The 57,671-nt window shown below is 61.9% G+C and carries 48 protein-coding genes; 24 read left to right on the forward strand and 24 right to left on the reverse strand.

The window, feature by feature from the left end; translation table 11 throughout:
- Positions 1-14 precede the first annotated feature (14 nt).
- Complete coding sequence (locus tag AB5Y91_RS04200) at positions 15-1,457, forward strand: RimK family protein (protein WP_163148040.1); 1,443 nt, start codon at positions 15-17, stop codon at positions 1,455-1,457.
- A gap of 24 nt (positions 1,458-1,481) precedes the next feature.
- Positions 1,482-2,018, forward strand: coding sequence for an MgtC/SapB family protein (locus AB5Y91_RS04205; protein WP_368169146.1), 537 nt, complete (start codon positions 1,482-1,484; stop codon positions 2,016-2,018).
- A gap of 60 nt (positions 2,019-2,078) precedes the next feature.
- On the opposite strand, the gene AB5Y91_RS04210 is transcribed toward AB5Y91_RS04205, so the two are convergent.
- Complete coding sequence (locus tag AB5Y91_RS04210) at positions 2,079-3,695, reverse strand: alpha-amylase family glycosyl hydrolase (RefSeq protein WP_368169147.1); 1,617 nt, start codon at positions 3,693-3,695, stop codon at positions 2,079-2,081.
- A 124-nt stretch (positions 3,696-3,819) separates the two neighbouring features.
- Positions 3,820-4,092 carry a DUF2442 domain-containing protein gene (locus tag AB5Y91_RS04215; RefSeq protein ID WP_106885132.1) on the reverse strand — a complete coding sequence of 91 codons (273 nt, stop codon included), beginning with the start codon at positions 4,090-4,092 and terminating at the stop codon, positions 3,820-3,822.
- A gap of 262 nt (positions 4,093-4,354) precedes the next feature.
- Here AB5Y91_RS04215 and AB5Y91_RS04220 point away from each other — a divergent pair, with 262 nt between their 5' ends.
- Complete coding sequence (locus AB5Y91_RS04220; RefSeq protein WP_368169148.1) at positions 4,355-6,319, forward strand: LTA synthase family protein; 1,965 nt, start codon at positions 4,355-4,357, stop codon at positions 6,317-6,319.
- Between the two features lie 181 nt (positions 6,320-6,500).
- Here the strand turns inward: AB5Y91_RS04220 and metF are convergent, their stop codons facing one another.
- Entirely contained in the window at positions 6,501-7,397 is an 897-nt protein-coding gene (gene metF, locus AB5Y91_RS04225) for a methylenetetrahydrofolate reductase (protein ID WP_025328549.1), read from the reverse strand.
- A gap of 327 nt (positions 7,398-7,724) precedes the next feature.
- Between metF and AB5Y91_RS04230 the strand changes: the two genes are divergently transcribed.
- Complete coding sequence (locus tag AB5Y91_RS04230; protein WP_368169149.1) at positions 7,725-8,519, forward strand: GNAT family N-acetyltransferase; 795 nt, start codon at positions 7,725-7,727, stop codon at positions 8,517-8,519.
- 77 nt (positions 8,520-8,596) lie between these two features.
- Here the strand turns inward: AB5Y91_RS04230 and AB5Y91_RS04235 are convergent, their stop codons facing one another.
- The 3 genes from AB5Y91_RS04235 to AB5Y91_RS04245 form a co-directional block, all read right to left on the reverse strand.
- Positions 8,597-10,021, reverse strand: a complete 1,425-nt coding sequence (locus AB5Y91_RS04235) for an ABC transporter substrate-binding protein (RefSeq protein ID WP_368169150.1) — start codon at positions 10,019-10,021, stop codon at positions 8,597-8,599.
- Between the two features lie 8 nt (positions 10,022-10,029).
- Positions 10,030-12,009: a methyl-accepting chemotaxis protein gene (locus tag AB5Y91_RS04240; RefSeq protein WP_163149461.1), complete on the reverse strand. Its 1,980-nt coding sequence runs from the start codon at positions 12,007-12,009 to the stop codon at positions 10,030-10,032.
- A 200-nt stretch (positions 12,010-12,209) separates the two neighbouring features.
- Positions 12,210-12,821 carry an OmpW family outer membrane protein gene (locus tag AB5Y91_RS04245; RefSeq protein WP_025328553.1) on the reverse strand — a complete coding sequence of 204 codons (612 nt, stop codon included), beginning with the start codon at positions 12,819-12,821 and terminating at the stop codon, positions 12,210-12,212.
- Positions 12,822-13,145: 324 nt separating this feature from the next.
- Between AB5Y91_RS04245 and AB5Y91_RS04250 the strand changes: the two genes are divergently transcribed.
- Entirely contained in the window at positions 13,146-13,271 is a 126-nt protein-coding gene (locus AB5Y91_RS04250) for a hypothetical protein (protein WP_005328766.1), read from the forward strand.
- Positions 13,272-13,446: 175 nt separating this feature from the next.
- Here the strand turns inward: AB5Y91_RS04250 and uvrA are convergent, their stop codons facing one another.
- Together uvrA and AB5Y91_RS04260 are read right to left on the reverse strand one after the other, a co-directional pair.
- Entirely contained in the window at positions 13,447-16,275 is a 2,829-nt protein-coding gene (gene uvrA, locus AB5Y91_RS04255; RefSeq protein ID WP_368169151.1) for an excinuclease ABC subunit UvrA, read from the reverse strand.
- Positions 16,276-16,369: 94 nt separating this feature from the next.
- Complete coding sequence (locus tag AB5Y91_RS04260; RefSeq protein ID WP_162472085.1) at positions 16,370-17,008, reverse strand: LuxR C-terminal-related transcriptional regulator; 639 nt, start codon at positions 17,006-17,008, stop codon at positions 16,370-16,372.
- A gap of 519 nt (positions 17,009-17,527) precedes the next feature.
- Between AB5Y91_RS04260 and AB5Y91_RS04265 the strand changes: the two genes are divergently transcribed.
- Both AB5Y91_RS04265 and AB5Y91_RS04270 read left to right on the forward strand, forming a co-directional pair.
- Positions 17,528-18,103, forward strand: coding sequence for a single-stranded DNA-binding protein (locus AB5Y91_RS04265; protein ID WP_106885612.1), 576 nt, complete (start codon positions 17,528-17,530; stop codon positions 18,101-18,103).
- 158 nt (positions 18,104-18,261) lie between these two features.
- On the forward strand, positions 18,262-19,032 hold the full coding sequence (locus AB5Y91_RS04270; RefSeq protein WP_368169152.1) for a substrate-binding periplasmic protein: 771 nt from the start codon (positions 18,262-18,264) through the stop codon (positions 19,030-19,032).
- A gap of 48 nt (positions 19,033-19,080) precedes the next feature.
- Here the strand turns inward: AB5Y91_RS04270 and AB5Y91_RS04275 are convergent, their stop codons facing one another.
- The gene (locus AB5Y91_RS04275) at positions 19,081-19,203 is read right to left on the reverse strand and encodes a hypothetical protein (RefSeq protein WP_080675244.1); all 123 of its coding nucleotides are present in this window, start codon (positions 19,201-19,203) and stop codon (positions 19,081-19,083) included.
- Between the two features lie 351 nt (positions 19,204-19,554).
- Here AB5Y91_RS04275 and yjbD point away from each other — a divergent pair, with 351 nt between their 5' ends.
- The 3 genes from yjbD to AB5Y91_RS04290 all read left to right on the forward strand — a co-directional run bounded on the left by yjbD (position 19,555) and on the right by AB5Y91_RS04290 (position 22,708).
- Positions 19,555-19,839 (forward strand): DUF3811 domain-containing protein, encoded by a 285-nt coding sequence (yjbD, locus tag AB5Y91_RS04280; RefSeq protein ID WP_162519186.1) that lies wholly within the window; start codon positions 19,555-19,557, stop codon positions 19,837-19,839.
- Between the two features lie 393 nt (positions 19,840-20,232).
- On the forward strand, positions 20,233-20,445 hold the full coding sequence (cspA, locus tag AB5Y91_RS04285) for an RNA chaperone/antiterminator CspA (protein WP_025328559.1): 213 nt from the start codon (positions 20,233-20,235) through the stop codon (positions 20,443-20,445).
- Positions 20,446-20,752: 307 nt separating this feature from the next.
- Positions 20,753-22,708: a ligand-gated channel protein gene (locus AB5Y91_RS04290; RefSeq protein ID WP_368169153.1), complete on the forward strand. Its 1,956-nt coding sequence runs from the start codon at positions 20,753-20,755 to the stop codon at positions 22,706-22,708.
- Positions 22,709-22,780: 72 nt separating this feature from the next.
- On the opposite strand, the gene AB5Y91_RS04295 is transcribed toward AB5Y91_RS04290, so the two are convergent.
- Together AB5Y91_RS04295 and AB5Y91_RS04300 are read right to left on the reverse strand one after the other, a co-directional pair.
- Positions 22,781-24,166, reverse strand: coding sequence for an ATP-binding protein (locus tag AB5Y91_RS04295; protein ID WP_041204391.1), 1,386 nt, complete (start codon positions 24,164-24,166; stop codon positions 22,781-22,783).
- A 7-nt stretch (positions 24,167-24,173) separates the two neighbouring features.
- Entirely contained in the window at positions 24,174-24,896 is a 723-nt protein-coding gene (locus tag AB5Y91_RS04300) for a response regulator (RefSeq protein WP_025328561.1), read from the reverse strand.
- 200 nt (positions 24,897-25,096) lie between these two features.
- Between AB5Y91_RS04300 and AB5Y91_RS04305 the strand changes: the two genes are divergently transcribed.
- Both AB5Y91_RS04305 and AB5Y91_RS04310 read left to right on the forward strand, forming a co-directional pair.
- Positions 25,097-25,453, forward strand: a complete 357-nt coding sequence (locus tag AB5Y91_RS04305; protein WP_368169154.1) for a hypothetical protein — start codon at positions 25,097-25,099, stop codon at positions 25,451-25,453.
- A 272-nt stretch (positions 25,454-25,725) separates the two neighbouring features.
- The gene (locus AB5Y91_RS04310) at positions 25,726-27,720 is read left to right on the forward strand and encodes a methyl-accepting chemotaxis protein (RefSeq protein WP_368169155.1); all 1,995 of its coding nucleotides are present in this window, start codon (positions 25,726-25,728) and stop codon (positions 27,718-27,720) included.
- 62 nt (positions 27,721-27,782) lie between these two features.
- Here the strand turns inward: AB5Y91_RS04310 and AB5Y91_RS04315 are convergent, their stop codons facing one another.
- Positions 27,783-28,202 (reverse strand): hypothetical protein, encoded by a 420-nt coding sequence (locus tag AB5Y91_RS04315; protein WP_106885607.1) that lies wholly within the window; start codon positions 28,200-28,202, stop codon positions 27,783-27,785.
- 145 nt (positions 28,203-28,347) lie between these two features.
- Positions 28,348-29,349 carry a sensor domain-containing diguanylate cyclase gene (locus AB5Y91_RS04320; RefSeq protein WP_139744805.1) on the reverse strand — a complete coding sequence of 334 codons (1,002 nt, stop codon included), beginning with the start codon at positions 29,347-29,349 and terminating at the stop codon, positions 28,348-28,350.
- A gap of 399 nt (positions 29,350-29,748) precedes the next feature.
- On the opposite strand from AB5Y91_RS04320, the gene glnK reads away from it, so the two are divergent.
- Entirely contained in the window at positions 29,749-30,087 is a 339-nt protein-coding gene (gene glnK / locus AB5Y91_RS04325) for a P-II family nitrogen regulator (RefSeq protein WP_025328566.1), read from the forward strand.
- Positions 30,088-30,112: 25 nt separating this feature from the next.
- A complete protein-coding gene (locus AB5Y91_RS04330) occupies positions 30,113-31,354 on the forward strand; it encodes an ammonium transporter (protein ID WP_171275301.1) in 1,242 nt (413 codons plus the stop codon).
- 62 nt (positions 31,355-31,416) lie between these two features.
- On the opposite strand, the gene AB5Y91_RS04335 is transcribed toward AB5Y91_RS04330, so the two are convergent.
- Positions 31,417-32,367, reverse strand: coding sequence for a helix-turn-helix domain-containing protein (locus AB5Y91_RS04335; protein WP_368169156.1), 951 nt, complete (start codon positions 32,365-32,367; stop codon positions 31,417-31,419).
- A gap of 75 nt (positions 32,368-32,442) precedes the next feature.
- On the opposite strand from AB5Y91_RS04335, the gene AB5Y91_RS04340 reads away from it, so the two are divergent.
- Positions 32,443-32,841, forward strand: coding sequence for a VOC family protein (locus AB5Y91_RS04340; protein ID WP_368169157.1), 399 nt, complete (start codon positions 32,443-32,445; stop codon positions 32,839-32,841).
- 233 nt (positions 32,842-33,074) lie between these two features.
- On the opposite strand, the gene AB5Y91_RS04345 is transcribed toward AB5Y91_RS04340, so the two are convergent.
- The 8 genes from AB5Y91_RS04345 to AB5Y91_RS04380 all read right to left on the reverse strand — a co-directional run bounded on the left by AB5Y91_RS04345 (position 33,075) and on the right by AB5Y91_RS04380 (position 46,785).
- Positions 33,075-33,554, reverse strand: a complete 480-nt coding sequence (locus AB5Y91_RS04345; RefSeq protein WP_368169158.1) for a GNAT family N-acetyltransferase — start codon at positions 33,552-33,554, stop codon at positions 33,075-33,077.
- Positions 33,555-34,030: 476 nt separating this feature from the next.
- Positions 34,031-35,809, reverse strand: coding sequence for a DUF262 domain-containing protein (locus AB5Y91_RS04350; protein WP_368169159.1), 1,779 nt, complete (start codon positions 35,807-35,809; stop codon positions 34,031-34,033).
- A 164-nt stretch (positions 35,810-35,973) separates the two neighbouring features.
- The gene (gene recD, locus AB5Y91_RS04355; protein ID WP_368169160.1) at positions 35,974-38,013 is read right to left on the reverse strand and encodes an exodeoxyribonuclease V subunit alpha; all 2,040 of its coding nucleotides are present in this window, start codon (positions 38,011-38,013) and stop codon (positions 35,974-35,976) included.
- An 8-nt stretch (positions 38,014-38,021) separates the two neighbouring features.
- Complete coding sequence (gene recB, locus AB5Y91_RS04360) at positions 38,022-41,624, reverse strand: exodeoxyribonuclease V subunit beta (RefSeq protein WP_368169187.1); 3,603 nt, start codon at positions 41,622-41,624, stop codon at positions 38,022-38,024.
- Between the two features lie 2 nt (positions 41,625-41,626).
- Positions 41,627-45,025 carry an exodeoxyribonuclease V subunit gamma gene (gene recC, locus AB5Y91_RS04365; RefSeq protein ID WP_368169161.1) on the reverse strand — a complete coding sequence of 1,133 codons (3,399 nt, stop codon included), beginning with the start codon at positions 45,023-45,025 and terminating at the stop codon, positions 41,627-41,629.
- A gap of 231 nt (positions 45,026-45,256) precedes the next feature.
- Positions 45,257-45,715 (reverse strand): DoxX family protein, encoded by a 459-nt coding sequence (locus AB5Y91_RS04370; protein WP_289980842.1) that lies wholly within the window; start codon positions 45,713-45,715, stop codon positions 45,257-45,259.
- Positions 45,716-45,733: 18 nt separating this feature from the next.
- Positions 45,734-46,420, reverse strand: coding sequence for a pirin family protein (locus tag AB5Y91_RS04375; RefSeq protein ID WP_368169162.1), 687 nt, complete (start codon positions 46,418-46,420; stop codon positions 45,734-45,736).
- A 32-nt stretch (positions 46,421-46,452) separates the two neighbouring features.
- Complete coding sequence (locus AB5Y91_RS04380) at positions 46,453-46,785, reverse strand: hypothetical protein (protein ID WP_163149433.1); 333 nt, start codon at positions 46,783-46,785, stop codon at positions 46,453-46,455.
- Positions 46,786-47,042: 257 nt separating this feature from the next.
- On the opposite strand from AB5Y91_RS04380, the gene AB5Y91_RS04385 reads away from it, so the two are divergent.
- Together AB5Y91_RS04385 and AB5Y91_RS04390 are read left to right on the forward strand one after the other, a co-directional pair.
- Entirely contained in the window at positions 47,043-47,957 is a 915-nt protein-coding gene (locus tag AB5Y91_RS04385) for a LysR family transcriptional regulator (RefSeq protein ID WP_139744813.1), read from the forward strand.
- A gap of 436 nt (positions 47,958-48,393) precedes the next feature.
- On the forward strand, positions 48,394-49,158 hold the full coding sequence (locus AB5Y91_RS04390) for a helix-turn-helix transcriptional regulator (protein ID WP_005330085.1): 765 nt from the start codon (positions 48,394-48,396) through the stop codon (positions 49,156-49,158).
- A gap of 44 nt (positions 49,159-49,202) precedes the next feature.
- On the opposite strand, the gene AB5Y91_RS04395 is transcribed toward AB5Y91_RS04390, so the two are convergent.
- A complete protein-coding gene (locus AB5Y91_RS04395; protein WP_368169163.1) occupies positions 49,203-50,015 on the reverse strand; it encodes a UTRA domain-containing protein in 813 nt (270 codons plus the stop codon).
- 182 nt (positions 50,016-50,197) lie between these two features.
- On the opposite strand from AB5Y91_RS04395, the gene AB5Y91_RS04400 reads away from it, so the two are divergent.
- The 6 genes from AB5Y91_RS04400 to AB5Y91_RS04425 are packed head-to-tail and all read left to right on the forward strand — an operon-like array spanning position 50,198 to position 55,468.
- Positions 50,198-51,244: an ABC transporter substrate-binding protein gene (locus AB5Y91_RS04400; RefSeq protein WP_047440511.1), complete on the forward strand. Its 1,047-nt coding sequence runs from the start codon at positions 50,198-50,200 to the stop codon at positions 51,242-51,244.
- Between the two features lie 9 nt (positions 51,245-51,253).
- Entirely contained in the window at positions 51,254-52,087 is an 834-nt protein-coding gene (locus tag AB5Y91_RS04405; RefSeq protein WP_368169164.1) for an alkaline phosphatase family protein, read from the forward strand.
- Positions 52,087-52,986, forward strand: coding sequence for an ABC transporter permease (locus AB5Y91_RS04410; protein ID WP_368169165.1), 900 nt, complete (start codon positions 52,087-52,089; stop codon positions 52,984-52,986). The genes AB5Y91_RS04405 and AB5Y91_RS04410 overlap by 1 nt, the downstream gene beginning before the upstream one ends.
- Positions 52,979-53,755, forward strand: a complete 777-nt coding sequence (locus AB5Y91_RS04415) for an ABC transporter permease (protein ID WP_368169166.1) — start codon at positions 52,979-52,981, stop codon at positions 53,753-53,755. Before AB5Y91_RS04410 ends, AB5Y91_RS04415 begins: the two co-directional genes overlap by 8 nt.
- Positions 53,756-53,761: 6 nt before the next feature.
- Complete coding sequence (locus AB5Y91_RS04420) at positions 53,762-54,769, forward strand: ABC transporter ATP-binding protein (protein ID WP_368169167.1); 1,008 nt, start codon at positions 53,762-53,764, stop codon at positions 54,767-54,769.
- 39 nt (positions 54,770-54,808) lie between these two features.
- Positions 54,809-55,468 (forward strand): HAD family hydrolase, encoded by a 660-nt coding sequence (locus AB5Y91_RS04425; RefSeq protein ID WP_368169168.1) that lies wholly within the window; start codon positions 54,809-54,811, stop codon positions 55,466-55,468.
- Between the two features lie 23 nt (positions 55,469-55,491).
- Here the strand turns inward: AB5Y91_RS04425 and AB5Y91_RS04430 are convergent, their stop codons facing one another.
- On the reverse strand, positions 55,492-57,102 hold the full coding sequence (locus tag AB5Y91_RS04430) for a diguanylate cyclase (RefSeq protein WP_368169169.1): 1,611 nt from the start codon (positions 57,100-57,102) through the stop codon (positions 55,492-55,494).
- 109 nt (positions 57,103-57,211) lie between these two features.
- On the opposite strand from AB5Y91_RS04430, the gene AB5Y91_RS04435 reads away from it, so the two are divergent.
- The gene (locus AB5Y91_RS04435) at positions 57,212-57,652 is read left to right on the forward strand and encodes a DUF2214 family protein (RefSeq protein ID WP_368169170.1); all 441 of its coding nucleotides are present in this window, start codon (positions 57,212-57,214) and stop codon (positions 57,650-57,652) included.
- Positions 57,653-57,671: the final 19 nt, after the last annotated feature.

A 57,671-nucleotide genomic window follows, 5' to 3' on the forward strand; every position in this document is an offset into this window, starting at 1 on the left:
GTGGAGCCGAAAATATGAGTACCTATGTCATCGTCGAGGAGCTGGGCGACTGGCCCTGCCATGCCGATTATCTGCTGACCGCCCGCACCTATCTGCAACACGGCGTGCCGACCACGGGCGGCCGCCCCCGCATCATCAACCTCTGTCGCAGCCTGGAACACCTGAGCGCCGGCTATTACTGCTCACTGCTGGCCCAGGCCCGCAGCCACCATTGCCTGCCGGGACTGCAGGCCATCAGCCGGCTGCAACCCCAGCAGCCACCGGCCAAGCTGTGGCGCAAGCTGCAGGGCTGGCTGACCCGCCAGAGCGAGGACAGGATCCGGGTGCGTGCCATCTTCGGCCAGTGCGAGCAGAGCGAGCTAGGGGGGCTGGCCCGCTACTACTACGGCCTGAGCCAGCTGCCGCTGCAGGAGCTGACCCTGAAACGTGGCCGTCACGGCTGGTCGGTGCGCCAGCAGCAGAGCCTCTCCCCGCTGGAGTTGAGCCAGAGCGAGCGAGAGCTGATGCTGCAACACGCCCAGGCCCTGGTGGGCACCGGGGGCGAGGAGCAGACGGCGCCGCTCTATCAGCTCGCCATCCTGATGGATCAGAACGATGGCCGCGCCAGCAGCGATGCCCTGGCGATAGAGCGCTTCATTCAGGCCGCCGCCGCCCAGGGGATCCAGGCCGAGATACTGGCGCCCTCCGCCATAGAGCGGCTGCCGGAGTTCGACACCCTCTGGCTGCGGGCCGAGACCGCGGTCGGCCACTACACCTTCGAGTTTGCCCGCCGCGCCGAGCAGCTCAAGATGCCGGTGATCGACAGCTCCCGCGCCATCCTCGCCTGCAGCAACAAGCTCTACCTCTACGAGCTGATGGTGCGCAGCGGCGTGCCCATGCCCCCCACCATGGTGGTGACCCGCCGTGGCCGCCACCAGGTGGACGAGCTGGTGCAGCGGCTCGGCCTGCCGCTGATGGTGAAGGTGCCCGACGGTGCCCAGGGCCGGGATCTCGCCATGGCGAGCGACGAGACCCAGCTCGCCCGCCTGCTGGACGAGGGGCTGGGCCGCTCAGCCCTGCTGCTGGTGCAGAGCCGGATCCCCGCCGAATTCGACTGGCGCATCGGCTTTCTCGACGGCTCGCCCCTGTTCGCCTGCCGCCGCTACCGGCCGGAGCCCGGCAACCGCATCCGCCGCCGCAAGCACCCCCTCGACATGAGCCGGATCGAGGCGCTGCCGCTGACCGAGGTGCCGGAGCGGGTGTTGCAGACCGCCCGCCGCGCCGTGCACCAGCTCGGCAACGGCCTGTTCGGGGTGGATCTGCGCCAGCAGGGCCAGGGCTGCGTGCTGCTGGAAATCATCGACAATCCCTGGATACGTGGCGATATTGAAGACAGAGAGGCCAAAGATCTCTACGAGCGCCTGGCCAGGGCCTTCCGGCAACGGCTGGAGAACCGGGGGCAGAGCGCGGCAGGATAACAAGCAGGATCGGCAGAGGTGGGTATGATGACAACGCAGTGGTGGGACATAGCGCCCCTTGGCTGGAACAACATTCTGGCCTGTCTGGTGTGCGGCGGTCTGGTCGGGCTGGAGCGTCAGTTGCACGGCAAGCCGGTCGGCATTCGCACCTCCTCCCTCATAGTGCTCGGCACTTACTGCTTTCTCGCCATCGGCGCCGCCGTAAGCCCGCAGTCTGCGGATCAGGCGCGGGTACTGGGCCAGCTCATCACCGGCATCGGCTTCCTCGGCGCCGGGGTCATGATGACCCGGGATGGACAGGTGCTGGGGGTGACCTCGGCCGCCACCATCTGGATGCTGGCCGCCCTCGGGGCCCTGATCGGCATGGGAATGCTGCACCAGGCGGTGCTGCTCACCGGCGTGACCCTGGGGATCCTGGTGGGGGTTCACTACCTCGAGACCAGCTTCAAGAGCCTGCGCCGTGGGGTGCACAACCGGCTGGAGCACTGGCGCAACGGCAACGAGCACGGCGTATCGGCCAGCCCTCGTCAGGAGGAGCTCGGCAGCGGCCTCGAGAAATGACCCTGCCGCCAGCTGGCAACAAAAAGGGCTCCTGCGGGAGCCCTTTTGCTGTCTGCCGTCTTATTGCAGCAGCAGGAAGCGGCCACTGAGGGGCGGCAGATCCACCGTCAGGCTGCTGCCCCCCATGGCCAGGCGCTCGCCGCTCTGCAGATCCACCAGGGCGCTGCCGCTGCGCAGCTTGGCCAGAGGCAGGCTGTAGCTCTGGGGCGTGGTTGAGAGGTTGAGCAGGTAGACCACTTGCTCGGCCGCCGTCTGCTTGATGTCGCCATAGACGCTGCCATCGGCCACCAGCTTGACTCGCTCCCCCTGATAGAGGGCGGGATGGGCGGCGCGCAGGGCCAGCAGCTGGCCAAGCCACTGCTTGAGCTCGGCCTGTTCGCCGCTCGGGGTGAAGCCGGTGACACCGGGCACCTTGCCGTCGCTGCGGGCCACGTGATCGTCGCACAATCCCTGGGCCGCACAGTCACCGCTCACCTGAGCAGCAAAGCCCGGCACCTCGTCGCCAAACTCCTCGCCGTAGTAGAGGGTGATGGGGCCGGAGCGGGCCGCCAGGAAGCTGAAGGCCGCCTTGTGGCGCTGCCAGTAGTCCGCCTGATTGAAATTGCCACGCTCCAGCAGATCGCCGAAGCGCACCAGATCATGGTTGCCCAGCATCAGGTTCGGCATGGCGTGATTGGGGTAGTTCTCCACCTTGTTCCAGCTGGCATCGAGCACGCTGGCGCCCTGGCCGCCCTTGCCGGACTCCTCCACCGCCAGCGCCTGCACCAGGCCGTAGCGCAGCGGGAAGTCGAACGCCGAGGAGAGCGCCGGGTTGTCGCTGCTGCCATAAGCCTCTGCGCGGATCTCGTCAGCTCCCTTCCACACCTCCCCCACCAGGTAGCCGAGGGTGCCCCACTGCTGGCCGGCGGCCTTGCGTGCCGCGCTGACCTGCTCCACCTCGGTGCGAATGGCGCGCCAGTCATCAAGACCCAGCTGATAGGCCTGATCGAGGCGCCAGCCGTCGATGCCGTACTGCTCAATCCAGTAGCGGGCCACCTCCTTGAAGTAGGCGAGGCTCTCGGGCTGGCCGTAATCCACCAGCTGGCCCGGATAACCGGCGCCGCCGCTGGTGAGGGCAGGCAGACGGCCCTCGGGGGAGGGCTTGCTCACCCCCACCTTGTTGACATGGCCGAAGACGCCGTCGAGGAAGACATAGAGGCCGCGCTGGTGGGCCGCCTCCACCAGTTTTTTCAACTGGGCGTTGCTGCCGAAGTTGGGGTCCACGTTGAAGAAGTCGCAGGCGAAATAACCGGTGGCATCCAGCCTGTCGTCCCCGGCCTGACCGGCGCAGGAGTCGAACACAGGGGTAAGCCAGATGGCGTTGACGTTGAGGCTCTTGATGTGGTCCAGGCTGTCGATGATCCCTTGCAGATCGCCGTTGTGCCTGGAGGGGCCGTAGCCGACGCCGTAATTGGCACTGCCGTCGCCATCGACGAAGGACTCCACCATCACCTGATAGGTTCTCAGGTTGCAGGCGGGCTGATCATCGCCATAGCAGGCGCGACTGTCCGAGGTGGGAGGCGGATTGACCACGGGGGGCTGGGTCTCGCCGCTGGATCCCCCGCCGCCACTGCCGCACGCTGTCAGTAACAAGGCGGCCCCGATCAGGCCGCCATGGCGCAACCTTCCTTGTTTCATTGTTATCTTCCCGCTGTGGTGGTGCTGGCGCAAAATGCGCTACCCTGAGGCCATGATAACGGCCTCGCCAAAGCGGGTCTGTGACTGAAAACGTTACCTGGCTCAACGAGTTAGCCCATCACTCTCAGCCCGGATTGCGATCCGGGAAGGCCTCGCGCTCGTCGATGGGGGCAATCAGGTGATAGACCTCCTGGGCCGACAGGGTGCAGCCCGAGGGCCACTCCAGCTGGTGGCGGCGATTGATGAAGACCCGGGCGCAACGCCGCTCCGAGTCCAGCGCCGCGAACAGGGGCTGGCTGCGCCAGGGGGTCAGGTCCAGCACCCCGGTGGTGCCGTCAGAGAGCACCACGAACAGGCACCAGCCGTGCACATACTCCACATCGATAAAGACCGGCATCCCTTCGGCTCCGATTGAGAAAATCCGGCGCCATTATAGGCAAGCCCCTCGCCGCACTTTGCAGTGGGGATCACACAACGCCCAGTCATTTATGCTGTCTTTTGGCTCCCCCGGGAGCCCTCATTAAAAAATCAATGTTATCAATAGCGTCCAGTCTCTCCCTGCACCGCAACCTTTCCCCGCCCCCATTGTCATAACCCTGCAATATAAAAAAAGCTGTCCTCGGATGGGCATCAAAAAACAGGTTTTATCAGGAAAAACAATGACAAAAATAAGAGATTGGCTGGGTCCATTTTGGCCCATCGCCATTTTTTCGGTGATCGCGCTCATCGCCCTCTCCGCCAGCCGGGCAGGTTTGGGGCTCTGGCAACAGGAGCGGGTCGACGCCGTCGCCGGTTGGTCAGAGATGCTGCTACAGGGATTGCGCGTCGACTTCGCCACCCTCTGCTGGCTGTGGGGCGTCCCCGCCGTCTTCACCCTGCTGCTGGCCGGCCCCCATGCCCTGGGCCGCGCCTGGTTGCAACTCATCCGGGTCTGGCTGACTCTGGGGCTCTGGCTGATGCTCTTCCTCGAGATCTCCACCCCCGCCTTCGTCACCGAATACGGGGTGCGCCCCAATCGCCTCTATATCGAATACCTCATCTACCCGAAGGAGGTGCTCGCCATGCTGTGGGCAGGCCGCAAGGGCGAACTGCTGCTGGCCCTGGTGTTCAGCCTGCTGACCCTGGGGGGCGGCTGGTGGCTGAGCGGACGCCTGATGCGGCACCTGAGCTTCCCGCGCTGGCATCTGCGCCCGGCCTTCGCCCTGCTGATCCTGGCCATCGGCTTCCTCGGCGCCCGCTCCAGCCTGGGGCACAGGGCCCTGAACCCGGCCATGGTGGCGTTCGCCAGCGATCCCCTGATCAACGCCCTGACGGTCAACTCCGCCTACTCCCTCTTCTTCGCCATCAAGCAGATGAGCAACGAGGAGAGTGCCGGCGAATTCTACGGGGAACTGCCCAGAGAGCGGATCCTGGAACTGGTGCGCGAGGAGAGCGGCCGCCCCGGCCAGGACTTCAACTCCGAGACACAACCCAGCCAGACCTTCAACGAAGCCAGCCATAGCGGCAAGCCGAAGAACCTGGTGATCCTGCTGCAGGAGAGTCTGGGCGCCCAGTTCGTCGGCTCCCTCGGCGGCCTGCCCCTGACCCCCAACATAGATGCGCTGTCCCGGGAGGGATGGGCGTTCGAGCAGCTCTACGCCACCGGCACCCGCTCGGTGCGCGGCATAGAAGCGGTGCTGACCGGCTTCACCCCGACCCCGGCCCAGGCCGTGGTCAAGCTCGGCAAGAGCCAGACCAACTTCTTCACCATCGCCGACCTGCTCAAGCAGCGGGGCTATGACACCAGCTTCATCTACGGCGGCGAGAGCCACTTCGACAACATGCGCAGCTTCTTCCTCGGCAATGGCTTCACCACCATAGTCGAGCAGAAGGACTTCAAGAACCCTGTGTTCGAGGGCTCATGGGGTGCCTCGGATGAGGATCTCATGGCCAAGGCCAACGACACCTTCGAGGCACTCCACAAGCAGGGCAAGCCCTTCTTCAGCCTGGTATTCAGCTCCAGCAACCACGATCCCTTCGAGTTCCCGGACGACCGCATCTCCCTCTACGAGCAGCCCAGGGCGACCCGCAACAACGCTGCCAAATATGCGGATTACGCCGTCGGCGAGTTCTTCAGGAAGGCCAAGGCATCGGACTACTGGAAGGACACCCTGTTCCTGGTCATCGCCGATCACGACAGCCGGGTCGGCGGCGCCAGCCTGGTGCCCATACCCCGCTTCCATATCCCTGGAGTCATAGTGGGAGAGGGCATAGCGCCGAAACAGGATAGGCGCATCGTCAGCCAGATAGACATGGCGCCCACCCTGCTCTCCCTGATGGGCATAAGCGCCGACTACCCCATGCTGGGCAAGGATCTGACCCGGATGCCGGCGGACTGGCCGGGGCGCGCCATCATGCAGTACGACAAGAACTTCGCCCTGATGCGGGGCAAGGATGTGGTGATACTGCAACCTGAGCGGGCGGCGGAAGGCTTCGTCTATGACGATGCCAGCGAGACCCTCACCCCAGCTCCTCAGCCGGATGCCATGAAGGATGCCGCGCTGGGCCTGGTGCTCTGGGGCAACCTGGCCTACCAGCAGGGACTCTACCAGACGGCGCCGGACGACAGGCTCGTCCTCAACTGAAGGGATGCAGAAACGAAAAAACCGCCAACTGGCGGTTTTTTCGTTTCTGCTGCCTCATCCTGAATATGGATTCACCTTTCCCCTCTGAAATACCATTCCCCGGTGCGGTGCATAGGGGGACGCTAAAGATTGGCTGATATGGTGCAAACCCATTTCATGACCAGACACGGGCGGATGGGGATCAGGCCTGGCCTTTCGGCCTGACTCCCAGGGTATGGCAGATGGCGTAGGTCAGTTCGGAGCGGTTCAGGGTGTAGAAGTGGAAGTCCTTCACCCCTTCCTGACTCAGCACCCGCACCTGGTCGATGGCGATGCTGGCCCCCACCATGTTGCGGGTCATCTGATCGTTATCCAGCCCCTCGAACCGCTGGTGCATCCAGCGCGGGATCTTCACGTTGGTAAAGCCGGCAAACTTGTTGAGGGTCTGGAAATTGGAGACCGGCAGTATCCCCGGCACTATCTCGGCATCGATGCCGATGGCGGCGCAGCGATCACGAAAGCGCAGATAGGTCTCCACATCGAAGAAGAACTGGGTAATGGCACGGTTGGCGCCGGCATCTATCTTGCGCTTGAGGTTGAGCAGGTCGGACTGCGCGCTCCTGGCTTCGGGGTGGCCCTCCGGATAGGCGGCCACCGAGATGTCGAAGTCGGCCTCGGACTTGAGCAGGGCGACCAGATCGGTGGCATACATGTCCGGCTTGTCGAGTCCGGGGGGCAGGTCACCGCGCAGAGCCACTATGTGACGAATGCCGCTGTTCCAGTAGTCACGGGCAATGGTTCTCAGCTCGTCGCGGCTGGCATCGATACAGGTCAGGTGCGGTGCGGCGATAAGACCGGTGCGCTCCTTGATGTCCTTGATCACCTTGTGCGTACGATCCCGGGTGCCCGAGTTGGCGCCATAGGTCACGGAGACAAACTTGGGTTCCAGCACCTGCAGTCGTTCGATGGATTGCCAGAGGGTATTCTCCATCCCTTCACTGTTGGGGGGAAAAAACTCGAAGCTGACCGAAATGTTGTTACCCAAGTCAGCCAGACTCTGGTTGAGTGCCTCAACCTGACGCGCGCTGTGAAATCCCATCTGCTCTCTCCCTGTCCTACAACCGATTCCTGTACGTCAAAACGGATGTTTGGACGTCTAAACGTCTTTCTATCTTTATGAGAAAACGGATCAAAGTCAACATCGATTTGCCCACGAAGGCGGGATAAACGATTTTTTTTATTTTGCAATTCGACCCAAGTAACGGCGGGCCCCATCCCAAAATGGCCTCAGGCACGCTATGATGCGGGCGGATCGTCCTGGACGTTCTGAATCTGCGTGTGATTGTTTGGCCGGGTTTCCCGGCCTTTTTTTAACTTCTCTCCCTCCCTGCCGATAATCAATTCAAGCATTTGCAGGAGCCTTGTCATGGAAGATCACCCCGGTTTTGCCACCGATTTGCTGTTCGATCGCTATCAGGGCGAGGTGACGGACCATGAAGGGTTCTGGGCCGTGCGCACCCCGACCGCCCCAGATTACTACTTCGGCAACTATCTGCTGCTCCCCACTCCGCCCAGCGACCGCGACAAGGGTTGGCTCGAAGCCAGCTTCGACAAACTGATCGGCCAGGATCCCAAGATCCGCCATCGCACCTTCCAGTGGCCGCTGGCCGAGGGACAGAACAGCCGGGTCGCCGGCTTCGTGGCGGCGGGATACCAGTACATGGAGTGCGTGGTGCTGGCGCTGGGGGCGGTCGATTGGCAGGCCCCGAGCGACCAGGATCTCGCTCCAGCCCGCCCCTTCACCCCCGCCGACTGGGATGACTGGCTGACCCTGGAGCTCGATGACAGGGACTCGGGCCATGGGGAGGCGAGCTACCTTGCCTACCTTCAGGCGCGGCGCGACCTCTATCAGGCCATGATCGCCGATGGATTGGGACAATGGTGGGGGATCTGGCAGGGGGAGCGTCTGGTGGCCAGCTGCGGCCTCTTCTTCACCGGCACCATGGGGCGCTTTCAGCTGGTACGCACCCATCAGGATTGGCGCAACCGGGGCCTGTGCCGTCAACTGCTGAGCCAGGTCGCCCGCCAGGGGTTCGAGCGGGCCAGGCAGCTCATCATAGTGGCCGACAAGCACTACCACGCCCAACGGGTCTACCGCGCCCTGGGCTTCGTTCCGGTGGCGCGCATCGGCAGCCTGTGCCGCTGGGCTCAGCAGCCGTAGGTGTCTGACACAGTAGGCGTCTGGCGCAAATAAAAACGGGAGGCTGATGCCTCCCGTTTTTTTCATGGTATAGCCCTTCAGGGCTGCGGCGCTTCCAGCTCGCTGGCCAGCGCCTGCTCGACGTCGGTCGAGGCCGCCGCTGAGGGGGCAACAGCCGCGGGCACGGGGGACGCATTCAGCTCGGTCGAGATGGCCGCGGATGGCGCAGCGATGACAGACTCAACCGTGGCGGGAACCGCGCATTGGCAGTCCAGGGCCTTGGCCTGCTGGCCCTGATGAGGGGCGTACCAGCCCTTCAATCCCTGCTCCAGCCGATCGGCGGCGGCTTGCGGTGCCATGGTGCCGAGCAACACCCCCTGGCTCACCTCGGCCAGCTCATCCCCCAGCTTGGGGGTGCCGCGAGAGAGGATCTGGGTGGCGACCCGGATGGTGGAGTCACACTGATCCCGCCACTCCATCATCTCTTTGGCCGCCGGGTTGGTGGCCTCGAAGAAGTGGTTGGAGAGGGAGAAGAACCCCGGCAGCGAGTTGGTATAGAGCTCGGCAAACTGGGAGGTGGTCAGCCACTGCAGGAAGGTCATGGCGGCCTCCTTGTTCTTGCTGGCCGGGTTCATCCCCATGCCGATGTCGGTGTGATCGGTAAAGAAGCAACCGTCACCCTGTTTGGCCACAGGGGGGCGCATGACACCGAAGTCCACCTTGCCGGTGAAGGGGGCTATCTCCCAGGAGCCGGCCGCATAGAAGGCGGCCTTGCCGGAGGTGAACAGCGCGTTGGTGGTGGCATAGTCACGACCCTCGCCCCCCTCGCCGAGATAGGCACGCCAGCGGGCCAGTTCCTCGAACACCTTGACGTATTGCGGGTTGTCGAGCCGCTCCTGGCCCGCGATCAGCGCCAGCCGACCATCCTCCCCTTTCCAGTAGTTGGGGCCTATGTTCTGGAAGCCCAGCTCGGAGGCGACCCAGCTCTCAGAGCCACTCATGGCCAACGGCACATAGCGGCCATCCGCCTTCACCTTGTCGAGCACGGCGAAGAACTCGTCCCGGGTCTGCGGCACCGTCAGCCCCAGCTCACTGAAGATCTGCTTGTTGTAGAAGAAGCCGTGAATGACGGAGGCCATGGGCACGCAGAAGGTCTGGGCGCCGCTATCGGTCTGCCAGGGGGACTGGGCAAAACTCGGGAAGTTCTCCATCCCGGCCATCTCGCTCAGCTCCGCCAGATGACCTGCCTTGAACAGGGCCAGGGAGTCGTCGAACGGACGGCAGGTGATGAGGTCCCCGGCCTTGCCCGCCTTCAGGCTGGCCCAGAGGGTCGGCATGTATTCGACGTTCTGCACCCCGTTGAAGCTCACCTGGATACCCGGGTGAGCGGCCTCAAAGGCGGGAATGATCTTCTCCTCCCACAAGGCCTTGTCATCTATCCGCCAGCTTTCGATCACCAGCTCGCTGGCCATCAGCTGGCCACACAACAGGAGACTCAGGGCCCCGATCCACTTGTTAGCCATAAGTCCTCCTACACCTTGAAATGAGCGATCAATTGCTGCTGCTTGGCGACCAGTTCCGCCAGCACTTCACTGCTGCCTGCCGATTCACGGGCCTCCCGTTCGGTCTCGTAGGCCACGTCCGCAATGCCGGCGATATGACGGGCCACCCCCTGACTGACCGAGATCTGTTCCTGGGCCGCATGAGCGACCTGATCCGCCATCGACTTGATGGCACTCATCCGCTCGGCAATGGATTGCAGCGCCTGATCCATGGCCCGGGTCTGCGACACGCAACCCTGGGTCTGCTCCTGGCTGCGGGCCATCACCTCCACCACATGCTTGCTGGAGCTCTGCAGGTTCTCGATCATGGCCTGGATCTCCTCGGTCGAGGTCTGGGTCCGGTTTGCCAGCGCCCTCACCTCGTCCGCCACCACGGCAAAGCCGCGGCCGGCATCACCGGCCCGTGCCGCTTCGATGGCCGCATTCAGTGCCAGCAGGTTGGTCTGCTCGGCAATGCTGCGGATCACATCCAGAATGCTGCCGATGTTGTTGCTGAATTCTCCCAGCTTGTGGGTGATGCCGACCGCCTCCTCCATGGCGCCCGCCAGCTGTTCGGTGATCTGGCGCGTGGTCGCCACTTGCTTGCGACCGGCGCGAGCCTCCTCGTCGGCCAGATCCACCTCGCGCTTGGTACCATCGGTGGAGCGGGCCACCTCGGTGGCGCTCACTTCCAGCTCTGTGATGGCGGCGGCGACCTGGTCGGTCTGGCTCTTCTGATCCTGTACCCTGGACATGGCGCGCTCGCTGATCTCGGCGGCGCGGCTCGCCTCCTCCACCAGATGGCGGGAGCCGGCGTTGATCTGGGAGAGCAGTTCCCCCGTCTTGTCCGCCAGGGTGTTGATGGAGCGGGTCAGACTGCCGAATTCACAACGGCTCTGGTAGTCGATGCGCCTAGTCATGTCACCGGTGGCCATGCGATCCAGTGCCCGATCGATCAGCTGCAACGGGCGCTGTATGCTGCGCGCCGTGGTGTAACCGATGATGAGTGCGGCGGCGGCGGAGATGGCGGAGACGATCAGGATCCAGAAGCTGGCACTGCTGACAGCGTCATCAGCCCCGATCCGGCTCTGGCTGGCGATGCTGCCCGCCGACTTGCCCATCTCGTCCAGCAGCGCCAGGCTGTTGACCAGGCTGGTATCGAGCTGCTGATTCAAGGTTTGCAGCGATGCCGCAAGCTGCTGGGCATGACGCATGGTGGCCAGCAGCCCCTGCGGGCCGAGCGCCAGCTCCTGCATCCTGTCCAGATTGACGACGAAGCGCTGCCTCACATCATCGGGCACCAGCACCCGCTCGAGCCGCTTGCGCGCCATCTCTATATCCTTGGCGAGCACCTTCTCCAGTTCGTTGAGATCTGTCTTGGCGTCGGCCCGACGGATGTTCTTCAGATCCCGGGCTATGCCGGAGGTGATGAGTTCGGCCTTGTTGCGCATGGAGCGCTTGCTGGCGGTCTGCTGCAACAGCAGATCGGCGGCCCACTGATAGGTATCTTCCAGCCGGATAAAGGCCAGCTCCAGCTCATGACGCCGATCGAGGGCGGCTATCCACTGGCCATGCTGGCTCAGCACCTGATCCGCCAGACCGTAGAACTCCCGGGTGGCCCCATCTACCTGACGAAAGCGCTCGCCCGCCTCGGCCACGTCGTTGAACCTGGCCATCTCCTGGCTCTGGGCCAGGAAGCGCGCCTGCTGCGCCTTGAACTGGCTGGCCAGCTGCGGCAACTGGGTGGCATCTTCGCTGGTCCTGTAGGTCAGCACCCAGCGGTTGCTGTCCTGAAGGGCTCCCTTGAGCCCTGCGACGGCGATCACCAGGGGAGTGGCACGATCCGATACCTGGGAAAGCCCCTCATTGATTCCCCGGATCTTCAGAATACTGATGAAGCCCAGCAGAACCAGCAGCAGCAACATCAGCACAAATCCGGCGATGATCCGCTGCACGATAGATAAACCCATGGAGACATCCTCACTCGTTGGGAAATAAAGGGGTGAACGCAGAGACTATCGGCAAGTTGAGGCAATGGAAGAGCAATAAGTGACGCCATGAGGGGCCGGATCACGGTTATTTCCCCGAGCCGGACAGAAAAGGGCCCGAACAGAGCCGGGCCAAAGAGACATGCTTGGTTGTCATGGCCTTGTGGCGGCCAACCTTGTCATCAGAAGCGGTAGCCGACGCCGAACATGAAAGCAACCGGATCGATGGAGGTATTGATGGTGCCCACTGCGGTGTGCACGTCGGTGTCGATGTCGATGAGCCAGGCGGAGGCGTTGACGAACCAGCGGTCGTTGATCGCCATGTCCAGGCCCACCTGACCCGCCAGCCCCCAGGAGGAGTCAACGCTCACATCCGTGCCCGCCAGGGCACCACGGCCCTCTTCATCGAAGAAGGTGGTGTAGTTGATGCCGGCACCGACATAGGGACGCACCTTGCTGTTGGCGTCCCCGAAGTAGTACTGCGCCATCAGGGTCGGTGGCAGGTGCTTGACCTTGGCGACCTCACCCAGCCCCGGGGTCGACACCGAGTGGGAGAAAGGCGTCGCCGCCAGCAACTCGACACCCCAGTTGTCCGTCAGCATGTAGGAGAGGGTCAGCCCCAGCTGCATATTGCTGTCGATATCCAGTTCGCCGGTGCCCAGAACGTCGTCACTGCTGGTCTGGGGAGAGACGAAGGCCAGGCCGCCACGCACCAGGATGTCACCGGCCTGATGGGCCATGGCGGCGGGGGAAGCAAAAGCGGCTGCGATCAGGAGAGGAAGCACTTTTTTCATCACATAATTCCTTTTTGTTTTCTTTCTATGTTGTAAGCCCGAAAACTATAAAAGGATGTGAATGGACGGTTATTGATTTAGCTCAATAGTTATCAAGAAATAGATGGATGTACACAGCAGCTTCAGATAACCAAAAAACTGACAAATAACACCTGAAAATCATTTAAATACAGCCAGTTGAAATATGAATATGCAATGACATCCGATTTAAAATAGCAACCAAATACACCTTAATGGTGCCCATATCCCCATTTCTCTGTTGTTTAATGATGCCGGCCAGCGTATTTTATTAAAGCAATGTAGCCATGCTGTAATTTAATCTTTATGAAACCACAAACACGCAAAGACAAAATCATCGGCATCCTGGCAGCCATCTGGGGCATAGGCTCCTTCCTGTTTATCCTGCTCGGTTTTCTGTTCGCCCTCGCCTTCCTGATGCTGGCCCACTGACACCCCATAGTGACCGCCCGCCCGGTGACGGGCTTGCCCTGCCCGACCCAATGCGGCATTCAGCCAGTCTCAGTGTCTGCGACCGCCGCTGGCAGATCCCGAGAAAAGCTCCCTCCCCCCCACGGCGATCGCCCACAAAAAAGGGGCCAAGGCCCCTTGTCTGTCTGACTTGCCCTTACTTGTTCAGCAAGGGGGCCAGGAAGCGCGCCGTGTGCGACTCCTTGCAACGGCTCATCTCCTCCGGCGTGCCGGTCACCAGGATGCGGCCGCCACCGGCGCCCCCTTCCGGCCCCAGATCGACGATCCAGTCGGCGGTTTTGATGACGTCCAGGTTGTGCTCGATGATGACTATGGTGTTGCCTCTATCCCGCAGCTGGTGCAGCACCTTGAGCAGTTGCTGGATGTCGTGGAAGTGCAGCCCCGTGGTCGGCTCGTCCAGGATGTAGAGGGTCTGGCCGGTGTCGCGCTTGGAGAGCTCCCGCGCCAGCTTGACCCGCTGCGCCTCGCCCCCCGACAGGGTAGTGGCCGACTGGCCGAGCCGGATATAGGAGAGGCCCACGTCCATCAGGGTTTGCAGCTTGCGCGCCACCGCAGGGACGGGGTCGAAAAATTCGCGGGCATCTTCCACCGTCATCTCGAGGATCTCGTGGATGTTCTTGCCCTTGTACTTCACCTCCAGGGTCTCGCGGTTGTAGCGCTTGCCCTTGCAGACGTCGCACGGCACGTAGACATCCGGCAGGAAGTGCATCTCCACCTTGATGACGCCATCCCCCTGGCAGGCCTCGCAGCGGCCACCCTTGACGTTGAAGGAGAAGCGACCCGGCAGGTAGCCGCGTGACCGCGCCTCCTGGGTACCGGAAAGCAGCTCGCGGATCGGGGTGAACAGGCCGGTATAGGTGGCCGGGTTGGAGCGCGGAGTTCGACCTATGGGGCTCTGATCGATATCCACCACCTTGTCCAGGTGCTCCAGCCCTTCCACCTCGCGATAGGGCGCCGGGGTGGACTCGGTTGCCTTGTTCAGCTCCCGGTGGGCGATGCGGAACAGGGTGTCGTTGATCAGGGTCGACTTGCCCGAGCCTGAGACCCCGGTGACACAGGTCATCACCCCTATGGGCAGATCCAGGTTGACGTTGCGCAGGTTGTTGCCGCTCGCCCCCTTGAGTTTCAACCACTTGCCGGTGAGCGGCGTGCGTTCATCAGGAATGGCGATCTGCTTGCGGCCGGAGAGGTAGTCACCGGTCAGCGAGGCGGGGTTGGCGATGATCTCCTCCGGCGTCCCCTGCGCGACTATGGCGCCGCCGTGTACGCCAGCCCCGGGGCCTATGTCGAGCACATGGTCGGCGAGGCGGATGGCGTCCTCGTCGTGCTCCACCACTATGACGGTATTACCCAGATCGCGCAGGTGGGTCAGGGTCTTGAGCAGCCGCTCGTTGTCCCTCTGGTGCAGGCCGATGGAAGGCTCATCCAGCACATACATGACCCCCACCAGACCGGCGCCGATCTGGCTCGCCAGCCGGATCCGCTGCGCTTCGCCGCCGGAGAGGGTCTCGGCGCTGCGCGACAGGCTCAGATAGTTGAGGCCCACGTTCACCAAGAAGCCGAGCCGCTCGACTATCTCTTTGAGGATCTTCTCGGCAATCTGGGCGCGCTGGCCGCTCAGGTTCAGCCCCTCGAAGAAGGCCAGCGCATCGCCGATGGACTGCTCGGCGATGGCCGGCAGATTGCGGTTGTCCACGAATACGTGGCGCGCCTCTTCCCGCAGCCGGCTGCCACCGCAGCTGGTGCAGGACTTGTTGGCGATGTACTTGGAGAGCTCTTCCCGCACCGAGTTGGATTCGGTTTCCCGGTAGCGGCGCTCCATGTTGTGCAGTATTCCCTCGAACGGGTGCTTGCGCACCACCACATCGCCGCGATCGTTCATGTAGCGGAACTCGATCTCGGTGCGGCCGGAGCCGCGCAGGATCACCTCCTGGGTCTTGACCGGCAGATCTTCCCAGGGCGCCTCCAGATCGAACTTGTAGTGCTCGGAGAGGGATTTCAGCATCTGGAAGTAATAGAAGCTGCGCTTGTCCCAACCCCGGATGGCGCCACCGGCCAGGCTCTGGCTCGGATCGTGGATCAGCTTGGCGGGATCGAAGTACTGCTGCACCCCCAGGCCGTCGCAGGTGGGGCAGGCCCCGGCCGGGTTATTGAAGGAGAAGATGCGCGGCTCCAGCTCCGACATGGAGTAGCCGCACTCGGGGCAGGCGAAGTTGGCGGAGAAGATCAGGGGGACAACCCCCTCCTCTCCGTCCATGGGAGCCACCAGGACTATGCCACCGGAGAGGGTCAGAGCCGTCTCGAAGGATTCGGCGAGGCGCAGTGCCAGGTCATCCCGCACCTTGAATCTGTCCACCACCACTTCGATGGTGTGCTTCTTGTGCAGCTCCAGCGAGGGAGGATCGGAAAGATCGCACACCTCCCCATCGATGCGGGCGCGGATATAGCCCTGGGCCGCCAGGTTCTCCAGCAGCTTGCTGTGCTCCCCCTTGCGATTGCGCACCACGGGCGCCAACAGCATCAGCTTGGTGCCTTCGGGCTGGGCCAGCACTTGATCCACCATCTGGCTGATGGTCTGGGCGGCGAGCGGGATGGCGTGGGTAGGGCAACGGGGCTCACCGACCCGGGCAAACAGCAGGCGCAAGTAGTCGTAGATTTCGGTGATGGTGCCGACGGTCGAGCGCGGGTTGTGGGAGGTGGACTTCTGCTCGATGGAGATGGCAGGCGACAGCCCCTCGATATGGTCCACGTCCGGCTTCTCCATCAGGGAGAGGAACTGACGGGCATAAGCGGAGAGAGACTCCACGTAGCGGCGCTGGCCTTCGGCATAGAGGGTATCGAACGCCAGGGAGGACTTACCGGAACCTGACAGGCCGGTGACCACGATCAGCTTGTCACGGGGCAGAGTCAGGTTGATGTTTTTGAGGTTGTGGGTGCGGGCACCCCGGATCACGATTTTTTCCATCTTGTTGCGCGCTCGATACGGGAACCAGAGCGGGCCAGTATGGCATAGAGACTACTGGATGAATAGACAGGCTTTTATCATCCCATCCCGGTTCTCAGAGGTACTCCTTGGCCCAGCTCACCGCCTGCAGGCGGTTCTTGACGTTCAACTTCTTGAACACGTTATAGAGGTGGGACTTGATGGTGTGCTCGCTCACGAACAGGCTGTCGGCGATCTCGGTATTGGAGGCCCCCGTCATCAGGTGACGGACTATCTCCTGCTCACGGGCCGTCAGCAACGTCTGGTTGCGCAGGGGCTGGCCGCTCCCCTTGCGGTAGTAATCCACCAGATCGCACAGCAGATGGCGCGGGATCCAGTACTCCCCCTGCAACACCTTGCGGATGCCAATCACCAGCCGATCCAGGTTGTCCTGGCGGAAGAAGAGCCCGCTGGTGTGGGGCCACATCAGCAGCAGCTCCCTGTCCGTGCTGGTCGGGGCGTTGAGCAGCACTGCACTGGCCTCGCCGAAGCGGCTGCAGATGGCCTTGCTCCAATCCGCCTGCTGAGCCGACTTCAGATAGTCCAGATCGATCAGCAGCAGCGTCTGGGCAGAGGTTTCGGCGGGTTCGGGCAGGGCCTCTATCTCCCCCACCAGCAAGATGGACAAGCCAAGCTGTTCGCTGAGGTGACGCTGGAAACTGCTGGCTTGTGCATTATTTTCGGTGATCAGCACTAAGGGGTATTCGGGCGTCATCAAGAGAACTTCCTTGCACATTCGAGTCGGGGCTTTTCGGCAAGGAAGAGTACCAATCCCCCTCCTGGCTGCAGCATTAAAAAAGTATTAGACGCCGCTGTGATTCCTTTGAAGCTCAGCAATTTTCCAACCAATACAAATGACTAGCACACACCCCCCATTTGGGGGGTTAAGTAGTGCCGACCAGCACCATAGCAGGCCTTGGCCGTCGATGCAGCACTCTGCCCCGTCGTCCCCTTGCTGGTGGGTCCATACCTCGGGTAAGTTACTCGAACCGCCAGCGGCGGGGTTTGGTGCTCGCCGGGACAGGAAGGTGTGCGCTCATCTCCGCCAACTGGTATTATTGCGGGCAAACGCTGCGGCGGATGGCCGATAAACGCGTCGGTTGAATCTGGCACAGCCGTGACATGCGTGAAGATGAGGTCCATCCGTGGCGCGCATCTCATTGCAAACAAACGACATATTGAATGGGACCAGGCATTTGGCCTGGCCGGTATACATAAGGGTGGAAGAGAGATTATGGCCAGTCGAGGCATCAACAAAGTCATTCTGATCGGTAACCTGGGGCAAGACCCGGAAGTGCGCTACATGCCGAGCGGCGGTGCCGTGACTAACATCACCCTGGCCACCTCCGACACCTGGCGCGACAAGCAGACCGGTGAGCAGAAAGAGCGCACCGAGTGGCACCGTGTGGTCTTCATGGGCAAGCTGGCCGAAGTGGCGGGCGAGTACCTGAAGAAGGGTTCCCAGGTCTATGTCGAAGGCAAGCTACAGACCCGCAAGTGGCAGGATCAGGGTGGCCAGGAGCGTTACACCACAGAGGTGCTGGTCGACAGCTTCACCGGCGTGATGCAGATGCTGGGTGGCCGTCCGCAAGGCGGCGCCGGCCAGGGCATGGGCGGTCAACAGTCCCAGGGCAACTGGGGCCAGCCGCAACAGGCCGCCCCCCAGCAAGCGATGCAGCGCCCGGCCGCAGCCCCGCAGCAGAATATGCCGCCACAGGGTGGTTACAGTCGTCCGGCCCAGCAGCCGCAGTCTGCACCGCCGGTCTACAACGAACCGCCGATGGATTTCGACGACGATATCCCATTTTAAATCGACACCCAGGCCCTGATGACTCAGGGCCTTTTTTGTCTGTTTTTGACGCATTCATCCCCTCCCTCATCATGTTGTTGCGACGATCCGCACCTTACCCTCTCCCTCGCCCTGACTTGTGGCTATTCTCGGGACGAGTCACTTCCCCGAGAACCTGCATGAATCACCTTGGTCGCCTGCTGTGCCTCATCTTGCTGGTGTTTGCCGCCCCTCTGATCGCCAAGCCGCTGCGAGTGGGGGTGAGCTTCGCCATCCCTCCTTATGTGATCACGCACGAGGATCGCGGCATCGAGCTCGATCTCATGCGCGAGGCGTTCGCCGGCAGCGGTCATGAGCCCGAGTTCATCTATCTGCCTCTGGAGCGGACCTTCCGCATGCTGGAGGAAGGCAAGCTGGATGCCATCATCAACGTCAGACCCGGCATGCTGAGCCGCGCCCACCTCTCCCAGGCGGTGATCACCTTTCACAACCGGGTCTTTACCCTCGACAAGACGGCGTTCAAGAGCATGAGGGATCTGCAGACGCTGCGAGTCAGCGCCTTCCAGCGGGCCAGGCAGATCCTGGGAAAAGAGTTCACCGGCATAGTCGATCAGAACCCCCACTATGAGGAGGTGGCGAGGCAGGAGGGGCAGGTTCAGAAGTTGTTGCTGGGGCGCACGGATGCCGTGATCCTGGAGCAGAGGATATTCTACTACTACATGGCACAATTGCTCGGGCAAGCAGAGGGCGGCGAGCGCTATCAAGCCGACCGGATCCGACAGCATGATCTCTTCCCCCCCACCCGGTACCACTTCGCCTTTCGCCAGGCGGCGCGGCAGCAGTGGTTCGATCGCCAGTTGAGCAAGATGAAGGAAGATGGCCGCTATGAGCAGATCTTTGCCGACTATGGCACGGCCTCATCCGACAGAAACATAAAAGCCAGCCCATGACGGACTGGCTTGATACTGGCTCCAGAGGAACAACAGTGTAGTGGAGCGTTACTTCATCGCGCCGCCATTTTTCAGATCAGCTTTCTGACGTTTGGCCTCGCGCTTCTCTTTCAGTGACATCTGCGGTTTTTTCTTGGCATCTTTGCCGTGATGCTGTTCTTTGTTGCTCATCATCAGACTCCAAAAATGTTACCAGGACAGTTGGAATCAAGATTCCAGCATGCCATCCGAATCATAGATCACAGTACGCTAGCAGTGACGATCGAGGATCGCACTGGCACCAGCATACCCCCAGCCTCCACCGGGATCCAGCCTCGCCGGACAACGGCGCCACACAGGGCACGGACCTCGTCATCCACGCCCCGACAATCTGGGACAAACCGCCACAACCGGCTCGCATCTGGGCGAAAACCGGCAGGAAAACGCACTCAACTTGCCCTTTTGGGGTCAAGAGGACGATTACATAAGAGTCGGCCCCCGGAGTGTGTTAGGGTGAACCATCACCTGCCGCAGGAGTGCGCCATGAAAAAGCTGGAAATGAAAGATCTTACCGAGGCCGAAAAAGCCGAGATCACCCTGTTGTTGCAGAAGGCCCAGGCCCATGCCGATCACACCCTGACCAATGGGGAACGTAACAAGATCCGTGAGGAAGGGCGCCTGAAAATCGCCGAGGATCGCGCCAAGGCAGCCAAGGCGGCCTCCGCACTGGCGCGGGAGAAGGCCAAGGAGCGAGCCAAGAATCAGGTGCTGCCCGAGACCTTCAACTGGGCGGACTCCGTCAGCAACAAGTACCGCAGCAAGCGATAATTTCTGTCTCCCATGTCCGGATGCTTGTGCTGCCACCCGGACATGGACCTGCATACTTCCCTTTTTCATACCGGAAATTGTTAGATAACCTTCTGGTATAAAACGATTTTATCAAGATAACACGCTACCACCTCCTCGCCTGGCAGGAATTAATACCAAGATAAAGATTGCCATGGCGGAGTGAGCGTGTTCTAATCGATTTCGATGGTTCGGTAGTTCAGACCTGATTATGTTAGGCAGTCATTTTAAAGCAGTGATTTGTGCATAGAGTTGTCCCAGATGATTCTCGCCAAATAATTCTCCTTCTTTAGTGCTCCCCATACGTATTGCTGACGAAAAATCATGGATTGCTACACACGTAGCGTTTCAACATCACTATTCAAGGAAATTATTATGTCTAACAAAATGACTGGTACCGTAAAGTTCTTCAACGCTGAGAAAGGTTTTGGCTTCATCTCCCCGGCTGACGGTGGCAAAGACGTGTTCGTACACTTCTCCGCTATCCAGTCCACCAGCTTCAAAACCCTGGACGAAGGTCAGCGCGTTGAGTTCACCATCGAGCAAGGCCAGAAAGGCCCGGCTGCTGCCAACGTAGTTGGTCTGTAATTCAAGCCAGGAAGCCTTTTCGTCAATCGGAAAGTCCTTCTGCAAGAATTGAAAAAACCCGCCTCGGCGGGTTTTTTGTTATCTGTATTCCCGTAATTACCTCTCTCCCCTGCCAAAACGGCCCCCTCTTACCGAACAAAATACAAATGATAACCAATATCAATTGCATTTGATTCTTATTTGCCTAGAATGCCTGCCGACAAATGTCATCCATTTGAGGCTCAGCTCCGCCGTCCCAGTGCGACACCAAGATCCCGGGACGCTAAAGCGGGTTGAGAAACTTTCCTTCCCAGGAGTTCAGGTTTTCATGACTAACATCCCCATTACCCCTCTCGCCACCCTGATCGTCGCCGCACTGGCCAGCCAGGCCCACGCCAGCCAGAACGAAGTCATGGTGATCACCGCCTCGGGTTTCCAGCAGAAGATCGAAGACTCTGCCGCCTCCATCTCGGTCGTGACCCGGGAACAGCTGGAGAAGCGCGCCTACCGTGACGTGACCGATGCCCTGAAAGACGTCCCCGGGGTGGTGATCACCGGAGGTGGCAGCAGCAGCGACATCAGCATCCGCGGCATGGGAGCCAAGTACACACTGATGCTGGTAGACGGCAAGCGGGTCGACAGCCGTGGCACCCGTCCCAACAGCGACGGCCCCGGCATAGAGCAGGGCTGGTTGCCGCCGCTGCAAGCCATAGAGCGGATCGAGGTGGTGCGCGGCCCCATGTCCTCCCGCTACGGCTCGGACGCCATGGGGGGCGTCATCAACGTCATCACCCGCAAGAGCACCAGCATGACGGCATGGCAGGGGTCGGTGCATGCCGACAGCACCTTCCAGGAGAACAAGGCCTCAGGTGATCTCTTCCAGAGCGATGCCTACACCGCCGGCGCCCTGGTGGACGGGCTGCTTGGGATGCGCCTGAACGGCCAACTCTCCTATCGCGGCGAGGATCAGTTCGAGAATGGCTTCGCCGAACAGGAGATGCGCAGCGGCACCGCCGTGTTCAGCCTGACCCCGGACGAGCACAACAGCTTCGACTTCGAGCTTAGCCGCGGCCTGCAAGACAGGGATCGCACGCCGGGTGAGTCCATTTCGGCCAAGGCCAAACCCAACCAGAGCACCTACGAGCGCACCAACTACGCCATCACCCACGACGGCCGCTACGACTTCGGCTCCTCCACCAGCTATCTGCAACGGGAAGAGAGTACCAACCCGGGTCGGCAGATGAAGATGATCAACACCATAGCCGACACCCATACCCAGATCGTCCTGGGGGATCACTACCTCAGTGTCGGCGGCCAATACCGCTACGAGGATCTGCAGGATCAGGGCAACCAACTGAATGTGGCCAATCGCGCCGACCAGCTGACCCGCTGGAGCTGGGCCCTGTTCGTGGAGGACGAGTGGGCCCTGACCGACAGCTTCGCCCTCACCGGCGGCGTGCGCATGGACAGGGATCAGAACTACGGCAGCCACTGGAGCCCGCGTCTCTACGGGGTCTGGCACCCCACCGAGTTCTGGACCCTGAAGGGGGGCGTCTCCACCGGCTACCGCTCCCCCGATCTGCGCATGTCAGCAGCCAACTGGGGTCAGGCCACCGGCGGCGGTACTCAGGATGGCATGCTGGTCGGCAGCCCGGCCCTCCAGCCGGAGAAGAGCGTCAGTGAGGAAATCGCCCTGCTGTGGGATGGCAGACAGGGGCTCAACGCCGGGCTGACCCTGTTCAATACCGACTTCAAGGACAAGATTGCCGAGACCCGTCGCTGCACCAGCAAGCAGGATCCCGCCTGCACCCTGAATGGCCACACCTATGACTTCATCAGCGATCGCATCAACGTCGACGAGGCCAACATGCGCGGGGTGGAAGGCACGGCCAACTGGGTCATCAACCAGCAGTGGTCCCTCGCTTCCAGCTACACCTTCACCCAGTCCGAGCAGAAGAGCGGCCCCATGGCGGGCCTGGCACTGAACCAGATGCCGCGCCACATGTTCAACACCACGGTCGACTGGCAGACCAGCGAGGCGGTCGGCCTCTGGTCCAGGGTCAACTTCCGCAGCAAGACCTCGGACTACCTGAGCCGGGTCAAGATGGCCGAGGGCACCCCCTCCTACACCTTCTTCGACACCGGCCTGGTCTACAAGGCCAATCAGGCGCTGAGCGTCACCGCCGGCATCTACAACCTGCTGGACAAGAGGGTGGACCATGCCAGCTATGGCACTGTGCTGGATGGACGCCGCTACAACCTGGGGCTGACCTACCAGTTCTGATCCTCTCGGGTGCGAGAGATGCAAAAGGCCCGCCGAGTGCGGGCCTTTTCATGGGCGACGGAATAGGAACTATCAGCGCGGCAGGCTGATCCTGGCCTCCAGGCCGCCCTCGGCACGGTTGTGCAGGGTCAGCTCGCCGCCGTGCTGATGCACCAGGGTGCGGGCGATGGCGAGCCCCAGCCCCACGCTGCCCGACTCCGTATTGCGGGCCTCGTCGAGACGCACGAAGGGTTTGAACACCTCCTCCAGCTGGCCCTCGGCTATGCCTGGCCCCCGATCGCAGACCAGGATCAGCAGCTCGGATTCGGTTCGCTCCAGGGACACCTCGGCCCCGCCCGCGTACTTGATGGCGTTGCCGATGAGGTTTTGCAGCACCCGGCGCAGGGTATTGGCGCGGCAGGCGTAGACCTGCTTGCCCTGTGCCAGGCAGATGACGGGCTGGCCGGTATCTGCATAGTCATCGCACAGGCTCTCCAGCAGGCTGACCAGATCCAGCTCCCGGGTCGCCTCCTGCTGCCCCTCCTCCCGGGCGAAGCTCAGGGTCGCCGCCAGCATCTGCTCCATCTGTTGCAGGGTCTGCTGGAATCGCTCCTTGTCCTCGCCGTCTGCCAGAAATTCGCTGCGCAGCCGCAGGCTGGTGATGGGGGTGCGCAGGTCATGGGAGATGGCGGCCAGCATCCGGGTCCTGTCCTGCACGAAGCGATCGAGCCGGGTGTGCATGCGGTTGAAGGCCTGGATGGACTCGCGGATCTCGGTGGGCCCCTCCTCGCGCAGGGGCTCTATGTCCTCCCCGCGCCCCAGCCTGTCGGCGTTGGCGGCCAGTTGCTTGAGGGGCAGGGTCGCCCGGCGGAACAGCCAGATCATCAGGCCTATCACCAGGCTCGCCACCAGCAGCAGGTTGAGGGTGGTCTGCCAGGACCAGCTCACCGCCTCCTTGTCCACCAGGGAGCTGAACTGCAGCCAGCCCCCGTTGGGCAACTGGATGGAGCCATAGAGCCGCATGTCCTGGGGCGGCGGCATGCCGTTGCGATCCTTCATCATGCGGTTATGGTGCTGCCAGGCCCGGCTGCGCTGTATGTCCTGCTTCAACTCGGCGCTGATCTCCACCGACAGGGACGACGGATACCCGAGCTTGGCCCGCACCAGCTTCTCGAAGCGGGGGCTGCGGTTGTCCGGTTGCAGCGGCTCGTCGGCGAGGCGCAGCAGCAGGGTCTCGCTGCGGCTCGCCTTGAGGATCTCGTGATAGAGGGAAGGGGGGGAGAGAGAGAGCAGCCGCACCACAGAGATGATCCGCTGCATGGCGTTGCGGCTGTTGACGTAGCCGAGCGCCTCCTCCCGATCCGAGCGGTAGATCTGGATGCTGAGCAGCTGGATCAACACCAGTCCCGCCAGGGCCACCAGCACTATCTGGCCGGTCAACCCCTTGGGCAGCAGCCTGGCGAAGAAGCCCTTGATCATGCCGGCCTCACTCCTGGGTCACGTCGGCGGCGAACAGGTAACCGCCGCCCCAGATGGTCTTGATGAGCTCGGGATTCTTGGGATCCCGCTCCAGCTTGCGGCGCAGCCGGCTCACCAGCGTATCTATGGCGCGATCGAAGGCGACCGCCTCCCGGCCACGGGCCAGATCCAGCAGCTGATCCCGGCTCAGCACCCGCTGGGGGCGCTCCAGAAACACCTTGAGCAGATCGAACTCGGCGGTGGAGAGGCTCATCCCTACCCCCTCCTCGTCCACCAGCTCGCGGCGATTGATGTCGAGCAGCCAGCGATCGAAGCGCAGATCCCGGGTCAGGGCCTCGGGAACGGGCTGGATCTCCGCCTGGGTGCGGCGCATCACCGCCTTGATGCGGGCCAGCAGCTCGCGCGGGTTGAACGGCTTGGCGAGGTAGTCATCGGCCCCCATCTCCAGCCCTATGATGCGGTCCGTCTCCTCCCCCATGGCGGTGAGCATGATGATGGGCAGACGGGACTTCACCCTGAGCTCGCGGCACAGAGTCAGGCCATCTTCCCCCGGCATCATCAGATCCAGCACCAGCAGATCGAACTCCCGCTCGTCCAGCAGCCGCTTCATCTCCTTGCCATCCCGGGCACAGCTGACGCGCATGCCGTGTTGTTCCAGAAAGCGCTTGAGCAGATCGCGGATCTCGCTGTGATCGTCGACCACCAGAATATGAGGGCTGCCTTGGTTCATCATTGTCTCTCCCGTTATCGAGCTGGGGCGATTATACGAGAATCAATCGGGCGGGTTGTGTCAAAGTGTGCCAGAGCGCCAAGATGCCACACTCTGCTACAAAATAGGCTTCAACTGGCAAAATTCAGACACTTCCACGGTGTTTACTGGATACCAAGGCGAAACAGCCTCTACCCGTATTCATCCGACAGGAGTTACCCATGAAAAAGCTGACCAAGACCCTGCTGACCGCCACCCTGATCCTCGGCCTGCCGCTGGGCGCCTATGCCGCCAGCGAGGCTGTCTCCACCGCCCAGCCGACCAAGGCCACGGCGGCCGGTTGCCCCATGGACGGTTCCGGCATGATGGGCGGCAAGCACCACGGCGGTCGCCACGACAAGATGGCCCGCATGAAGAACATGACCCCGGAACAGATCCAGGCTCACCTGCAACAGCGCTACGACAAGATTGAAGATCCGGCCAAGAAGGCGGAGTTCGTGAAAAGCCTCGGCCTGCGTGCCGACGGCATGATCAAGCACGCAGAGGTGATGAAGCAGTTCGCAGAAGCAAATCAGTAAGTCGAGGCGATGAAGCAGTTCGCAGAAGCGAACCAGTAAGTCGAAGTAAACCAGCAAGCAAGATAACGACAGGGTGGCCATGGCCACCCTGTTTTTTTCGTGTCCGCTCAACTGCCCTGTCCTGCGACTGACGCCGCCATGGCGCCACTTTTCTGCCTCCCTGCACCGGGATATGTGAGCGATAACAAACGTTTTAGTTTCGAAATAGCTAATAATGGCGGCTCAAACAACAGGATCGGGCAAGGCCCCGGCCACAGTGGACAGGAGTCGTTATGGGATGGAATCTGGGCACAATCAAGGGGCGTTATACCGCCGTCTTCCTGGGGTTCATGGCGCTGGTGTGCGCCCTGACGGTGATCGGCATCCAGCTCTGGATCAAGCCGGCGCTGCAGAAGGCCGGTGAGCAGAATGTGGCGCTGCGGGTCAGCGAGATAGCCACCGACATCCGCGACCAGCTCAACGGGGTGCAGAGCCAGTCCCGCAGCATCACCCAGCTGGTGGCCCAGCTGCCGAGCGAGCAGATAGATGCCCTGCTACCCGCCCTCATCGATCAATACGGCAACGCCATGGTCTTCGGCGGCGGCATCTGGCCCCTGCCGGAGAAACGCGAGGCGGGCCGCGCCAAGTTCAGCACCTTCTATCACAGGGACGCGGCCAACGCCCTCATCCCCAACACCTACTGGAACTCGGCCGAGGCGCCGAACTACTTCGAGCAACCCTGGCACAAGGCGGGGCAGCAGGCCCCCCGCGGCATGTGCGTCTGGGCCGCCGCCTACAAGGATGGCGCCAGCCAGCAGCCGAGAACCAACTGCGCCATGGGGATCTACCGGGACGGCGCCCTCTACGGGGTGTCGACCATAGACGTGACTCTGGGGTTCTTCAACGAACTGGTGGCCAGGAAGGAGCAGGAGATCGGCGGCCAGGTGATGATAGTCGAGGCTGACGGCAAGATCCTGAGCAAGAACGCCCGCCTCGGCGGCGATGTGGTGCTCGGCAACCTCTCCGCCCACGCCGACTACCCCTTCGCCGGTGCCATCGCCGGCCTGCTCGGCCAGGACGCGAGCAAGGGCTTGCTGCGCACCACCTTCCAGGATCAGGGGGAGGAACAGACCCTGCTGATGGAGGCCATAGAAGGCACTCCCTGGCTGCTCGCCACCGCCCTGCCGACCCGCATCCTGACCCAGGACAGCCGGGACGTGCTCGCCACATTGGCCGCGATCCAGCTGCCCCTGGTGGGGCTGCTGTTCGTGCTCATGGTGCTGGCCATCAGCCAGCTCGGCAGCCGGTTGCAGACCCTCAAGCTCAACATAGATGCCCTCAGTGCCGGCGATGCGGACCTGACGGCCCGCATCCAGGTGAAGGGTCATGACGAGCTGGACAACATAGCCCTGTCGGTGAACCGCTTCATCGCCTACCTGCAGCAGATGATGGTGCAGGTGACGGACGCCACCGACCTCATCACCCGGGAGCTGGCACAGCTCGATCAGCAGACGGGTCAGGCCCGACGGATCCTGGGGGAACACGCCAGCGAGACGGATCAGGTGGTCACCGCCCTCACCGAGCTCAGCTCCACCGCCGACAGCGTGGCCCAGCACGCCAGCGACTCGGCCAGCTTCACCGAGGCCGCCAATGGCCAGGCCGCCAACTCGCGCAAGGTGGTGGGCTCGGCCTCCGCCAGCGTGGTGGCCCTGATCGACGAGGTGGATCTCGCCGCCGCCAAGGTGCTGGAGATGCAGGAGGATGCCAAGCAGATCGGCAGCGTGCTCGGGGTGATAGGCGGCATCGCCGCCCAGACCAACCTGCTGGCACTCAACGCCGCCATCGAAGCGGCCCGGGCCGGGGAGCAGGGACGTGGCTTCGCCGTGGTGGCCGACGAGGTGCGCGCCCTGGCGGCCCGCACCCAGAACAGCACAGCCGAGGTGGGCAGCATGCTGTCGCGCCTCACCCAGGGGGTGGCCGAGGCCGTGGTCGCCATGGAGCAGACCAAGCGCAGCTGCCAGGCCGCAGCCGACACCACGGGTCAGGTCACCGGCGGGCTCGACAGCATGGCCGACTCTGTGGTGCAGATCCACGATCTCAGCAGCCAGATCGCCACCGCCGCCAAGGAGCAGAGCCGGGTGACCGAGGAGATCAACCGCAACATGGTGAGCATTCGCGACATGCTGAACCTGCTGGTGCAAAACGGCAGCCAGACCGAGCAGAGCGCGGCGTCACTGCTCGGCTCCAACCGCCAGCTGCTGGCCCTGGTGCGCCGCTTCAAGGTGTGATGGCGAACGCCAGCCAGCAAAAAGGGGCCCGCGGGCCCCTTTTTCATGCACGTCGTTCAGACTCAGGCCTTGGCTTTGTCGGCCAGGTTCAGGGTCTTGACGGTTTCGCCTTCAAACTTGATGACGACGCTCTTCTGAGCGGCTTCGGTATCCTTGAACAGGGTCTTGGAGGTCTCTGCCAGCATGGGAGATACCTTGTTCAAAGCGCTCAGGTCATAGGTCCACACTTCCAGACCGGCTTCGGTCTTGGTGCTGGCCGGGGCGCCCAGCTTGTCCTTGATGGCCTGCTTGTTGGAGCCGCCTTCCTTGATATCCAGGGCCGTTTTGATCGCTTCGTTGGAGGCGCTGTCCACGGCAGTACCGGCCATCTCTTTGGCGGTGCTGGTGACGCTGCTGGTCACGGAGTCGGTCAGGGAATCCATCAGGCCGGCGTGGGCAACCAGGGGCAGGGCGGTCAGGGCAATCAGAAGGCACTTTTTCATTAAGATACATCTCACAGGAATGAAAGAGCGCGCATCAGACCAGTGAGCTCGATTGGAGTCAAGATGATCCCAAGGTCAAGCCGCATTCGGGGGGGAAGAGGGACTCGAGGCTGGACAGGGCGGCCGGAGACGGATAGCGGCTCCCCTAGCCAGAGAGCTGATCCTTGCCCGCCAGCTTGGCCCGGTAGAGCGCCCTGTCCACCCTCGCCATCAACTGGTTCAGGGGCTCGTCCGGCATGGACTCCACCAGACCGAAACTCAGGGTGATGGGCTCCACCCCCTTGACCCTGGCATAGCCCAGTCGCTGTCGCAGCTTTTCGGCCACCACATGGGCCTCCGCCAGACGGGTGTTGGGCAGCACCAGCATGAATTCGTCGCCCCCCCAGCGGGCCAGCAGATCGATCTCGCGGATGGAGCCGCGGGTCAGGCGCACTATGTCGATCAGGGTCTGATCCCCCACCCCGTGGCCGTGGCGATCGTTGATCTGCTTGAAGTCGTCCACGTCCATGGCGATCACGGCGAAGGGCTCCTTGAAGCGCCGGGCGCGCTCATACTCCAGCCGGACGGCCTGCTCCAGCCGATAGCGGCTGGCGGCCCCGGTCAGGGAATCCGTCTCCGCCAGGCGGCGGTTCTCCTCCACCTGATGCTGCAGCGCCAGGTTGAGCCGCTCCAGCTCGGCGGTGCGCTCCGCCACCTGCTGCTCCAGGGAGCGATTGTGCAGCTCCAGCCGGGCGTAGAGCTCGCGCTGGGCATGAATGTCCCGGTGCGCCCCTATCATCCTGGCCACGGAGCCATCCGGGTTGCGCGCTATGATGCGGCCACAATCCTCTATCCAGATGAAGTCACCGTTGCGGCAGCGACAGCGGTACTCGGCCCTGTAGTCTGGAGACTGGCCGCTCAGATAGGCATCGAAGCGGGCCATCACCCGCGCCAGATCGTCCGGGTGGATCAGGTTTTCCCAGGTGAATACCGTGTTGTCGAGGGTGTGCGGCTCATAGCCCAGCATCTGATACCAGCCCGGATTGCGATAGACGAAGCCGGTGTTGGCATTCCAGTCCCAGATCCCGTCGCTGATGACCTCCAGAATGCCGTGTACAGCGGCCTCATTGAGATCCTGGATCCTGATAGTGTCATTGTCCTGCAGCATGGAAACCATCCTTGTTCTGCTCCCCCGCGCCACTGCGGGTGACTCGAGTCCGGCGGTTGAACATCATTGAAAAATGCGGCCGCCTGCCGGGCTACCCGATGACGACTGCCTGCCTGCAATCCCTGTCATGACAAGGTTATCGGCCGCCCCAGGCTCCCCTGAATAACAGTAGCAGCAGGGCCTGCCGCCAGTCTTGAGCGCCGTCACGCCTTCCCTCTTTTGTCTGCCCGCCCCCTTGCACCATGGCGGTGCCCCCCCTTGGCGCAGCCCTGCCCAAATGGGGCACCTCTCGTCACTCCCTCGAGCGACAATGAAATAAATCATTGAATAAATAGGGAAAAATTCTTGGCGCAATATTTGCCTTTGTCTGAATGAACCACCAAGGATTGGGGACATTGCATGAAGTTAATCACTGCCATCATCAAGCCGTTCAAACTCGATGACGTTCGCGAAGCCCTCGCCACCCTCGGCGTAGAGGGGCTGACGGTCTCCGAGGTCAAGGGGTTTGGCCGCCAGAAGGGGCACACCGAGCTCTATCGGGGCGCCGAATACCAGGTGGATTTCCTGCCAAAGGTGAAGCTGGAGATCGCCACCCAGGCCGACAACGTCGAGCCCATCATCGAAGCCATCAGCCAGGCCGCCCATACCGGCAAGATAGGTGACGGCAAGATCTTCGTCTGCGACCTGCTGGCCGCCGTGCGCATCCGCACCGGCGAGACAGACGCAGACGCCCTTTGATACGACTGGAACCGAGGAACACGACATGGAAGAGTTGATCACATCCGTCAGCGAGCTGCGCTATGCGCTCGATACCTTCTACCTGCTGATCTCCGGCGTGCTGGTCATGTGGATGGCCGCCGGGTTCGCCATGCTGGAGGCGGGCCTGGTCCGCGCCAAGAACACCACAGAGATCCTGACCAAGAACATCCTGCTCTACGCCATCGCCTGCGTCATGTACCTGCTGGTCGGCTACAACATCATGTACGTGGACAACGGCGCCGGCGGCTGGTTGCCGAGCTTTGGCAGCCTGATGGGCAGCCAGGCCGAGGATGCGGGCCACTCACTGCACGCCGACTTCTTCTTCCAGGTGGTGTTCGTGGCGACCGCCACCTCCATCATCTCGGGGGCGGTGGCCGAGCGGATGAAGCTCTGGTCCTTCCTGCTGTTCTGCGTGGTGATGACCGGCTTCATCTACCCCATAGAGGGCTACTGGAGCTGGGGTGGCGGTTTCCTGAAAGAGGCGGGCTTCTCCGACTTCGCGGGCTCCGGCATAGTCCACATGGCGGGCGCCGCCGCGGCCCTGGCCGCCGTGCTGCTGCTCGGCCCCCGTCGTGGCAAATATGGCAAGCAGGGGGAGATCCATCCCATCCCCGGCTCCAACCTGCCGCTCGCGACCCTGGGCACCCTGATCCTCTGGATGGGCTGGTTCGGCTTCAACGGCGGCTCCCAGCTGGCGCTCTCCAGCGCCGCTGACGCCACCGCCATCGGCACCGTCTTCGTCAACACCAATGCCGCCGCGGCCGCCGGTGTGGTCGGCGCCCTGCTGGTCAGCAAGCTCACCTGGGGCAAGGCGGATCTCACCATGATCCTCAACGGTGCCCTCGGTGGTCTGGTCGCCATCACAGCCGATCCGGCCTCCCCCAGCCCGCTGTTCGCCAGCCTGATCGGCGCCCTGGCCGGAGCCCTGGTGGTCTACGCCATAGTCGCCTTCGATCGCCTCAAGGTAGATGACCCGGTCGGCGCCATCTCGGTACACGGGGTCTGCGGCCTGTTCGGCCTGATGGTGGTGCCCTTCTCCAACGCAAGCGCCACCTTCGGCGCCCAGTTGCTGGGGGCCGCCGTCATCTTCGGCTGGGTCTTTGCCGTCTCCCTCATCGTCTGGAGCCTGCTCAAGGCCACCATGGGCCTGAGGGTCAGCGAAGAGGAAGAGCTGCTGGGCGTGGATGTCCACGAGTGCGGCGTCGATGCCTATCCCGAGTTCGTCAGCATCAAATCCAGCAGCTGACACAGACTGCTGCTTGCGGGGCCCGGGGAACACCTCGGGCCCCGCTCTTTTTTGGGGTACCCTCAGCGCCCCTTGAAGGCGGGGTGATGCAGTTGGCGATAGTGGCTCGGGGCCAGCCCGTGCTGGTGCTTGAAGGCGGTGGAGAAGTGGTATTCGTTCTTGAAGCCGCACTGGGCGGCCAGCAGCTTCACCGAGTCGGCCCGGCTCGCCAGCAGGAGCGCCGCCCGCTGCAAGCGCAGCCGTTGCAGCAGCGCCATGGGGGCCAGCGCGAAGTGCTGCTGACAGAGCCGATGGAGCTGGCGCTCCGAGAGGTGCAGGGCGGCGGCCATGCGGGCGATGTCCCAGCACTCGGCCAGGGAATCTTTGAGCATCAATTCGAGGCGCAGAGCCAGCCGCTCGCCGCGACTCTGCCCTTCCCCCTTTTGCAGCAGGCGGCGCAGGTAGAAACCGAGCTGCTCCACCAGCAGCGCGCTGAGCAGCGGGTCCTGATGGCGCTCCTGCTCCGCATAGAGGTTCTCCAGGGTGCGCAGCAGGGTCCCCTGCTGGGAGGTGCACCCCAGACGAGGGCGGCTGGCGAAGACATCCCAGGGGGAGTCCTTGTGCAGCAGCAGCCACACCAGATCCCAGTCGCCCTTTGCCGTCGGCTGTTGCTGCTCCGGCGCTGGCAACTGCGTCTCTGCTAGTCCCGTCGCAGCTAACTGCATCTCTGGCCACTGCGTCTCTGGCAACCGATAGCAGAGCGGCTCCCCCGCCGGGATCAGAGCCCACTCCCCGACCGGCAGCCGCTCGAAGCTATCGCCGATCAGCACCTCCCCCTCGCCCCCCAGGGTGAGCAGGAAGCAGTGCACGTCCGCCAGGCGGCGCTCGATGCGATAGCGGGTGCGCAGGCGGGAGTAGCCCGCCAGCCACACCCGCTCCTGGCCGAGGGCGGGCAGCAGGCTGTCGCAGCAGATCTGCTCGCGGCAGTCGGGGGAGACATCGATGAGATCGGGGTTGGCAGTGTCAGACATCATCAGGACGGGCTCAGCCATGTCGAAGGATTAGGCCAGAGCATAACATCAAGGGCATAGAGTCACAGGAGACAAGCCATGCACATACATCACGTCGCCATCTGGGCGCAGGATCTGGAAGCACTCAAGGCATTCTACTGCACCCTTTTTGGCGGGCAGGCCAATGAGCGCTACCACAACCCGACCAAGCAGTTCTCGTCCTACTTCGTGCGCTTCGAGGGGGGCGCCAGCCTGGAGCTGATGCACAGCCCCACCCTGCTCCCGGCAGATCGCGGCCTGTCGCATCCGCTGCAAGGGCTGGCCCATATCGCCTTCTCCCTCGGCAGTGTGGAGGAGGTGGACAAGATGACGGCACGTCTCAAGCTGCTCAAGGGCGCCCAGGTCAAACACCTGGACGGCCCCCGCTGGACCGGCGACGGCTATTACGAGAGCACCTTCCTCGACCCGGAAGGCAACCGGCTGGAGCTGACTGTTTAGCCCCTTGATTGGCCCCTCACCCTGGCCCTCTCGTAAGTTCGATTAGCGAAGCGTAATCGGACAGCGGTAACGACATTGCGCCCTTCTCCCGCTTGTATCAAAAGGAGGAGAAGGGCTGGGGATGAGGGGAGGAAAAAAGAGAGCACACGGTAAACATTGGGCTTCCGGACGCTCAGCCACAACCTACACAATCGGTAGGTTTGTGCTGAGCCTGCGAAGCCCAACATACGAGATTATTTTGCCAGTTCAAGTCGATAAAAATCCGTCTCTTCGTGTTTTGGATTGGAACGCAAAAATGTCCAGCCCGAACGCCGGTAATGGTTCAGCGCCCGCAAATTGGTACGACTAACGGATAGCAACGCCCATTTGCAGCCCGCCCCCAGCAACTGCTGACGGATATACGCCTGCAACTCGGCGGCCAAGCTGGTGCCACGATACTCGGGAAACAGATAGATAAGCTGCACATAGCCGGTCTCGGGCTCATCGGAAAAGCTGCGAAATTCCAGCTGACCCACCAGTTGTTCACCCACCCAGACATGGATGTAATGCCATTGCGCTTGCCCCAACCTTTCATGGATCCGCTCCCGATAGCCGCAGATAAAGTCGGCAAAGCCATTATGGGTATGAAAGCTGCAAAAATAGGCATCCCTGCGCGCCAACACACAGTGTTCGTAATCCCGATCCAGATCGATGGTTTTAAATTCGAGTCGCAATCAATAAGATCCTGTCGCGTGTAGGTAGGGTGTAAAAAGCGAAGCGCATTACACCTTTTGACCGATAAATAGGAGCGGTGCAATTCACTTCGTTCATTGCACCCTACCCGTCCCTCACCCTGCCCTCTCCCAAAGGGAGAGGGGATCATCCGACATCGAGGATATAGCGTTGGCAATCGGGAAAAGTTCGGGAGTGGCGGATTGCACGAATTTTCGATGATGCAATATTCGATTGCATGATGCTTAATTACGCGATCGTCCGATTACGCTTCGCTAATCGAGCCTACAAATGACCAACCAATGATGAAAGATAGACAGAGGATGCTCCCCTCCTTCTTCCATTTATTTATAAGGAATTGGGATAAGAATCGGAGGTGAGGTGGGATGGATTGAGCGAGACATGTTGGGTTTCGAAAAACCCAACTTTAAAATTTTAAAAAACAATATGTCCTGTATGAAAATTATATTAAAAATCATTATCCATGTGTGAATCTACTTTGTACATCTAATATATCCGGACCAATTGCCTCTTCTGTTGCTGGGCCCTTTCTAACAAAACAAGATTTCCCAACAAACGAAACTGAATCCATTTTTCGAAGGCTAATACAAAGAATTGTAAGCCCTTTAAACGTAACAGTATCTAAACCTGCTATCGCATGATTTTTTAATGAAGGGGATAGTTCAGAGTGCCTAATAATGTCTATAACTTTCTTAGTGTATTCTTCGATTGTGATACCCATATTATTTGCTTCACGATCGATACCAACTACATAACGTTCACCAACAGTCGCATAATTAACACCATCAACTGTTTTTGCTCTTTCTGCATCAGCTTTCTTGTCTGCAACACCAATAATAAATGCACCGTTGCTGCCTGAATTCGCGATACCACACAGTGTATGGAGCATTTCAACTTCTAATTTTTTATTCCATTTTCTACTCGCCCCCGTTTTAAGCGGTAGGAAGCCTTGCTTAGTTTCAAATCTAGCAGACTCAATTTTGGAACGGCTAAGATAATTTTCAACCTGAAGCGCTAGTCTCGGCCCGGAACACAAACTTTCATGTTTACAGTCTACAAAGTGGTCTTGAATCAGGCCTTTAATTGTTTTAATGTTCTTTTTTCTCTCTGTTGATGTCGAATAATGCGATTGCATTTTTAATTTTTCTGCAGCCCCTTTAAGAGATTCAAAAATCATCGACATATTAGACGGTTCTTTCTCATGTCTAAACAAGAGTTCATGTATCGCCATAAACAAGGAGAAAAATGGTGTCTTTATAGTATTCCGACTTCTACTTCTGAGGTGATTTCTTAAAAAGCTAGGTGAAGAGTCGTAGACCTCGATCATATTTTTAATAGTTGAAAATGTAATTATTATTTCTTGTTTTACCTTTTCTTGACCATACGCTATGAGCTTAGCCTCAAGCTCTCGACTTTCTGTTGCATCTTTATCATAAAGTTTATCAAAAAGCTCTCTTGAAGAAGAAATTGGCTCCTCGTTCACAATAGAGGCTATAAAGTCTAAAATTATTTGTTCATCTTCACTATCACGTAATTGTGCTCTAGTAAGGATACCTTGGTTACACCAAATTGTATCAATTGCTCTAACACCATACCCATGTTGGCTATCATCATTGTCAATACTTATAGAAGGCATATCAAATAAATTCAATGTATCATCTGACGAATCACCTCTAACTTCAGAGGATATTTGTCTCACTAAACTAGATACATTATTTGAAACTCCAGCTTGACGTTGCTCTTGTACACTAAGCTGACGCCCTTTTGAATTTATTCTACCGAATACTTCAGTTACCTCATTGTCGCTTTCCGCAGGAAACACACTAATAGCCAAGTCATAATCAAGGAGCGTTGAACATTCCTCCGGCGTTAATAAAGACACATTGTCATATGGAGTGAACACTCCTTTAGCTTGTTCATTTTTTGCCGTGGAAAACTGCCCTACATCAAAATACTTACCATCGATGTCAAACCCATGTTCAATAAAACTAAATATAGCATTAAGTCTCTGCATACCATCGATTATCTCGAAGTATTTGCTATTTCCAGCTCGATGCTTCTCAGCTAATAAAATTAATGGGATAGGATATCCATTGAGAATACTATCAATCAGTTTTCTCTTGTCATCGAGGCTCCACACAAGCTTTCGCTGATACTTCCTATTCACAATGTAAAGTCCTTTTCGATACTCACCATACATGGATTGTATCGAGCGGCCATGAGGAACAACTTTCATTTATTCACCCCATAAAAGAAATAATTGGCAGACTCAATAAGTACCAGAAAGTATCTTGGAATGCTATTCAGAAATCTCATCGTAAGGGGTTTGAAGACTAAGAACCGTAGATTCAACTATTGAGAATTAAACGGCAGCGAATCCCTTCACCGCCGTCGAATCGCTCACTTCCCCAACCTCTCCGCCAATCCGGAATACCGCTCGGTCTTTTTCCGTACTGCTTGTGCCAGCAGGGCGCGATCGCCGTAGAGATCGAGGCGCGCCTTGGCGCGGGTAATGCCGGTATAGACCAGCTCGCGGGTTAGCAGCGGGCTGGGGCTGTCGGGCAGCACCAGCACTGTATGGGCAAATTCCGAGCCCTGGGATTTGTGGATGGTCATGGAGTAGACAGTCTCGTGGGGGGGCAGGCGACTGGGCAAGAGCGCGCGCAGGGAGCCGTCCGGCTGCTCGAACCACACCTTGAGGCGGCCGGTTTCATCGGGCAGGCAGAGCCCCATGTCACCGTTGTAGAGGCCGATGCCGTGGTCGTTGCGCACCACCATCACGGGGCGGCCCGCATACCAGTCGCCATCCCGGGCGATAAGGCCAGCCCGAGACAGGGCCAGTTCGAGCCGCTCGTTGAGCCCCAGCACCCCGAAGGGGCCGTCCCGCAGGGCGCAGAGGATCTGGAAGCCGTTGAACGCCTTGAACACGGCAGACGCCTCTTCTCCGGCGCGGGCCGCCTTCAGATAGCTGCCGTAACCGGCCACCCCCTGGGCAATCAGGGCCTCGTAGGCCTCTCCCGCCCAGGGGTGCAGGCTGATGTCCTTGAATCCCGCACTCCAGACCGATTCCACCGCGGCGGCATCACCGTCGTTGCAGGCCCGCGCCAGCTGGCCTATGCCCGAATGCTGATCGAAGCGCCAGCTCTTGGAAAGCAAACAGAGGCTGTCGCGCACCGGTGCACCGGCAGGCGAACCCTGCAGGCGGTAGCCGGTCTGGCGGGAGAGCCAATCCGCTTGCGCGGGGCTGATGCCTTGTTCGATAAAGCTGCAGATATCCCCGAGCACGGCCCCCGCCTCTACCGAGGCGAGCTGATCCTTGTCGCCGAGCAGGATGAGACGGGCGTGGCTCGGCAGCGCATCGAGCAGGCGTGCCATCATGGGCAAGTCGACCATGGAGGCTTCATCCACCACCAGCAAGTCGAGGTGCAGCGGGTTGCCCGCGTGGTGGCGGAACTGGCTGCGCCCGGGGATCACCCCGAGCAGCCGGTGCAAGGTGCCCGCCTCTGTGGGGATGGCCTGGGCCCACTCGGGGGGCAAGTCCAGAGCCTGCAAGGCAGAACCGATACTCTCGGTCAGGCGCGCCGCCGCCTTGCCGGTGGGGGCCACCAGCCGGATCGCCGGGGCCTTGCCTGCTTGCAGGCCGGTCTCCACCAGAATGGCGAGCAGCTTGGCCACAGTGGTGGTCTTGCCGGTGCCGGGGCCGCCTGAGATCACCGCGAAGGGGCGCGCCGCCGCGGTGGCCGCCGCCAGCTTCTGGCCGTTGCAACAGAGCGATTCGGGCACCAGCGCATCCAGCTTGCCAAGGTCGCTCGCCGCCTGGGCGCTCCCCAGCAGCGCCTCTATGGCGGGCCAGTCCACTTCATGGGGGAAGACCAGATCCAGATACTTCTCGACGAAGTGGCGGGCCGAGAAGTCGGTGGCGAGGCGGGCCTTGAGCAGCGCCCCGAACACCAGCCCGTAGTCGCGGGCAAACAGCCGCGACAGGGCCGGGGCTATTTCGGGCCATTCGGCTCGCTCGCTCAGGGCGCGTAGATGGCGAGCCACCCCCAGCTCAAAATCGTGGTAGCGGGTGAGGTAGAGACGCCCGTGCCAGAGCCGCAGCGGCCAGCGGGGGACCTCCCCCTCATGCTGTTCCGTACCAACCAGCGGACTTGCCGCAAAGAGGGCGGGCCAACTGGCAGGATCCGCCAGATCCCCCAGAAGATCCCGGCTCTGATCCGGATCCAACCCGAAGGGGCGCAGTGATCCGGCAGATAGCATCTCCAGCGGCAGGCAGACATGGCCGCGCCCAAGCTCGAAGCAGGCGAGCGCGGCCCCCAGCACCAGCTCGGGGCTGCCGCCCAGATCGGCCACCAGTTTGGCAAATTGCAGATCCAGCTGGCGGATACGCCCCGCCAGCGCCAGGGCTTTCAGCCGTTCGATCATACCGTCGCTCTTCATCTCGCCCCTCATGCCTCTGCCTTGTTTGGTTTTTCTAAACGATGATCGTCAGGCATCACACCTTTACTAAACAACTTGTCGAGCCCCAGCACCAGTTCACGACTCGGACGGGTATGGAACACGCCCCCTTGCGGCATGCCGCGCAGGAACAGATAGAAAACCCCGCCAAAGTGCTGCTCGAAATCGTAGCCCGGCAGCCGCAACGAGAGCAGCCGGTGCAGCGCCAGGGAATAGAGCTGGTATTGCAGGTCGTAGCGATGCTCAGCCATGGCCCGCTCCAGCGCCGGACGGCTGTAATCGGCCGGGCTCATGCCGAGGTGGTTGGATTTGTAGTCGAGCAGATACCAGCGCCCCTGCCACTCGAACACCAGATCGATAAAGCCCTTGAGCATCCCCTGCACTGTGGCGAAGCCCAGCGGCTTGTTGCCCCGCGACAGGGGGTCGTGCTGCTGGCAGAGGGCTGTCAGCGCCGGCGCCGTCACCCGCCCCATGGGCAGGAAGAACTCCAGCTCCACCTGCTTGCGATCGGGGGCCAGATCCCGCAGCCGCACCGGCTCGTCAAAGCCGGTATCCAGCGGGGTATCGAGCACAGCCTCCACCTGCTGTTGCAACACGGGAGCCCAGCTCTCGTCGAAGCCATCCTGCGCCAGCAGGGCGGCGATATGCTGCGCCAGCGAGTCGCCTGCGGCACTTTGAAAGTCGATGGTCTCGAACAGGCTGTGCAGCAGAGTGCCGGGGCGCGCCCCCTTCGGGAAGGTGAAGATGGAGGGCTGGGGCGCCTCCTCTTCCTGCGCAGCGGCAGCCGCCTCGGTCACGACCTCGTCATCGAAGCCGGGGTTCGCCAATACCCCCTTGCCGTGGCCGTTCCCCTGGGCCGCCAGCCCGGAGTAGGAGCTGATCCACCAGTCCCGTTCGAGGGAACCGGTAAAGTGGCGCACCTGGGGCTCGCCCAGCTGCTCTTCCTCTGGCGGCAGCGGGGCCGGACGGGTGAGCGAGGGCTCACAGACCACCACCCCGGGCAGCGCCTGGGCAAGCTCGGTGAGGGCTGTCGCCAAGGTTTCGGCGTCCCCCTCTTCCCCCTTTTGCAGCAGGTAGCCGATGGCGGTGTGGTGCAGCTCTGTCTTCTCCGACTTGCCGTTGCCCGAGCGCACCGGGGCCAGCCCCAGCCAGGTGGCGTAGACGCCCCGGGTCAGCGCCACGTAGAGCAGCCGCAAATCTTCGGCGAGGCGCTCCCTGTCCGCTTCGGCCAGCGAATGGTCGGCACCGGTCAGATCGAGAATGGTGCGATTGCCCGCCTCATCCGCCTCGTGATAGAGCGGGGTCTCGGCGGTTCTGTGGCTGCAGATGAAGGGCAGGAACACCAGCGGATACTCCAGCCCCTTGGATTTGTGGATGGTGACTATCTGCACCAGCTTGCGCTCGGATTCGAGGCGCAGTACCTGCTCAGCATCCTGGCCGCCCGGGCGACTCACCGCCTCCCCCAGCCAGCGCAGCAGGGCATATTCCCCGTCCAGCTCGCTGCTCGCCTGTTGCAGCAGCTCACCGAGATGGAGGAAGTTGGTCAGCCGCCGCTCGCCATAGGGGCTCGCCAGCAGGGAGGAGGCGAGGTTGCGCCTGTGCAGCAGGGCCCGCAGCATGGCCAGCACGCCGCGGCGGTGCCAGATCTGCCGGTACTCCATAAACTCCTGCACCGCGCTCTCCCAGGCCCGCTCGTCCGAGGCCAGCGCGTCGAGCGCCCTGGCATCCAGATCAAAGAGCCCGGTCGCCAGCGCCGCCCGCAGGCTGCGCTCTTCGCTCGGGTTCTGGCAGGCGTGCAGAATAAGCAAAATCTCCCGTGCCTCCGTCTGCTCCAGCACGCTCTCGCGGTTCGACAGATAGACGGAGGCGATGGCGAGGCGCGCCAGCTCCTGCTGCACCAGCTTGCCCTCGGCACCGGTGCGCACCAGCACGGCGATATCCCCGGCCTTCACCGCTTTGTCGCCGATCAGCGCCTTGCCCTCGCGGGCCAGGGTCAGCAGGCGGTGGATCTCGGCGGCGGTGGCGCGGGCCATCTTGCTCTGGTAATCCCCCCGATTGAAGGTGGGCTGGCCGCTCAGCTGCCAGCAGTGCAGCACAGGCGCGGTGGCGCCACCCAGCAGCAGCGCCTTGCTCTTGCCCTGGGCCTCCACCGGCAGGAAGGGGATATCCGCCTCGTAGATAAAGGGATCCTTGGCCCGCTCGAACAGGCCGTTGACCGCCCCCACCAGCGCACCGCTGGAGCGCCAGTTGCGCCCCAGGGTGTAGTGGGCGCTCACATTTCGCCGCGCCTGAATGTAGGTAAAGATGTCGGCGCCGCGAAAGCCGTAGATGGCCTGCTTGGGGTCACCGATCATCAAGAGCGCCGTGTCTGTGTGACCGCCGTAGAGGCGATGGAAGATGCGGTACTGCTGGGGGTCTGTATCCTGAAATTCATCTATCATCGCCACCCGGTAGGTGGCGCGAATGCGATCGCAGAGCCGCTCGCCAAGGTTGGAGCCCAGCGCCCCGTCGAGATCCTTGAGCAGGTCATCGAACGAGAGTTGATGGGCTTGGCGCTTGCTCGCCTGCATCCGGCTGCGCACCACCTTGGCCGCCCGTTGCAGGATAAGGTCGCGAATACCGGGGCGGCTCGCCAACAGCTCGTCGATCTGGCTGAACAGCGGCAGGGTCGGTGGCGCCTTCCCCTTGTTCAACTTGGCTTCCAGTGTCTCCTGGCCGAAGCGTTCGAGATCCTTGGGCAGCGCGTAGCCGCTCCCCTCGTCCTGTGCCCAGTCGCCGATCTTGGCGAGCCACCCTTCGTAGTTCTTGCCGGTGTAGAGCTTCATCTGCCCCTCGGTCTGGCGGCGGATCTCGTCCCCCTGCGCCAGCCACTCGCGCTTAACAGCCCCGATACGGGCCATGGCAGCCTGATGGCGGGCGGCGAGGGTCTCATCCCCCAAGGCCGGGTGTATCTCCAGCTCGCTGTTGTCGAGCCAGCCGTTCATCTCCCGCAGCAGGGCGACGGGGCTAGGCCAGAGCGCGCGCACCGAGCTCGCCAGGGTTTTATCCACCGGATAGAACTCGGCACGCCAGTAGTCGCTCACCGCCTGCAGCCTGAGCTGGCTGTCGTCGGTGAGGAATTCGGTTTCAAAGAGGGCGCCCGATTCGAAGGCGTTCTGTTTCAGCATCCGCTGGCAGAAGCCGTGGATGGTAAAGACCGCCGCCTCGTCCATCTGCCGCTCGGCGGCCAGCAGGCGGCGGGCCGCAAGCTCGTGATCCTCCACCTCGATCAGCAACTGGGCCAGCAAGTCATCCTTGCTCTCACCTCGCATAAAGGCGAGGCGCGCCTCGTGGATGCGACCGCGGATCCGCCCCCGCAGCTCGGCGGTGGCGGCCTCGGTAAAGGTCACCACCAGGATTTCGGTCACCGAGAGCGGCCGCTCGTGGGCGCTGGATTGACCCACATCGGCGCCTTCTTCGATGAGCGGGCCGTGGCCCAGCAGCAGGCGCAGGTAGAGGCCGGCTATGGTGTAGGTCTTGCCGGTCCCGGCGGAGGCTTCGATCAGTCGTTCACCGTGGAGGGGAAAACGCAGGGTATTGAGCGGGTTGGCCATGATCACATCATCTCCAGGGTGGTCAGCAGCGGGGTCAGGTGTTCGCGGGCCAGCGCCTGCAACTGGCTCAGCACGGCGTCATCCAGCTCGGGGAAGCAGCGGGCAACATAAGGATCTTGCCCCTCCCCCGTCACCATGTAGCCGCCGTTGAAGCGGGTAAGGGCCGCCTTGTCGGCCGCCTCCGGCTTGTCCGGATCCTTCTCGATCGCCCTGAACCACTCCCAGGCGGTGTTGGGGAAAAACGGCAGCGGCCGCTTCATTCCCTGAGCCCAGAGCGCCACCAGGGCTGCCAGTCTGGGGCGCGCCTCCTCGGCCGGAAGAGCTGGCAGCCGCAGACTCTGTTTGGCATCGAACAGCAGGGTGTCGCCGGGGATGCAGCTCAATGAGAGGCAGAGGTGCTGAACCCAGCCCAGCAGCAGATCCTTGCCGTTGAAGCTGCCGGGTTTGACCACCAGCAAACGTCCCTTCTGGGTGTCTATCCACCCCTGCAGCTGGCCCTGGGTCAGGGAGATATCGATCTCCACCGCCCGTTTTTCTGCCTCATTGGCCGCAACCCAGGGGCGCAGCCGATCCGCCAGCTTGCCCATCTCGGCGTCCAGATCCTCCAGCAGCAGGCTGCCGAACCAGCCTTGGGGCAGCAGGCCGGTGAGCTGCAACCGCTCGCGACGCACGGCACTATCTCCTTGTGCCAGATGGGCATCGAGCAGCAGGGCCTTGAGCTGATAGTGCTGCAGGCCGTCCAGCTCGAACGGCTCGCTGTCTTCGATGTTGGCTTCGTTCAGCTCGAACCACACCTTGAGGCGTCGGTTGAGGAAATACTTGGTGGGCTGCCGATAGAAGCGCAGCAGCTCCGCCAGCTCAAGCCCCTGCTCCTTGCCCCATTCGGGGGGCAGCGGCAGCTCGCCGCTCTGGAAGTTGGCCGCGCCACGCACCGGATTGAGAGCGGGCAGCCAGTCGGCGGCATAGGTAAAGAGGCCGGACCCCGCCTGTGGGTAGAAGTAGTTGCGGCTGTAGGGGGTGAGCGGGTGTGGCACTATCAGGTGCTGAAGCAGCCGCCGGCCTGAGGCTTCATCGTCGAGGCTCTCATCCCCCGCCAGCACGAAGCCCTGCCGCACATAGTCGATCAGTTCCGCCAGCAGCACCGAGGGCACCTTGTCGCTGTTGTCCTGCGCGCTGAAGCCCTGATAGCTGATATAGAGCCCCTGCTGGGCGCTCAACAGCGCCTCAAGGAAGAGGTAGCGGTCGTCATCGCGGCGGGATCTGTCCCCGCGTCGCGACGCCACCGCCATCAGATCGAAGCCCATGGGGGCCAAAGTGCGCGGATAGACGCCGTCGTTCATGCCGAGCAGGCAGACCTGCCTGAAGGGGATGGAGCGCATCGGCATCAGGGTGCAGAAGTTGACCTGACCGGCGAGGAAGCGCTGGCTGGAGCGGGACTCCCCCAGCACGCTGCCGAGGTAGTCCTGCAACAGGTCGGCGGTGATGGGCTGATCGAAGCGAGCCTCCCCGAGCTGGGTTTGCCAGTCGGCCAGCTGGCTGCGAATGAGCTGGAGCTGACGCTCTTCATCCTCGTCGGCCAGATAGAAGCGCTCCAGCAGTGCCAGCAGGCAGGCGTTCCACTCTGCCAGCGGCTGCGCCTGTTGCAGCCGGGGCAGGAATTCGGCCAGGGAGTCGACAAACCAGGCGAGCTTGCCCAGCGCCAACCCCTGCTGACCCTCGATCTCGGCGTAGGGCAATATGCTGGCCAAGGGGCCCTGCTGCACCCCCATGTTGTCGGCACAGGGCAGGATGCCAGCCACCGGCTCCCCATCCCCCATGGCAAAGCCGAGCAGCATGCGGCGCAGGCCGAACAGCCAGCTGTTGCCGGACATGGGCGGCAGATCGAAGCGGACGGGGTAGCCGTCATCCAGCCCCCAGCGGATGCCGGTCTCCTGCACCCAGACCCGCAGCTGGTTGAACTCGTCGTCATCGAGCTCGAAGCGGCGCAGCACGGCGGGCACCTCGAGAATGGCGAGCAGCTCGCCAGCACCGAGGCGGGCGTTGGGCAGCTTGAGCAGGGCGAGGAAGCTTTGCAGCAGCGGGCTCTCCTGGCTGGCGGCTCTGTCCGATACAGCGAAGGGGATCTGGCCACGGGCACCAAACACCGCCTGAATGTAGGGGCCGTAGCTGTTCACGTCCGGCATCATCACCACCACATCTTTCGGAGTGAGGGACGGGTCCTGCTCGAACAGCGCCAGCAGCCGGTCGTGCAGCACTTCCAGCTCCCGCATGGGGCCGTGGCAGGCGTGGATCTGCAGGGATCCATCCGCCGGACTGATGGGGCTCTTGTGGTGGCTGGCGTCGAGACTGAACTGACCGGCGCCCCGTTCGGCCAGATCCAGCACATCTTTCTGGATGGCGCGCAGCAGGCTGACATTGCCCTGCTCATCCACCTCGTCGATGTCGACGAAGGCCTCGATTTGCGGCACCTCCAGCTCCATCAGCTGATGCAGGTAGTCGCGCCCCAGCTTGCCCATGGAGGCGAGCAGCGGGTTGGCGGGCCCTTGCAGGGTCTCGATGTCGGTGCCGGGCTTGAGCCTGGTTTCGAGCCGCGCCAGGGTTTTTCTGTCCAGCAGATCCCCCCAGTAGTAGCGGCAGGGGTTGGTGACGAACAGGTGCACCTCCACCTCGGGTCGGCTGCCGAGGGCCAGCAGGGCCTCCACATAGCGGGGTGGCAGCGCCGAGATACCGAACACGAAGACCCGTTGCGGCAGCTTGCCCGGCAGATCCCGGGTACGCGCCAGCTCGTGGATAAACTCCTCGTAGAGGTTGGCTCTGTGGTAGCCGCTGGGCGCGAGGGCCAGGGTGCGGGCCACCAGCTCGCGCCACAGCTCCGGCTGCCAATCCTGACCGCTCACCCCAGACAGTTCCAACCCCAATCCCTCCCCCTCTTCCCAGCGGGCTATCCAGTCCGGCCGATAGACCAGATATTGGTCAAAGAGATCCGCCACCTTCTGGCAGAGCTGCCACAGCCTTACTTGCTCGGGATCCTGGGCAGGATCCTCGTCATCCCCCCCCAGATAGGCGGCCAGCGGGGCGAAGGCGGGCCTGTCCAGCAGGGCGGGCAGAATGGTCATCAGCTGCCAGCTCATGGATCCCTTGTTATAGGGGCTCTGGCGGGGCACGTCTGCCAGCACCTGGGTGAACATCTCCCAGATGAAGCTGGCTGGCAGCGGGAAGTCGATATTGGCGGCGATGCCGAAGGCCTTGGCCAGCTCCAGCTTGAGCCACTGGGCCATGCCGGGACTCTGCACCAGGATCTGCTCGTGCTCGAAGGGGTGAGAGAGGGGCGCCTGCCGGATGCGGCTCACCAGCAGCTCCTTGAGCAGATCCAGCTGATTGGAGTGGTAGAGGGTAAACATGGACGACTCCCGCCAATTTCATGAAGAGGGGTGCGCGCCGGAAAAGGCGAGCCATTTCCGTCACTTCACACGAAATGGGATTGTCGGGGATCGGGGGGTAAGATGCAAAAGGCGCTTGCCGTCACCAGGCGGGCCTCGTCACAGTACCGGCATTAGCCCCCTGGCGGGCATAAAAAAGCCGGTGCAACTGCACCGGCCGAAAGGCGTTGGAAAACTTGAACTATCAGGCTGTTACCAGCACTTGCCGAGGCGGGCATCCAGGCTGAAGGCACCAGGACCGGCTGCCGCCAGGGCCAGGAAACCACCGGCCACCGAGAGGTTCTTCATGAACATCAGCATCTGCATCTGTTCGGCAGGCTGATAGTGGAAGATGAAGGCGGCCATCAGGGTGAAACCGGCCAGCAGCACAGAGAGGCTGCGGGTAAAGAGACCCAGCACTATGGCGAGACCGCCACCCAGCTCCAGCAGGATCACCAGGGGCAGCATGAACCCGGGCACGCCCATGGCTTCCATGTAACCCTGGGTACCGGCGTAACCGCCGATCTTGCCCCAGCCTGCCATCACGAACATCAGCGCCAGCAAAATACGACCCGCCAGCAGTGCCACATCTTTCATCTTGTCCATCGTCAGATTCCTTTGATTACCCATCTTGGTAATAACAGTGTAAGTGCTAATTGTTAACTCATTCATTTCGCCGAGATTTATCTATCAGGGCAGATCAAACAGCAGGGCTTCACTCCCCTCGGACGCGGTGAGCGTCCAGGACGCCTCATCGCGACTGAGCAGGCCGTCGCCGGGTCGGGCAGACAGACCGTTGCCAGTCAGCTCCCCTGAAATCATATGCAGGTAACCATGACGCCCTTGCAATGCCCATTCGAGGGTTTCCCCTTCGGCAAGCTGCAGTCGCCAGATGCGGGCCTGCTGGCGGATCCTGAAGGATCCCGCCTCCCCATCCGGTGACGCGACCAGCGTCAGCCCGGGCTGGGTGGCTATCTTCTTCTGCTGATAACCTGGGGTAGTGCCGACCTCATTCGGCTCTATCCAGATCTGCAACAGGGAGAGGGGCTCGGTCTGCGAGGGGTTGTACTCGCTGTGCCGGATGCCGGACCCTGCGCTCATCAGCTGGAAATCCCCCGCCGGTATCTGCTCGGCATGACCGAGGCTGTCCCTGTGCTCTATGGTGCCGCTCAGCACGCAGGTGAGGATCTCCATGTTGGCATGAGGGTGGGTAGCGAAGCCGCCACCCGGCGACACCAGATCCTGGTTGATGACCCGCAGGACAGAGTGCCCCATCCAGTCCGGGTCATAGTAGTGACCGAACGAGAAGCTGTGGCGTGCATCCAGCCAGCCGAAGTTGGCATGACCCCGTTCAGCTGCGGCTCTCAATTTCATCATGGTGTGCTCCTCCAATACCTGTAAACGGTTGATTAGCGCTGGCGACCGTCACCCAGACCGAACGGGATGCGGTAGTCGCTGCTTTGATCCCCCAGGCTCACCGTCAGGTTGCCCTGGGTGCGGCTCGGGATCTTGACCTGCTGGGTGCCCATCAGGCTGGCGTGAACCGATGCCAGCAGATCGCCAGACTCATCGCGCACCTCCAGCATGGGGTTGGCCTTGCCAGCCATGGCGGCGGTCGCGTTCCAGTTCACAAACAGCACGCCCGGGGCGGCGTTGATGTCGGCCGGTACGGCAGCCTGGGCGAAACCTGCGGTCATCAGGCCTGCAACGGCCAGCATCTTGATTAGGTTTTTCATGTTCATTCACTCTCTTGGTTTTTATGTCATTGCCAAGGCCGGTCTGGCCCGAATCAATGCATCCATGCAAGAGGTTATTCAAATAGTGTGTTGTTCTTTCACCTACAGCAGACATCGTTCTGTGTGATGTCTCAGCCTGGAACTACCTTTTATTTGGCCGCTTGGCCTTCCTGCCTAAGCGTTGATTGAATAATAAAGTCACTTGCCCTAAGTTGTTAGCGAGATAATCTGGCAAACATGTTCAAAAAAATTGAAGGTTAGATATGGCCAAGGAATCGAACAAGGAGCGGGCGCTGACCCTGGAGGCGATCCGGGTGCTGGACGCCATAGACCGCCGTGGCAGCTTCGCTGCAGCCGCCGACGAGCTGGGCAAGGTGCCCTCGGCGCTGAGCTACACGGTGCAGAAGCTGGAAGACGAGCTGGACGCCATGCTGTTTGATCGCAGCGGCCACAGAACCAAGTTCACCCCGGCCGGGCGCATGCTGCTGGAGCAGGGTCGTCTGCTGCTGGAGGCTGCCGAGCACCTGGTGGGGGAGACCCGGGCCCTGGCCCGGGGCTGGGAGACAGACATCACCATAGCCGTCGATGCCCTGGTGCCGCTGCAGGCGCTCTACCCTCTGGTGGAGCGGCTGGCCGAGCAGACGGATACCCGGCTGCGGCTGCGGGCCGAGGTGCTGGCGGGCAGTTGGGAGTGTCTGGAAGATGGCCGTGCGGATCTGCTCATCTCCTCCCTCAACCCCGACATCATGATGACCGGCATCAAGCATCAGCCCTTGCAGGAGGAGGTGATGCTCTATGTCGCTCACCCGGATCACCCCCTGCACCTGGAGCCCGAGCCCCTGGCGGACGAGACGCTGCGCCGCTACCGCGCCATCGCCATCGCCGACACGGCGCGGCGCAAGCCCGCCCTCACCTATCGCCTGCTGGACAAGCAGCCGCGCCTGACCGTCAGCACCATGGGAGAGAAGCGCGATGCCCTGCTGGCGGGCATTGGCGTCGGCACCATGCCCCTGAGCTGGATAGAAGAAGACATCAAGGCGGGGCGCCTCAAGGTAATCGGCCCCGAGTATCGCCATCAGGTGCAGGTCGTGCTGGCGTGGCGCCGGGATACCATGGGCAAGGCCAAGAGCTGGCTGGTGCGGGAGATCCCCAAGCTGTTCCCCTGCAAGGGGGAATAACCCCTAGGGAGGGCTGCGCAGGAGGTGCCAAAAAATGCGCCCCTTCCTTGACGGCGGGCTCAAATTCGGAGAAAAGAAAAAAAGCGGACCTCTTGCGAGTTCCGCTCAATGCCAGGAAAGAATAAAACCTTGCGGTTAAAAAAACCCTTAAATTGGAAGCAAACAATCGTTTTCTCAACCAGGAAGGTATTGAATCCGATTCGTGTTGGATTATGTGCGATGTAATATGCATCACCAGCAAAATGTTGAAAGGTTGAAGGATATGCACCATCGAGTGTCATTTTCTGCCACCTTGCACCATGACTGGTCAGGCCATTTCAGCCGTTATCGCCGGACGTATCCCCTCTGGTTTTTCTAGGTGTCAAAAATTGAGCCCGATACAGACAAATCTCTCATTTTCTGGCACGACTAAAAATGCAGATAAAGGAATAGTTGCATGACCTACAGCCAGACCCTGGCCAACCACATTCTCGACACCCTGAAGAAGACCCTGACCGACAAGGGGATCCGCTATCAGACCCTGGCGGAAGCCATGGGGGTCTCCATCGCTACCGTGAAACGGATGATGAACAAGCCCTCCCTGCCGTTCGACACCCTGCTGGAGATCTGCCACCTGGTGGGGCTCTCGTTCGAGGAGCTGCTGGATCGCACCCAGGACGCCCAGAGCCGCCGTGCCGTCTTCACCCAGGAGCAGGACGAGGCATTTCACAAGGAGCCGGGGCTCTACGCCTTCCTCGCCAACATCTTCTGGCGCGACAAGACGCTGATCGATCTCAAGCGGGAGTACGGCCTGACCGACGCCTCCTGCTACCTCTATCTGCGCAAGCTGGAGAAGCTCGGCATATTGCAGCTTGGTATCGACAACAGCTACCACTTCCTCATCAGCGAGCGCATCAGCTTCGAGCAGCACAGCCGCTTCGCCCGCCAGCAGGCACGCCAGGCCATGTCTGTGTTGGGGGACTATCTGGTGGAGAACATGCACAAGTCCAACAACTACATGGCGCTCTGTCAGCTCCACCTGGACGAGAGCGAGGCCATGGCCCTCATCGATCGCATGAAGGAGTACTGGCATCAGGAGCTCAAGCTAAACCGCCCCGCCATTGGCCAGCGGGAGGGCAGCAAGACCTACACAATGTCGCTGCAACTGGCGGACTGCGGCTACCAGAGCTTCGACGACCTTATCCCCAATATCGACAACTGATCCCGGCGGATCCTGCGGGATCCGCCACGCTGGCTGTCTGCTACCTAATCAGCAAGCTGGACTCGCTGCGGCTTGCCGACAACCGGTTGCAGCGCTCTGGTATCCAGACAGATACGAATGGCATCCGGCCGCCAGTGCTCGATATCGCAATCCACCAGCGCCCCCTTCTCGTCGTAGTTGACCCGCACCAGTCTGAGCACCGCGCTCCCCTCCGCCAGATTGAGGGCACGGGCGATGGCGCCCCGCGCCGCCGAGGGGGTGATCTCGAGGCTGGCCCCGCCCTGGCCTATGCCATAGCGCTGCTGATAGAGCTCGGTGAGGGAGCTCGCCAGGGGCGCAGTGGCGATATCGGGAAAGCGGCTCGCCAGCAGATGGTGGCTGACGTGGAGCACGGGACGATCGTCGATCAGGCGCAAGCGGCGGATCTCGTAAAGCGGTGTGAAGGGATCCAGCCCCATCCAGTGACACAACTCGCTGCTGGCAAGCTCGCTGCCGTGTGCCAGCACCCGGGTTTCGGCGGTGCGCTGCTGCTCGCCTATCCACTGGTGAAAGTGGGTGTGGATGGCGGGATCGTAGGTGAGGCGGGGCGGCGCCACGAACCAGCCGCGCCGCTCGGCCCGGTAGATAAGGCCGTCCGCCTCGAGGCTGGAGAGCGCCTCCTTGATGGTGATGCGGGTAGTGGCGAAGCGCTCGCTCAGTGCCCGTTCGGCGGGCAGCTGCTGCCCGGCCCCCAGCTGGCCGCTGCCGATATAGCGGCGCAGGGTCTGGCAAATCTGTTCGCACTTGGAGGGGCTGCGGCCATCGGCCAGCCCCTGTTCCCTCAATCGCTCTGTCACTGTCACGTCCCTGTCGGTCATTCCGGTTTGCGCCCTCTGGAGTAGACCAGCGGCTGTCGACCCCGAGTTGTAACCCCTGCTGATGACAGCACCATGACAGGGTGATTGTCACGAAAACGCCATCAAAGCGCCCCGCCACCGTCATATTTCCCCTCTAGCATCCCTCTCGAACCTTAACTGACCTAGTCCAGAGGGATGGGATGATGAAAAGCGTGATCGCAAGTGCACTGGCCCTGGTGGCCATCAGTCAACCACTGTTTGCCGCCGAAAATATCGCGGATCTCGAGAAGGCCGCCCGCGGCGAAGGCCAGCTCCACAGCATCGGCATGCCCGACAGCTGGGCCAACTGGAAGGATACCTGGCAGCAGCTGGGCAGCATCTACGGCATCAAGCATCAGGATACCGACATGAGCTCGGCCCAGGAGATCGCCAAGTTCGCCGCCGAGAAGGCCAATGCCACCGCCGATATCGGTGACGTGGGCGGCGCCTTCGGCCCGGTTGCGGTCAAGCAGGGGGTCACCCAGCCCTACAAGCCCTCCACCTGGGCCGACATTCCCAACTGGGCCAAAGATGCGGACGGTCACTGGATGCTGGCCTATACCGGCACCATCGCCTTCCTGATCAACAAGGATCTGGTCAAGGCCGCCCCCACCAGCTGGCAATCCCTGCTGGGTGGCGACTACAAGGTGACCCTGGGTGACGTGGGCGTGGCCTCCCAGGCCAACAACGGCGTGCTGGCGGCAGCCTATGCCACCGGTGGCAGCGAGAAGAACCTCAAGCCTGCATTGGAGCTGTTCGGCCAGCTGGCCAAGCAGGGTCGCCTGTCACTGAACGACCCGACCATAGCCAACATCGAGAAGGGCGAAGTGGAAGTGGGTGTGCTGTGGGACTTCAACGCCCTGAACTACCGCGACCAGATCGACCCCAAGAAGTTTGATGTGGTGATCCCGAGCGACGGCTCCGTTATCGCCGGTTACACCACCATCATCAACAAGTGGGCCAAGAACCCCAACGCCGCCAAGCTGGCCCGTGAATACATCCTCTCCGATGCCGGTCAAATCAACCTGGCCCGTGGCTACGCCCGCCCCATCCGCAGCAACGTGACCCTGCCGGATGACGTGAAAGCCAAGCTGCTGCCAGCCGAACAGTATGCCAATGCCAAGCCGGTGCAGGATCATGCAGCCTGGGAGCAGAGCTCCAAGGCCCTGCCGCGCCAGTGGCAAGAAACCGTCATGATCAACATGCAGTAAGGGAATCCAGTGCAACACAAGGTGATAGTGGTACTTGTGGATGGCCTGGCAGCCGAGGTAGCCCACACCATGGGCTACCTTTTCGGCATGGTGGAGGCGGGGCGCGGTCTGCATACGACCCTGAGCTCTGCCTTGCCCTCCCTCTCCCGGCCCCTCTACGAGTGCATCCTGACCGGCGTGCCGCCGGTGGTGAGCGGCATCACCCACAACGGGGTGACGCGCCTCAGCCAGCACGACTCCATCTTCCATCTGGCCCGCGCGGCAGGCAAAGGCACCGCAGCCGCGGCCTATTACTGGGTGAGCGAACTCTACAACCGCAGCCCCTGGCTGGCGGCCCGGGATCGCTATACCCATGACGAGCAGTTGCCGATCCAGCACGGCTGCTTCTACTGGGATGACAACTACCCCGACAGCCATCTGCTGATGGATGGGGAGTGGCTCAGAACCCAACATGATCCCGACTTTCTGCTGATCCACCCCATGGGGGTGGACGATGCGGGCCACAAGTTTGGCCTCGATTCCCGCCAGTACCGCAATCAGGCGCGCCGGATGGACAGCCTGCTGGCCGACCTGCTGCCCCTGTGGCTGGCAGAGGGGTATCAGGTGGTGATCACCTCGGATCACGGCATGAACAATGACTTGAGCCACGGCGGCACCCTGCCGGAGGAGCGCACTGTGCCGCTCTGGCTCTTTGGCGATGCCTTTATCGAACGCTGGCCGGATGGGGTGGTGATCGCCCAGACCCAGCTCTGCGCCCTGATGGCCGACCTGCTGGGCGTGCCCCACGACAAGCCGGTGGTTCCCCCGCTGCTCAAGGCGGCCTTTATGCGCGAGGTGCATTGATGATGCCTGCAACCACCGAGATCCTGCTGGATCAACCCGCAGCAACCCGGCGCCAGGCGCGCCGCCACTGGCTGCCCGCGCTGGTGCTGCTGCCCTTTGTCCTCTTGATGATACTGTTCCAGCTCGCCCCCATGGTGTGGGTGCTGGTGGGCAGCTTTCAGACCCCCGATGGCTGGGGCTTCGCCTACTATCGGGAGATTTTGAGCTCCCCCTTCTACCTGCAATCCTTCGGCAACTCCTTGCGTATCGCCGGTATCGCCAGTCTAGGGGGGCTTGCCATCGGCACGCTCGGGGCTGCGGCGCTGCGTCACAGCGGCGAGCGGGTCAAGCGGCTGCTTCTGGCCTTTGTCACCATGACAGGCAACTTCAGCGGCGTGCCGCTGGCGTTCGCCTTCATCATCATTCTCGGCATCAACGGCGCCGTTACCCTGCTGCTGAAATCCTGGGGATTGATCGACGGCTTCAACCTCTACTCGGGGTCGGGCCTGATCCTCATTTACACCTATTTCCAGATCCCCCTCGCGTTGCTGCTGCTCTACCCGGCCTTCGATGCGCTGCAGGATGAGTGGCCGCAGGCCGCCGCGCTGCTCGGCGCCAGCAAGGGCCAGTATGTGTGGCACGTGGCACTGCCGGTGCTGACACCCGCCCTGCTCGGCACCCTGATCATACTGTTTGCCAACGCAGTGGGTGCCTATGCCTCCGCCTATGCCCTCACCACAGGCAACTTCAATCTGGTGACCATCAGGGTGGCCAGCCTGGTCTCCGGCGACATCTTCCTCGAGCCCAATATGGCGGCGGCGCTGGCGGTGATCCTGATGGTGCTGCTGGGGGTGGTGACGGCCGCCAACCAGTGGCTGCTGAAGAAGAGCTATGTGAACAGGGGGCAATCCCATGCGTGATTTGCAACCAAGCTGGCCCAAGTGGGTGCTGGGGGCCCTGGTCGCCACCCTGCTGCTGCCGCTGCTGGCCACCTTTCTCTATTCGATCTCTACCCGCTGGGGGGCGACCCTGCTGCCGGACGGCTTCACCCTCGACTGGTATCTCAAGCTGTGGGGTGACCCGCGCTTTCTGGCGGCCTTTGGCCGAAGCCTGCTGGTCTGCTTCGCCACCCTGCTGCTGGGGACTCTGGTGCTGGTGCCCACCGTGCTGGTGGTGGCCTACTACTTCCCCAAACTGGATCCCTGGATGAACCTCTTGATCCTGCTCCCCTTCGCGGTGCCGCCTGTGGTCTCGTCGGTGGGGCTGCTGCAGATCTACGCCGACGGCCCGCTGCCGATTATCGGCACGCCGTGGATCCTGATCGGCACCTGGTTCACCGTGGTGTTGCCCTTCATGTACCGGGCACTGGCCAACAGCCTGCAGGGTGTACCGCTGAAAGATCTGATGGATGCCGCCCACCTGCTGGGGGCCAGCAGTGCCCGCGCCTTCGCGCTGGTGGTGATCCCCTGCCTGCGCAAGGGGCTGCTGGCGGCGCTGTTTCTGTCGCTCTCCTTCCTGCTCGGGGAGTTCGTGTTTGCCAACATGCTGGTGGGCACCCGTTACGAGACCCTGCAGGTCTATCTCTACAACATGAGGTCCACCTCGGGCCACTTCACCAGTGCGCTGGTGATGAGCTATTTCCTGCTGACCCTGCTGCTCACCTGGGCGGCCAACAGATTTCATCGGTGATCCAAGATGTTTCATTTAGAAGTCAATCAGTTGCACAAATCCTACGGCGACACTCCTGTGTTCGAGGGGATCGAATTCGGCATCCGCAAGGGGGAGCTGGTGACCCTGCTTGGCCCCTCCGGCTGTGGCAAATCCACCCTGCTGCGGGCGCTGGCGGGGCTCACCCCGGTGGATGGCGGTCAGGTGCGGGTGGCCGGTGAGGACATTACCTGGCAGGCCCCCCAGAAGCGGGGCATCGGCATGGTGTTCCAGAGCTATGCGCTCTTTCCCAACATGACGGTGTGGGACAACGTGGCTTTCGGCCTCAAGATGAAACCCCAGCCGGGGCGGGAGCTCTCGGCCAGCGTGCAGGAAGCGCTGGAGCTGGTGGAGCTGACCGGCTTCGAGCGCCGTTATCCGGGCGAACTCTCCGGCGGCCAGCGCCAGCGGGTGGCGCTGGCCCGCGCCCTGGTGGTACGGCCACGGATCCTGCTGCTGGACGAGCCGCTCTCGGCGCTGGATGCCCGCATCCGCCGCAGCCTGCGCCAGCAGATCCGCGAAATCCAGCAACGGCTCGAACTCACCACCATCTTCGTGACCCACGACCAGGAGGAAGCCCTCACCCTGTCGGATCGGATCTTCCTGATGAACAAGGGAGCAATAGTGCAGTGCGGCACGCCGGAGCAGATCTACGCCCGCCCCGCCAGCGAGTTTGTGGCGGGCTTTATCGGCAACTACAACCTGCTCGGCGCAGAGCAGGGCAAGTCGCTGTTCGGCCCCCGTTTTCAGGGCAAGCTGGCACTGCGGCCGGAGTCCATCACCCTGCTGCCCGCAGGGGCGACCAGCGGCGAGCCCAGCCTGCCCGGCATCGTTCGCCAGCAACAGCTGCTCGGCAACGTGATCCGCTATCAGGTGGAGTGCGAGGCGGGGCTCTTGACGGTGGATTGCCTCAACCGCTCGGCTGGCGATCTGCTGGCTGTGGGGAGCGCCGTGACCCTGGCGGTGGCCCGGGATCAGCTCTGTGAGGTAGCATGACGCCTCGTTTCATTTTCGTTGTTATCGCAAGGAGCCCTCATGGCACTGGCACTGTTTGATCTGGACGAGACCCTGATTGCCGGGGATTCCGCCAGCCTCTGGCTGGAGTACATGGTGGCCGAGCAGCTGGCCCCGGCGGGCATGGTGGCCGAGGAGCAGGGGATGATGTCCCTCTACCATCAGGGCAAGATGGACATGCATCAATACATGGCCTTCACCCTGCAGCCCCTGGCGGGCAAGTCGCGCCAATGGCTCAACCAGCAGTGCCACCACTTTGCCGAGCAGGTGCTGCGCGAGCGCCTCTACCCCGAGGGGTTGGCGCGCATCGAATGGCATAGGGAGCGGGGCGACGAGCTGGTGCTGATCTCCGCCTCCGGCGAGCATCTGGTGGCCCCCATGGCAAAGATGCTGGGAATGGATCACTGCGTTGCCATCCTGCTCGACGAGGAAGAGGGGATGCTGACCGGTCAGACCCGCGGCACCCTGAGTTTTCGCGAAGGCAAGGTGGCCCGCATCAACCAGCTCTTTGCCGGGCGGGACAACCTCTGGCAGGGGAGCTTTGGTTACAGCGACTCCCACAACGATCTGCCCATGCTGAGGGCGGTGAGCCATCCGCATGCGGTCAATCCGGCCCCCGCCCTGCGCCAGTGCGCCTCGGAGCTGGGCTGGCCCCTGTGGGAGTGGCACTTGCTCCCTTGAGCCGCTGAATGAAGAAGAGGCCCTCAGGCCTCTTCTTTGCTCAGCACCCCATCGTCTGCCGGCGGCACCTCGTGCTGCGCCAAGGGGGCGACTCCCCCCAGATAGATGCGGTTCTTGCCATCCCGCTTGGCGCGATACACCTCGGCATCGACGATATCGAGCAGCCCCTTGGCATCCAGACCGGGGACGCTCGCCACCAGGCCGCCGCTGAAGGTGATCCCGAGGCCGGGTTCACGCCAGTCCAGGGACGCGACCCCTATCCTGTACTGCTCCAGCAGCATCTGGCAGAAGTGGATGTCAGGGTTGGCCAGCAACACCACCAGCTCCTCGCCCCCGTAGCGGCAGACCCAGCCGTGATCCTCCAGCAGCTGGTTGCCCAGCTTGGCCACCCGCTTGAGCACCACATCCCCGGTCTGGTGACCATAGTTGTCGTTGACCAGCTTGAAGCCATCCAGATCGATCATGGCCAGACAGAAGGCGTGCTGCTCCAGCAGTAGCCGGTTCAGGCGTTCGTCGAAGAAGCGGCGATTGTAGAGGCCGGTCAACTTGTCCAGGTTCGCGTGCTGGCGCGCCTCGTGGTAATCCTTGCTCACCTCCGCCAGCTCGGCATAGACGTGCCTGAGTTCATGCATTCCCCCCTGGGGTACCCCATCGGGCGGCATCCTGCTGGCGCGGATCATGGTGGAGATCTCGTCCAGCATCCGCCTGAAGTAACGGGACCAGACCAGGGCCAGCAGCGCATAGAGCACGCTGGCCAGCACCACAACCCCGAGCACGTTGAGGGAGGCCCGCGCCACCACGGCCTGGATGCTCGACGCCGGCAGCACGCTGATCAGCACCCAGTTGCGCTCGGGCAGGCGGCTGTAGGCCACAAACTGCCGGGAATCCTGATCCAGGAAGATGCCATCCTCCTGGCTGAAGCGGGAGAGCCAGCTCGGGTGGGCCATGGGCTTGAGCAGTTGGGACGGGTCAGGGTGGGCCAGCACCTTGCCGGACTGATTGACGATCATCTGGTAACCGTCGCCCAGGTGCCGGTTCAGCTGGGCGGAGAAGGGGGCCAGCACGGCATCCACCGCGAACACCCCGCGCACCTTGCCCTCCTTGTCGGTGATGGCCCGCGCGAGCGCGATGACCAGGTTGCCGTTGGTGTAGTCGTAATAGGGCTCGGTCCAGACCATCTTGCCCAGATGCTGGCTGGCCAGCTGATACCAGGGGCGCGTCCTGGGATCGAAGCCCGCATCCGCCTGCCATTCGGGGTAGATCAGCATCTGGCGCTCGGCGGTGCCGACATAGATGTAGATGAGGTCTGCCATGACCCCCTTGTAGAGGCGCCACTCCTTGAGGTAGAACTCCGCATTGTTCAGTCGGGGGCCGCTGATGTCGTCCACCTTCACCTGGTCGTAGATGAGGGTGAACTGGCGTTCCATTTCGTGCAGATAGGGTTCGATGAAGACGTGACGCAACTGGTGGTTGGTGGCGAGCAGGCGCTGTTGCAACTCTTGTTGCAGGCTGCGCTCCATGTGCAGGTAGTAGATACCCCCCAGCATCAGCACCGGGATGAACAACAGCAACAAGCCCAGACGCATCCGGGCAACCAGGGACCAGGTCTTTTTGGAGACTGCTCGTTTATCCAACCCTGACTCCTGCTATCCCCCGACGTCGTGTAGTGTCAGAATATCAGCCCCGCTCTATGGCGTCCAAAGGGAAGCTTGCCATGTGGCCAACGAGAAGGAACTGGCTCGGATGTTGAACCCGGAACTGCTGACAGCGCTCCATTATTGCGCCGTGATCACCCTGACCGGCGCCATCACCTCGGAGTACTTTCTGTTCCGGCGCGGCATGTCCATCGAACAGGTGCGCAAGCTGCTGCTGGCGGACAGCCTGGCGGCGCTGGCGCTGCTGTTCATCTTCATCACAGGCGTGCTCATGGTACTCGCCCACCCGCTGCAACCGGCGGCCCTGCTGGCCAATCCTGGCTATCGCACCAAGCTGCTGCTATTCTTCGCCATGGCCCTCAGCTTCGGCTACCCCAGCCGGCTGTTCCATCACTGGCGCCGCTCCCTGCGTCAGGGACGCGCCCCCATAGTCTCCATCCAGCAGCAGTTCTGGGTGATCTGGATCCTCAGGGGCAACCTGCTGATGCTCGCCCTGCTGCCCCTGCTCGCCAGGCTGGCAAGCGGCTGATAGCGTCCCCGGGCTGGCC

It is taken from the genome of Aeromonas sp. R4-3 (assembly GCF_040908275.1).
Classification (GTDB): Bacteria; Pseudomonadota; Gammaproteobacteria; order Enterobacterales; family Aeromonadaceae; genus Aeromonas; species Aeromonas rivipollensis.

Coding starts and splice junctions, on each gene's coding strand:
- glnK (WP_025328566.1), top strand. CDS start 29,749: ATGAAGTTAATCACTGCCATCATCAAGCCGTTCAAACTCGATGACGTT.
- AB5Y91_RS04390 (WP_005330085.1), top strand. CDS start 48,394: ATGACCTACAGCCAGACCCTGGCCAACCACATTCTCGACACCCTGAAG.
- AB5Y91_RS04385 (WP_139744813.1), top strand. CDS start 47,043: ATGGCCAAGGAATCGAACAAGGAGCGGGCGCTGACCCTGGAGGCGATC.
- recD (WP_368169160.1), bottom strand. CDS start 38,013: ATGAAGAGCGACGGTATGATCGAACGGCTGAAAGCCCTGGCGCTGGCG.
- AB5Y91_RS04330 (WP_171275301.1), top strand. CDS start 30,113: ATGGAAGAGTTGATCACATCCGTCAGCGAGCTGCGCTATGCGCTCGAT.
- AB5Y91_RS04295 (WP_041204391.1), bottom strand. CDS start 24,166: ATGATCAAGGGCTTCTTCGCCAGGCTGCTGCCCAAGGGGTTGACCGGC.
- AB5Y91_RS04210 (WP_368169147.1), bottom strand. CDS start 3,695: ATGAAACAAGGAAGGTTGCGCCATGGCGGCCTGATCGGGGCCGCCTTG.
- AB5Y91_RS04290 (WP_368169153.1), top strand. CDS start 20,753: ATGACTAACATCCCCATTACCCCTCTCGCCACCCTGATCGTCGCCGCA.
- AB5Y91_RS04350 (WP_368169159.1), bottom strand. CDS start 35,809: ATGAAAGTTGTTCCTCATGGCCGCTCGATACAATCCATGTATGGTGAG.
- AB5Y91_RS04415 (WP_368169166.1), top strand. CDS start 52,979: ATGCGTGATTTGCAACCAAGCTGGCCCAAGTGGGTGCTGGGGGCCCTG.
- AB5Y91_RS04275 (WP_080675244.1), bottom strand. CDS start 19,203: ATGAGCAACAAAGAACAGCATCACGGCAAAGATGCCAAGAAAAAACCG.
- AB5Y91_RS04230 (WP_368169149.1), top strand. CDS start 7,725: ATGGAAGATCACCCCGGTTTTGCCACCGATTTGCTGTTCGATCGCTAT.
- uvrA (WP_368169151.1), bottom strand. CDS start 16,275: ATGGAAAAAATCGTGATCCGGGGTGCCCGCACCCACAACCTCAAAAAC.
- AB5Y91_RS04215 (WP_106885132.1), bottom strand. CDS start 4,092: ATGCCGGTCTTTATCGATGTGGAGTATGTGCACGGCTGGTGCCTGTTC.
- cspA (WP_025328559.1), top strand. CDS start 20,233: ATGTCTAACAAAATGACTGGTACCGTAAAGTTCTTCAACGCTGAGAAA.
- recC (WP_368169161.1), bottom strand. CDS start 45,025: ATGTTTACCCTCTACCACTCCAATCAGCTGGATCTGCTCAAGGAGCTG.
- AB5Y91_RS04435 (WP_368169170.1), top strand. CDS start 57,212: ATGTTGAACCCGGAACTGCTGACAGCGCTCCATTATTGCGCCGTGATC.
- AB5Y91_RS04340 (WP_368169157.1), top strand. CDS start 32,443: ATGCACATACATCACGTCGCCATCTGGGCGCAGGATCTGGAAGCACTC.
- AB5Y91_RS04200 (WP_163148040.1), top strand. CDS start 15: ATGAGTACCTATGTCATCGTCGAGGAGCTGGGCGACTGGCCCTGCCAT.
- AB5Y91_RS04240 (WP_163149461.1), bottom strand. CDS start 12,009: ATGGGTTTATCTATCGTGCAGCGGATCATCGCCGGATTTGTGCTGATG.
- AB5Y91_RS04245 (WP_025328553.1), bottom strand. CDS start 12,821: ATGAAAAAAGTGCTTCCTCTCCTGATCGCAGCCGCTTTTGCTTCCCCC.
- AB5Y91_RS04205 (WP_368169146.1), top strand. CDS start 1,482: ATGATGACAACGCAGTGGTGGGACATAGCGCCCCTTGGCTGGAACAAC.
- AB5Y91_RS04265 (WP_106885612.1), top strand. CDS start 17,528: ATGGCCAGTCGAGGCATCAACAAAGTCATTCTGATCGGTAACCTGGGG.
- AB5Y91_RS04270 (WP_368169152.1), top strand. CDS start 18,262: ATGAATCACCTTGGTCGCCTGCTGTGCCTCATCTTGCTGGTGTTTGCC.
- yjbD (WP_162519186.1), top strand. CDS start 19,555: ATGAAAAAGCTGGAAATGAAAGATCTTACCGAGGCCGAAAAAGCCGAG.
- AB5Y91_RS04305 (WP_368169154.1), top strand. CDS start 25,097: ATGAAAAAGCTGACCAAGACCCTGCTGACCGCCACCCTGATCCTCGGC.
- AB5Y91_RS04370 (WP_289980842.1), bottom strand. CDS start 45,715: ATGAATGAGTTAACAATTAGCACTTACACTGTTATTACCAAGATGGGT.
- AB5Y91_RS04425 (WP_368169168.1), top strand. CDS start 54,809: ATGGCACTGGCACTGTTTGATCTGGACGAGACCCTGATTGCCGGGGAT.
- AB5Y91_RS04260 (WP_162472085.1), bottom strand. CDS start 17,008: ATGACGCCCGAATACCCCTTAGTGCTGATCACCGAAAATAATGCACAA.
- recB (WP_368169187.1), bottom strand. CDS start 41,624: ATGGCCAACCCGCTCAATACCCTGCGTTTTCCCCTCCACGGTGAACGA.
- AB5Y91_RS04420 (WP_368169167.1), top strand. CDS start 53,762: ATGTTTCATTTAGAAGTCAATCAGTTGCACAAATCCTACGGCGACACT.
- AB5Y91_RS04235 (WP_368169150.1), bottom strand. CDS start 10,021: ATGGCTAACAAGTGGATCGGGGCCCTGAGTCTCCTGTTGTGTGGCCAG.
- AB5Y91_RS04300 (WP_025328561.1), bottom strand. CDS start 24,896: ATGAACCAAGGCAGCCCTCATATTCTGGTGGTCGACGATCACAGCGAG.
- AB5Y91_RS04310 (WP_368169155.1), top strand. CDS start 25,726: ATGGGATGGAATCTGGGCACAATCAAGGGGCGTTATACCGCCGTCTTC.
- AB5Y91_RS04380 (WP_163149433.1), bottom strand. CDS start 46,785: ATGAACATGAAAAACCTAATCAAGATGCTGGCCGTTGCAGGCCTGATG.
- AB5Y91_RS04220 (WP_368169148.1), top strand. CDS start 4,355: ATGACAAAAATAAGAGATTGGCTGGGTCCATTTTGGCCCATCGCCATT.
- AB5Y91_RS04375 (WP_368169162.1), bottom strand. CDS start 46,420: ATGATGAAATTGAGAGCCGCAGCTGAACGGGGTCATGCCAACTTCGGC.
- AB5Y91_RS04315 (WP_106885607.1), bottom strand. CDS start 28,202: ATGAAAAAGTGCCTTCTGATTGCCCTGACCGCCCTGCCCCTGGTTGCC.
- AB5Y91_RS04335 (WP_368169156.1), bottom strand. CDS start 32,367: ATGATGTCTGACACTGCCAACCCCGATCTCATCGATGTCTCCCCCGAC.
- AB5Y91_RS04320 (WP_139744805.1), bottom strand. CDS start 29,349: ATGCTGCAGGACAATGACACTATCAGGATCCAGGATCTCAATGAGGCC.
- AB5Y91_RS04410 (WP_368169165.1), top strand. CDS start 52,087: ATGATGCCTGCAACCACCGAGATCCTGCTGGATCAACCCGCAGCAACC.
- AB5Y91_RS04400 (WP_047440511.1), top strand. CDS start 50,198: ATGAAAAGCGTGATCGCAAGTGCACTGGCCCTGGTGGCCATCAGTCAA.
- AB5Y91_RS04250 (WP_005328766.1), top strand. CDS start 13,146: ATGAAACCACAAACACGCAAAGACAAAATCATCGGCATCCTGGCAGCC.
- metF (WP_025328549.1), bottom strand. CDS start 7,397: ATGGGATTTCACAGCGCGCGTCAGGTTGAGGCACTCAACCAGAGTCTG.
- AB5Y91_RS04395 (WP_368169163.1), bottom strand. CDS start 50,015: ATGACCGACAGGGACGTGACAGTGACAGAGCGATTGAGGGAACAGGGG.